The organism is Streptomyces zaomyceticus (genome assembly GCF_014656215.1).
GTDB lineage: Bacteria > Actinomycetota > Actinomycetes > Streptomycetales > Streptomycetaceae > Streptomyces > Streptomyces zaomyceticus.
Genome location: NZ_BNBZ01000030.1, coordinates 1 through 54,990 on the forward strand (window position 1 = coordinate 1; position 54,990 = coordinate 54,990).

The following is a 54,990-nucleotide window of genomic DNA, read 5'->3' on the forward strand; positions in this document are numbered from 1 at the left end:
TCATGAAGGAGAACCTGGAGGAGCTGAACCAGCGCGAGCTGGCCGCCAAGTACCCCGTGATCCTCGGCGGAGCGGCCCTGACCAGGGCGTACGTCGAGCAGGACCTCCACGAGATCTACCGGGGCGAGGTCCGCTACGCCCGGGACGCCTTCGAGGGCCTGCGCCTCATGGACGCCCTCATGGGCGTGAAGCGCGGCGTCCCCGGAGCCGTACTTCCGCCGCTCAAGCAGCGCCGCGTACCCAAGCGCGAAACGCCCCTGGCGGAGGTGCGGGAGCCCGAGCCGGCCGGCCGCTCCGACGTCGCCGCCGACAACCCCGTACCCGAACCCCCCTTCCTCGGCACCAGGGTCGTCAAGGGCATCCAGCTCGCCGAGTACGCCCCCTGGCTCGACGAGACCGCCCTCTTCAAGGGCCAGTGGGGCCTCAAGGACACCGAGACCATCGAGGCGGAGGGCCGGCCGCGGCTGCGCGCCTGGCTCGACCGCCTCCAGACGGACCACCTCCTCGAAGCAGCCGTCGTCCACGGCTGGTTCCCCTGTGTGTCCAAGGGCGACGACCTGATCGTCCTGGACGAGGACGGAGGCGAGCGGACCCGCTTCTCCTTCCCCCGCCAGCAGCGGGGCCGCCGCCTCTGCCTGGCCGACTTCCACCGCTCCGAGGACTCCGGCGAGATCGACGTCGTCGCCCTCCAGGTGGTCACCGTCGGCTCCCGGATCGGCGAGGCGACGGCGAGGCTCTTCGCCGCCGACGCCTACCGGGACTACCTCGAACTCCACGGCCTCTCCGTCCAGTTGGCGGAGGCCCTGGCCGAGTACTGGCACGCCCGGGTGCGCGCCGATTGGGGCATAGCGGGGTCCTCCGAGCCGGCGTCCCTCGACGGCATGCTCCGCACCGAGTACCGGGGCTGCCGCTACTCCCTCGGCTACCCGGCCTGCCCCGACCTGGAGGACCGGGCGAAGATCGCCGCCCTCCTGCGCCCGGAGCGGATCGGGGTCGAGCTGTCGGAGGAGTACCAGCTCCATCCCGAGCAGTCGACGGACGCGATCGTCGTCCACCACCCGGAGGCGAGCTACTTCAACGCGGGAGGCCGCCGGTGAGCCCCACGTACTCGTTCGAGTTCTTCCCGCCGAAGACCGACAAGGGGGAGCGGACCCTGTGGGACGCGATCCGGCGGGTGGAGGCCCTGTCCCCGGACTTCGTCTCCGTGACCTACGGCGCCGGCGGCTCGTCCCGCGACCGGACCATTGAAGTGACCAAGCGGATCGCGGCCGAGACGACCCTGCGGCCGGTCGCCCATCTGACGGCCGTCGGGCACTCGGTGGCCGAACTGCGGGCGATCATCGGCGCGTACGCCGACGCGGGAGTGCGGGACGTGCTCGTCCTGCGCGGCGACCCGCCCGGCGACCCGCGCGGCCCGTGGACCCCGCACCCGGAGGGCTTCACGTACGCCAGTGAGCTGGTCGAACTGGTCCGTTCGCTGGGCGACTTCCGGATCGGGGTCGCGGCCTTCCCGGAGGGCCACCCGAGGTCCCCCGGACCGGCCGAGGACCTGGCGCACTTCGTCGCCAAGTGCCGGGCGGGCGCCGACTACGCCATCACCCAGATGTTCTTCGACCCCGAGGACTATCTGCGGCTGCGGGACCGGGTCGCGGCCGCAGGCTGCGACACCCCGATCATCCCGGAGATCATGCCGGCCACCGACGTGCGCCAGATCCGGCGCTTCGCCGAGCTCAGCGACGCCGCGTTCCCCGAGGACCTGGCGCACCGCCTGGAGGCGGCCAGGGACGACCCGGCGGCGGCGTACCGCATCGGCGTCGAGCACGCGACACGGACGGGCCTGCGACTGCTCGACGAGGGCGCGCCGGGCCTGCACCACATCACGCTGAACAAGTCGACGGCGGCCCTGGAAATCCACCGGACCATCATGAGCGCGAGGAGCGTTGTCCATGTCTGACCCCACTGCGACCGGCTTCACCGACTACAAGGTCGCCGACATCTCCCTGGCCGGGTTCGGCCGCAAGGAGATCACCCTGGCGGAGCACGAGATGCCGGGGCTTATGTCCATCCGCCGCGAGTACGCGCAGGCGCAGCCCCTCGCCGGTGCCAGGATCACCGGCTCGCTCCACATGACCGTCCAGACGGCCGTCCTCATCGAGACCCTGGTCGCGCTCGGCGCCGAGGTCCGCTGGGTCTCCTGCAACATCTACTCGACGCAGGACCACGCGGCCGCCGCGATCGCCGCCGCCGGAATCCCGGTCTTCGCCTGGAAGGGCGAAACGCTGGAGGAGTACTGGTGGTGCACGGAACAGGCGCTGACCTGGCCGGACGCCGACGGCCCCGCCGCGTCCGACGGTCCGTCCCCGTGCCGCGGCCCGAACATGATCCTCGACGACGGCGGCGACGCCACCGTCCTCGTCCACCTGGGTGTCGAGTACCGGAAGACGGGGGCGCTGCCGGAGGCGTCCAACGAGGAACTGACCGTCATGCGGGCCCTGCTGGAGAAGAGCGGGCTCGACTGGTCGGCTCTCGCCGCCGGTATCCGCGGCGTGACGGAGGAGACCACGACGGGCGTCCACCGCCTGTACGAGATGCACCGCGAAGGCGCGCTGCTCTTCCCGGCGATCAACGTGAACGACGCCGTGACGAAGTCGAAGTTCGACAACAAGTACGGCTGCCGGCACTCCCTCATCGACGGCATCAACCGCGCCACCGACGTCCTCATCGGCGGCAAGACCGTGGTCGTCTGCGGCTACGGCGACGTCGGCAAGGGCTCCGCGGAGTCGCTGCGAGGCCAGGGCGCCCGTGTCGTCGTCACCGAGATCGACCCGATCTGCGCGCTCCAGGCGGCGATGGACGGCTACCAGGTCGTCACCCTGGAGGACGTGGTGGAGACGGCCGACATCTTCATCACGACCACCGGCAACAAGGACATCGTCATGGCGTCCGACATCGCCCGCATGAAGCACCAGGCGATCGTCGGCAACATCGGCCACTTCGACAACGAGATCGACATGGCGGGCCTCGCGGCGATCCCCGGGATCGTGAAGGACGAGGTCAAGCCGCAGGTCCACACCTGGACGTTCGAGGACGGCAAGGTCGTCATCGTGCTCTCCGAGGGCCGCCTCCTCAACCTCGGCAACGCGACGGGCCACCCGTCCTTCGTCATGTCGAACTCCTTCGCCGACCAGACCCTGGCCCAGATCGAGCTGTTCACGAAGCCGGAGGAGTACCCGGTGGGCGTGCACACCCTGCCGAAGCACCTGGACGAGAAGGTCGCCCGGCTGCACCTGGACGCCCTCGGCGTCCGGCTGACGACCCTGCGCCCCGAGCAGGCGTCGTACATCGGGGTCCCGGTCGAGGGCCCGTACAAGCCGGACCACTACCGCTACTGAGGACAAATGTGTACGGAATGTGCCGACGGCCTCGGCGACGTGCGCGACCCATGGCTCCCGGACCGGCTCCTGCGCACGGAACGGGACCTGCTGATGCCGCTGCTGCGCCGGACACCCGAGGAGGCGTACGAGCTCCGCACCGCCTGCCCGGGGTGGACGGCGAGGCAGGTCCTGGCCCACTGCGGAGCGGCCCTGATCAGGATCGTCGAGGACCGCCTGGAGGAGGGCGTGTTCCTGCCGGAGGCGAACGCCTGCGACGTGGCCGAGCGCGAGGACTGGCCGCTGGGCCGGATCCTCGACGAACTGGAACGCGGCCTGACGGAGGCGGGCCCGGTGATCGCCGGGCGGGAGGACGGCCGGCTGGACGCGGTGGCCCTGGGCGAGTGGGTCCACGCGGGAGACGTACGGGAGGCCTTCGGTGAACCGCACGCCTACTGCGGCCCGAGCCTGGACCTGGCCCTCCCCCTCCTGTCGGTGACGAGCCGCAGACGGGAGACCCCCCGCCTGGTGGGAGTCCTCAAGGACCGCGCGAGGACCGAGGTGTCCCTCGGCAACGCGAGGGAAGGCCGTCCGGCGGCCACCTTCGAGGGCGACGCGTCGACCCTGATCCGCATCTACGCGGGCCGCCCCCTGGTGCGGACCCGCTACGAACTGAACGGCGCCACGGAGCACGAGCTCCTGATCTACCGCTGAGAACCGGGCCGCACCCGGCCCCGCAGCGCCTCGGCCCCGCCCCCCCCACCCGGCCCCCTCCGGCGGGGGCGGGGCCGCCGGAGCGGGCCGGGTGTCAGTGGCGGGCCGTAGCCTGCGGGCACGTTCGTGTGCGGGTGGCGGAAGGGGCGAGAGATGGCGGCACTCGAGGAGATCGAGGCACTTCTGGGGGAGCCACGATTCCGCTGGGCGGACCGTGCCCCCTGGGACCAGTTGGAGGAGGAGCTCGGAGTCTCCTTCCCTGCCGACTTCCGGGACGTGACCGACGCCTACGGACCGGTGGTGATCAACAGCCAGCTGTACCTGGACCACCCGGGCCATCCGGTCGGGAACCTGGGGGAGCGGATCAGGGAGTCGATCGAGGACTGGCGCGAGGAGGAGGAAGCGGAGATCCTCCCGGGCCGGGCCGGCTCCGGCCCCGGCGAGCTGCTGCCGGTCGCGTCGGCGGTCACGGGAGAGTGGATCTTCCTGCGTGTGCCGGGCGGGCCGGCGGAGCCATGGGCCGTGGGGGTACAGGAGATGGACAGCTTCGAGTTCGTGCTCCATGAGATGACGTTCGGCGACTGGTTGCTGGCCTATCTCAAGGGCGAGGACGTCACGGTCCATTCACGCAACCACGCCCCGGACGGGCCGTTCTACGAGTCCCGGGCCTGAGGGCTCACGGAGGGTCCCGGGCCCCGGGGAGGGAATGCCGGTGGGGGACCCCTCCGGCATGCCGGGCGGCCCGCACCCCTGCCTGGTGCGGGCCGTCCGGCCGGGCCACGGCCTGCTGACGGGGGAGACCGCAGGCCGTGCGATGAGCGGTCCCACGCGCTCGTCACCCGTCTGCCCCGGTTCTCCACCCGCACACCTGCCCGTCGCACGACCGCCGGGACGGGGTCAGTGCCGCAGCAGGGCGCAGACGAAGTTCTCCTGGACGGCGCGGACCTTGGCCAGGAGTTCCGGCTTGAGGCCCTTGCTGGTCTGGGTGTTGATCGAGAACGTGAGGGAGCGGCTGCCGTCCGCCGTGCCGACCGCGAGCTGGGTGTAGCCGGGGAAGTTGCCGGTGTGGCCGTAGACGGTGCCGCAGCGTGTCGTGTAGCGGAAGATCGCCAGACCGCCCGCGTTGACGCCGGGACCGGCGGGCTCCGAGGCGGCGCCGGTGATGAAGGTCCGCTGCTGGCGGCGGGTCTCCTTCGACAGGAAGCCGTGTCCGCCGGCCCAGGCGCGGACGAAGGCGTTGAGGTCCTTCGGTGTCGAGACGATGCCGCCGGAGGCCCAGACGCCCGAGGCGCTGAGGACCTCGCTGATGTCCTCCGGCGGTGCGGGCGGCGTCACGTCGTAGCCGTGGATGTACGGCCGCGGCAGCAGGTAGCCCTGCGGGAGGCTGGTCCGCCGCAGGTCGAGGGGCCGGTACACGAGCCGGTCGAGCAGCCGCTCGTAGGGCTGTCCGGTGGCCGCCTCGGCCATCAGCGCGACGGCGATGTTGTCGGAGTTCGAGTACGCGTACGCCGATCCCGGCGGGAACAGGAGGTCCTTGTCGGCGACGAAGTCGAGGAGCCGGCGGGAGTCGAAGTGGTGCCGGGGGTCTGCCTGCAGGATCGCGAGGAACGCCGGGGCCGTCGAGAAGTCGGGCAGTCCGCTGGTGTGGTTGAGCAGTTGCCGGAGGGTCACCGCGTGCCACGCGGTGGGCAGTGACGGCAGGCGCTCGCCGATCGTGGTGTCGAGGTCCAGCTTGTTCCGGTCCACCAGGCGCAGGGCCACCGCTCCGCTGAAGGCCTTGGCGACGCTCGCGATCCGCATGTGGTCGGTGGTACGGGGAGGGCGACCGGTGCTCGTGTCGGCGACGCCCGCCCGGTAGACGTCCGTACGGTCGCCCCGCCGCAGGAGCGTGATCACTCCGGGCGGACCGCCTGCCGTGCGGACGAGATCGTTCAGCTGCTGCTGCAGGGCCTTGTCCGGGTGCGGCGGGGGTGTGCCCGTGGTGCCCGTGGCCTGCGCGGGCTGGACCAGGGCGGCGAGTGCCGCGGACGCGGCCAGGGTGGCGACGGACAGGCGCAGGCGTACGTGGGAGCGGGAGCGGACTGCAGGACGTGCCGACACGGGGTCTCCTTCGCGGTGATGCCGGGCGGACGGACACCCCGTCCCGCCTCAGCTTCGGACGCACCGTGGGGAGCTGCCCGCCCGATGCTCCATCCGGCCCAGACGCAGCGGGGCGCGCGGCACGGGGTGGCCGGGCCGCCCGCCCGGCGTCCCCGGGCGTCAGCGCACGGCCTCCGTCCGGACGCCGGAGGCGAAGGGGCCCTCCAGGGCGGCCCATTGGAGGAGCATGATCGTCTTGCCGTCGGCGATGCGGCCGTCCCGGGTCATCGCCAGGGCCTCCGTGAAGGGGAGTTCGAGGACCTCGATGTCCTCGCCGTCCTCCTCGAGCCCGCCGCCCGCTCCCGTCCGGTCGGCCGGTGTGTACGGCGCGGCGAAGAAGTGGAGGCGTTCGGTGACGGAGCCGGGGCTCATATAGGCGTCCATCACGTGGGTGAGCGGGCCGAGGGCGACGCCGAGTTCCTCGGCGCTCTCGCGGCGGACGGCGGTCACCGGGTCGTCCGCGTCGAGCAGTCCCGCGGCGGCTTCGACGAGCATGCCGTCGGGGTGGTCGTTGACGTAGGCCGGGTAGCGGAACTGGCGGGTGAGCAGGACGACGCGGCGTTCGGTGTCGTAGGGGAGGACGACCGCGCCGTTGCCGCGGTCGTAGGTCTCGCGCTGTTCGGTGACCCGGCGTCCGTCGCGGCGGCGGTAGTCGAAGGTGGTCCGGCGCAGGACGTGCCAGCCCTGGGAGGTGAGCTCGACGTCCCGGACCACGACGTCGGGGTTGCGGTCCAGGTCCCGTCCGGCCCGGTCGAGACCGGTCCGGCCGCGGTGGTCCGGTACGTCGACGCCGGGGCGGGCGCGGTGGGTGTCGGCGCCGGGCCGGGCGCGGTGGGCGGGGCTGTCGACGTCGGGCCGGCCTTGGTGGGCGGAGGTGTCGGCGCCGGTCGTCCCGTCGTGGTCGGCGGTCCCGGCGCCCGGGTGGGGGCTCACGCGTCCGCCCGGGCGGTGCGGGTCTCCGCGTCCCCCCGTACGACGCGGCGCGGGATCTGCGCGATGTCGTCGTAGACGGGCAGTCCGCGCCGGCGGGCGGTCGCGACGTCCCCGTCGGCTCCCGCGGACTCGCCCGGCAGGCGCAGGACCGCGTCGCAGCGGGCGAGCAGGCGCTCGGCGGCCGGGTAGAGCACCTGGTCGGCGAGGGCGTCGGTGGGGCCCGCGCCGGCCGAGCGCAGGACGGGCAGGGCGACCCATTCGCCGATCACCGGAAGGTGCCCCGCGGCGAAGACGGGCCAGGCGGCGGCTTCGAGGCGGGCGAGGTTGTCGGCCATGGCCCGCGGGTCGCCGCCGGTGCCGGAGCGGTAGGGCCCGGCGATGAGGATGAGCAGGGGCTCGTCGGTCGTCATGGCGCGCTACGATACATGCAGAAACGTGCAAGAACAGGAGAGAGTGCGGATGCTGGCTGCCGAACGGCGAGAACACCTACTGGATCTGCTCGCCCGCGAGGGCAAGATCGTCGCCAAGGACGTCGCCGCCGAACTGGGGATCTCCGAGGACAGCGTGCGGCGTGACCTGCGCGACCTCGCGAGCGAGGGGCTGTGCCAGCGCGTGTACGGCGGGGCGCTCCCCGTCTCGCCGGCCGTGGCCAACTACCGGGCCCGGCAGTCCGTCGCCCCGGACGGCAAGCGGAAGGTCGCCGCGGTGGCCGCCGGGCTCGTGCGGCCGGGCGGTGCGCTGATCCTCGACGGCGGCACCACCGCCCTGGCCGTCGTCCACGCGCTCCCGCGGGACCTGCCCTGCACCGTGATCACCCACAGTCCGACGATCGCCGCCGCCCTGATCGACCACGCGTCGGCGGAGATCTATCTGCTCGGCGGCCGGATCTTCAAGCACTCGGCGGTCGCCTGCGGCGCGGCCGCCGTCGAGGCCGCGCAGAACGTCTCCGCCGACCTCTGCTTCCTCGGCGTCACCGGGGTGCACCCGGACGCGGGACTGACCACGGGCGATGCCGAGGAGGCCGCGATGAAGCGCGCCCTGGCGGCCCGGGCCGCGGACACCTACGTCCTCGCCTCCTCGGAGAAGATCGGCACCGCCTCGCGCTTCCGGGTGCTGCCCTGGGAGGAGATCAGCGGGCTGATCACCGATGCCGACCCGCACGATCCGGTGATCGAGGAGCTCGCGGGGCGGGGCGTGGAGGTCCTGAGGGCCCGCTGACCCGCACGGGACGGTCCGCACCGGACGGTCCGCACCGGCGGGGGTGCGCGGGCGGTGGGGCGCCGGGGGACGTGGAGCGCGTGCGCCCGTCGCCCGTTCGGGGGCCGTCGCCGTGCGGGGCCCTCCGCGCGCTGGTGTGCTGGTCGGAATCCCCCGCACCGGCCCCCACCACGTGCACCTCAGCACCCCGTACAGGAGCGGCGTCATGGCTGTGATCGTCACCGTCGAGATTCCCGGCGGCACCCAGGAGCAGTACGAGGAGACCACGCGGCTGCTCGAAGCCACCGAGTGGTGGCCGCCGGCCGGGTTCATCGCGCACGCCGCCGGTCCGGACGGGAGCGGCGGGTGGCGGGTGGTGGACTTCTGGGACTCCGAGGCCGACTTCCTGGCCTTCGTGGAGCAGGCCCGGCCGGTCTTCGAACGGGGTGGCCTCCCGCCGATCCTGCCCACCGTGCAGGAGGCCGTGAACGTCATGGTGAAGCCGTCGTCGTGAGGTCGGTGTCGTGAAGCCGGCAGGGTGAGGACGGCGTCGCGGAGCCGCCGGTGCCGGAGCCGCCGGTCCCGGACCCGCCGGTCCCGGCGCGTACGTGAGGGGAAAACCCTTTGCGGGACGGGCCGGTGGTCGCCAGGCTTCTCCGCCATGACCAGTCATCCTTCGCCGTCGGCCTCGCGCGCTCCCCGCCCCGTCGCGGACCTCTTCTCCGCCGACGGGCGCCTCAAGGCGATCCCGCGCAGGCCCGCCCGCCGCGAGGACCTTCTCGCGCACCTCGCCGAGACCCTCTTCGAGGGCGGGCGGGACTACCGCGAGCCCGAGGTCAACGAGGCCCTGCTCACCGTGCACGAGGACTTCTCCGCCCTTCGGCGGTATCTCGTGATCGGCGGCTTCCTCGCCCGGACCAAGGACGGCTCGGCCTACCGGCGACAGCGGCGGACCGGCTTCCCCGGAGGCGCGACGCCCGCCGTCGCGTGACCGCCGTGGTGGTGGCCGGCCTGCTGGCCGGCTACGGCATCGCGATCCCGGTCGGCGCCGTCGGCGCCTATCTGGTGGCCGTCACGGCCCGGGCCGGCTGGCGTACGGGCGCCGGTGCGGCCCTCGGCGTCGCCACGGCGGACGGGGTGTACGCCCTGCTGGCCGTGGCGGGCGGCTCGGCCCTCGTCCCGCTGCTCGCCCCCGTCATGGACCCGCTGCGGTGGGCGTCCGCCGTCGTGCTCGTGGTCCTCGCCGTACGGGCGGCGTACGTGGCCCTCTCCGCGTACCGTACGGGCGGGCTCGCCTCCCGCGACGACGGGACCGCCCTCACCCCGGCCCGCGCGTACCTCACCTTCCTGGGGATCACGATCCTCAACCCCATGACGGTGATCTACTTCGCCGCGCTCATCCTCGCGACGGGCCCCTCCGCCCCCGCGACGCTCCCCGACCGCACCGCCTTCGTCCTCGCGGCCCTCGTCGCCTCCGCCAGCTGGCAGTTCCTTCTCGCCCTGGGCGGGACGCTGCTCGGCCGGACCCTGACAGGGGTGCGGGGCAGGCTCGTCACGGCCCTCGCGTCGAGCACGCTGATCGTGGTGCTCGCGGTGCGACTCGTGGCGCGGGGGTGATGTCAGCGGCCGCGTCGTACCCCGGTCGTCAGGGCGACCGTCCCCACGACCGCCCCGGTGACGGCCAGCGCCGCTCCCGCGGCGAGCACGCTCCGGCGCGAGCGCCAGGACAGGACCGACCAGCACGACTGCGCCGAGAACAGGGAGCCGACGCTCTCCCAGGAGCCCACCGAGCCGGCCGAGAGCGCGGAGCCGACGGAGCCGGCGGACAGGAACGAGCCGACGGAGCCGATGGAGAGGAACGAACCGACCGAGCCGATCGAGAGCATCGAGCCGACGGAGCCGACGGACAGGAACGAGTCCCGCGACCAGAGGGACAGCGACGCTTCGCACCGAGGGGTCATACGTCGATCGTAGGCACCCGGGGCCGGTGCGTCGCGCGGTACGACGGGCCGGGCGGCCGCGGAAGGGGCGACGCTCAGTCGATGTGCACGATCTGGAACGCCTCCGCCATCCGTCCCGGCGGCAGTCCGCCCGCCCGCGCGTGTTCGCCGAGCCAGGTGCGGAGGAGGCCGGCGAGATCGTCGAAGTGGGCCGTCTGGGAGGTGTGGATGCGCAGCGCCTCGACCTTGCGGTCGAAGACGGAGGTGACGTCCACGTACTGGTTCGGGGTGGGTCCCGTCATCAGCCACAGTTCGTGGACGATCCACGGCTCCAGGCCCTCCTCCTTCAGCAGGGAGGCGTGGGCGAAGGGGTTGCGGGCCTCGGGGTAGACCGCGCGCAGGCAGGCGTCGCCGACCGCGCGGTGGTCGGGGTGGAGGTCGGCGACCCGGGCCCAGTTGATCTCGGGGGAGGGGATGATCGCCCGCTGCGGGCGCACTTCGCGGATGACCCGGCACAGGTCGCGGCGGAGTTCCACGGAGGCTTCCACGAAGCTGTCGGGGTAGCCGAGGAAGCGGACGTCGGCGACGCCGCTGAGTTTGGCGGAGTGGACCTGTTCGGCGCGGCGGAGGTCCGCCATGGCCTGGCGGGGGAGCCGTTCGTCGTAACCGCCCGCGCCGCCGTCCGTGACGATGCAGTACGTGACGCGGGTGCCGCGCTCGATCCACCGCATGACGGTGCCGCTGACGCAGAACTCGATGTCGTCCGGGTGCGCGGCCACGACGAGCAGTGACGCGGGGGCGGTGCGGTCGGTGGGGTCTAAGTCCTCCATGGGGCAAGCCTGTTGGGGCGCGAGGGGTGTCGCAAGGCCATGTCCTGGCGTGAACCGGACATGGCACTTACGCGCCATTCAAAAACTTGGTAGATTCAAATCATTGGGTGTGACAGGTGACGTGTTTGGAGGGTGACCGCCATGTGCAGGATCTTCGGCTCCTTCGCCGCCGGGGCGGCGACCGGCGCGGACCGCCCCGACCCGGCCCAACTCGCGGCGGTCTCCGCCCGGCAACGCCACGGCGGACCCGACGAACACCACGTCCTCAGCGGTCCCGGCTGGTCCCTCGGCTGCGACCGCCTCGCCGTGACCGACCCCTGCGGCGGACAGCAGCCCTACCGGCTGCCGCACCTCCCCGGCATCCTCGCCGTGCTCAACGGCGAGCTCTACAACCACGCCGAGCTGCGCCGGACCCTCACCGCCCGGGGCCACCGCTTCCCCGACCGCTGCGACGGCACCCTGCTCCCCGCGCTCTACGCCGAACACGGCCCCGCCTTCGCCGAACACCTCGACGGCATGTTCGCCGTCGCGATCCTCGACCTGCGCCCCGGCGGCACCCGACTCGTCCTCGCCGTCGACGACATGGGCATGAAGCCGATCCACCTGCACCACGACCCCTTCGACGGCTCCACCCGCTTCGCCTCCGAGATCCCCGCCCTCCTCGCCTTCGAGGGCGTACGGATCTCCCCGCGCGAGGACTCCCTCGACACCGTCCTCGCCACCCGCACCTCCTTCGCCACCCACACCGCGCTCGACGGCGTCAGCGTCCTGCCGCCCGGCGCCACCGCCCTCGTACGGCCCGGCACCGCACCCCTCGTGCGCCGCCGCGGCCCCCACCGGACCACCCCCGTCGGCGACACCCAGGACGTCCTGCGCCACGAGGTGCGCCGGCTCGCCCGGGCCGAGGTGCCCGTCTGCGCCATCACCAGCGGGGGCCTCGACTCCGGGCTCGTCACCGCACTCGCCGCCGAACACGCCCGCGAGACCGACGCGCCGCCGCTCCACACCTTCCACCTCACCTACCGGGGCCGGTGGCCCGAATCCGAGGCCGCGTACGCCCGTTCCGTCGCCCGCAGGACCCGGACCGTGCACCACGAGATCGGCGTCGACCCCGACGAGCTGAGCTCCCTGCTCACCCGTACCGTCCGCCACCTCGGCCAGCCCAACGCCGACCCCATCGCCCTCTCCACCTACGCGCTCTTCCGCGCCGTCCGTGAGAACGGCTTCACCGTCGCCCTCACCGGCGACGGCGCCGACGAACTCTTCGGCGGGTACGACCGGATGCGCGCCGCGCTCGCCGCGCCGGCGGGCACGGACTGGGCGGGGACGTACGCCGACGCGCTCTCGGCGGCGCCGCGGCTCCTCCGCGAGCACCTCTACACCGCCGACTACCGTGCCCACATCGCCGATCAGGGTTCGGCGGCCGACCGCATCGAGCAGGAGCTGCGCTCGGCCGAGGCGGTCGGCGAGGACCGGCTCACCGCGATGACGGCCTTCGAGACGCGCTGGCGGCTGCCCGCGTACCACCTGCGGCGCGTGGACCACCTGTCGATGGCGTGGGCGGTCGAGGCGCGGATGCCGTTCTGCCAGCCGTCGGTGGTGACGCACGCGCGTGCGCTGCCGACAGCGGCGCGGACGGGGAAGCGGGCGCTGTACGAGGCGGGCGCGGAGCTGCTGCCCGCGGCGGTCCTGCGCCGCCCCAAGCAGCCCTTCACCCTGCCGCTGTCGGCGATGCTCGCACCGGGCGGCCCGCTCCTGGAGACGGTCCGGGAGCTCCTCTCGCCGGCCCGTCTGGTCCTCGGCGGAAAGGTCCGCGCGGACCGCGTCGGGAAACTCCTGACCCGCCATCTGGAACGCCCCTCCCACCATGACGCCCAGGCGCTCTGGGCCCTGGCGGTCCACGAGCTGTGGACGGAGGTCGTCCAGGGCATGCGCATCCCGGTCGGCTGTGCGGCCTGACCCTCCGGGGCCGGGAGACCCCGGGCGGCCCGACCTCCCGGCACCCCCCGCGCCCGGCCCCGTGGCGGGGGACGGACGGGCGACCGCCACCGTCGTCCGGGCCCACGACGCCCCCGGTCCCACCCTCGTCCTCCGGCTCGACCAGCTTCCCCCCGGGGCGCTCGCCCTCGGCGGGGAGCTCGCGCGGCTGCGCCACGCGCTCGCGCGGAGCCCGTATCCGCAGCTCAACAAGGTCGCCCTGTACGGGAGATCGGCCCACCCCGGCGTCGACCTCGACTACCGGTTCGTCCAGATCCTGCCCGGCGGCGGTTTCGACTTCCGTACCGGCTGCGGGCACTCCCTCCTCGCCTGTGTCGTCGCCGATCCCCGCACCGGGCCCGGGCCCGTCACCGTCCGCGCCGTGACCAGCGGCGACACCGTGCTCTGCGAACCGGAGCACGGGCCCGGGCCCGAACCGCGCGCGGACGCGGGCGCGTACACGCTCAGCTTCCTCAGGGCCCCGACCGCCCCCGGGACGCTCCCCACCGGCCGCCCCCGGGACCTCCTCGACGGCATCCCCGTCTCCCTCGTCCGCTACGGCAACCCGTACGTCTTCGTCGATGCCCGGCGCCTTCCCGAGGAGGGACTCCGGGAGCGGCTCGAAGGGCTCCGGGCCCGCGCCGCCCGGCTGCTCGGGCATCCGCCCCGCTCCGCCCTGCCCAAGATCGCCGCCTTCACCGCCGGCCCCGACGGGATCGCCGTCCGGGCCCTCACCGTCGGCGGCTGGCACCCCCGCCTCGCCCTCACCGGCGCCGCGGCCCTCGCCGCCGCCGGAGCGCTCGACGGGACCGTCGTGCCACCGGTGCACGGCGAGGTCCGTACCCCCGGCGGTACGGTGACGGTCTCCGCCGCGCCCGACCGCGTCCGCGTCCACCACAAGCGCGCCGACGTGCTGGAAAGGCTCGAACTGCCGTGGCGTGTCCACGCAACGGCGTGAACGCGCACCCCGCTCACCAGGGCCGGAGCCCCTCTCCTCTGCCACGCTGAAATGGACCGGCAACCGGTATCCGTGGGGAGAGCAGACACACATGAAATTCGAGAATCTGCGTGTCGTCGTGACCGGGGCGTCCCGCTATTTCGGTCGCGCGCTCGCCGTCGGATTCGCCCATCTCGGCGCCGAGGTCTATGTCTCGGCCCGTACGGTCGAGGCGGCCGAACGCACCCGTACCGAGGTCATGGGCTCGGCCCGGGACCGTATCCACGCCTTCGGCTGCGACCTCAGCAGGCCCGCCGAGATACGGGAGTTCGCGGCCCGGGTCGGCGAACGGACCGACCGGATCGACCTGTTGGTCAACAACGGGGCCCGCTGGCTGGACGGCATGGACCTGGAGTCGGCCAGCGACGCGGAGATCGTGGAGACGATCGAGTCGACGGCCGGCGGCACGGTCCTCATGGTGAAGCACTTCCTGCCGTTGCTGCGCGGCTCGCTGCGGCCCGACATCGTCAACATGGTGGCCGTCCGCGACGCCGAGGGGGCCTCCGCGGCGACCGCGGGCGCCGCCCACGAGGCCTTCTGGGCGGCGAAGAGCGCCCAGGCCGGATTCGCCGACATCCTGTCGCGCCGGCTGCGGCCCTCGGGGGTGCGGGTCTTCTCCCTCTTCCCGCCCGACTTCTCGACCTCCGATCCGCGGTTCGCGGAATGGGACGGATCGAATCCCGACGGCCTGGCACCCGACGAGAAGCTGACCACCCAGGCGCTCTTCGAATGCATCGTCTACGCCGTCGAGCAGCCCCGCGACTGCTTCATCCGCTCCTTCCACTTCGAGCCCCGCTGACCGCCCGGCCGGCTCGTGCGGTCGGCCCGCAGGGCCGCCCCCGTCGACCACCCGGCCGCCCCCGCCGACCCGCCGGGCCGACCCGCGACCCTCTCGCCCGCTCCATCCACTTCGACCCCGCTGATCGCCCTGCGCCGACAGCGCTCCGCCGTACGCGACCGCTGAAGCCCACCGCACCACAGCGTCAAGGAGGTCCCACATGAGCACCCCTGTCTGGATCACCGCGACCCCTCCCGCCACCCACGGCGAACTCCACATCGGCCACCTCGCCGGGCCGTACGTCGCCGCCGACGTCCTCACCCGCTATCTGCGCGCCGAGGGCGAGGCGGTCCGGTTCACCACCGGTACCGCCGATCACGCCAGCTCGGTCGAGGTCCGGGCGCTGCGCCACCACCGCAAGCCCGAGGAGGTCGCGGAGGGCTACCGTGCCGCGATCACCGCGGACTGGCTGCGGTCGGGCGTGGAGTTCGACCACATCGTGCGCCCGCGCCGCGACAAGGGGTACGGACGCTGGGTGCAGGACCTGTTCGGGCGGCTCTTCGCGCAGGGGGTCATCGCCCCGCGGACCCGTCTGCTGCCGTACTGCGAGCCCTGCGACCGCTGGCTGTACGGGGCGCACGCGACCGGCGGCTGCCCGCACTGCGGCGCGGTGAGCGACGGCGGAATGTGCCACGAGTGCGCCCGTCCGAACGACGGCGGCGACCTCATCGGCGCCCGCTGCGCGCTCTGCGACACCCCGGCGGTGGCCCGCCGCTGCCGCCGGCTCTACGTCCCCCTCGAACCGTTCCGGGAGACGCTCGCCGACTACTGGGCGACGGCGGGCCTGCCGCCGCGGCTGGCGGCGCTGTGCGAGTCGCTGGTGGAGGACGGACTGCCGGACATCGCGGTGGGCCATCCCGCCGAGTGGGGCCTTCCGGTGCCCGTCGAGGGCTTCCCCGACCACCGGATCGACGGCTGCTTCGAGGCGGCCGCGATGCACCTCTTCGGTTACGACGTGCAGGGCCCGCTGCCGCGCCGCGCGATCCACTTCTGCGGGTTCGGGCACGCCTTCTGCCACGCCGTGCTGCTGCCGGTGCTGCTCCTCGCGCAGGACATCAAGCTGCCGCAGGACTTCAACGTGAACGAGTCGTACGTCATCGAGGAGGGCGTCCAGGAGGGCAATGTCTGGGCGCTCGACCTGCTCACCGAGTACGGCTCCGACACCCTGCGCCGCCATGTCCTGCAGGCCCGCCCGCTCGGCCGCCGTACGGTCTTCCACCGGGAGCGGCTCGCCGCGGCCCGGCGCGAGCTGGACGAGAACTGGAACAGCTGGCTGTCCCGGCTCTTCGCCGCCGTACGGGAGGAGTGCGCCGGTCTCGCCCCGCAGGCGCTGCCCGGCGGCACCGGCTGGGAGATCCTGGAGCGGCGGCTGCACCGGGGCGTGGACGATCTGCGCGAGGCGTACGGTCCCGACGCCTTCGACCCCCGCCGTGCGGTGGCCGTGCTGGACGAGATGGTCCGTTCGGCGGCCGACTTCGGTCATGTCAACGCCCACGAGCGCTGCCGGCCCAGTACCGCCTGTCGTCATCTCCCGGCGCTGGCGGCCCAGTTGGCGGTGGCCTCGGCCCTGTCGGCGTGGGCGCGGCCGGTGATGCCGGAGGGCGCCGACCGGCTCGCGGCGGCACTGCGGGCGACGCCGGGCCGCCCGGTCGACTGGCACGCGCTGTCGGCCCCCCTTCCCGGGACCCGGCTGTCGCCCCCGTCGGGACCGGTCTTCGGGTTCTGACCCTCCTCGACTACTAAGCAACTAAGTACCCCAGTAGCCCTGCCGCGTGACCGTGCGCGCGAGCGACGCGCAGGGACACGTGGCCCCCACTCCTCAGGAGCCCCACGTGTCCCTGCGCGTCGCCATGCTCAGCGTCCACACCTCCCCGCTCCACCAACCCGGGACGGGGGACGCCGGCGGGATGAACGTCTACATGGTCGAGCTCTCCCGCGCCCTGGCCGAACAGGGCGCGGAGGTCGATCTGTTCACCCGCTGCCGGGGTGAGGGGCTGCCCCCGCTCGTCGAGCTCGCCCCCGGTGTCCGGGTCCGGCATCTGCACGCGGGGCCGCGCCGGGCACTGCCCAAGGAGGCCATGCCCGATCTGGTCGTGCCGTTCTCGCTGGCGCTGCTCAAGGAGGAGCGCCGCTACGACCTGGTCCACTCCCACTACTGGCTCTCCGGGCAGGCCGGCCGGATCGCCTCGGTGGGCTGGCGGATCCCGCTGGTGCACACCGCCCACACCCTGGCCCGGGTGAAGAACGCCTCGCTCGCCGCGGGGGACACCCCCGAGCCGGAGCTCAGGGTGCGGGGCGAGCACCAGGTGGTGGGCGCCGCCGACCGGCTGATCGCCAACACGGCCGCCGAGGCGGAGGCGTTGCGGGCGCTGTACGGGGCGGAGGGGGCGCGGACGGAGGTCGTCCGTCCGGGTGTCGACCTGCGGACCTTTCGTCCGGGGGACGGCCGGGCGGCGGCGCGGGCCCGCCTCGGGCTCCCGGCGGACGCGTTCGTGCCGCTGTACGCGGGCCGCATCCAGCCGCTGAAGGGTCCGGACGTGCTCGTGCGGGCCGTCGCCGAGCTGCTGCGCGAGTCGCCGGAGCTGCGCCGGCGGCTCCTGGTGCCGGTGGTCGGCGGGCACTCGGGCGCGACCCGTGAGGGGACGGCGTGGCGGCTGGCCGGGGAGCTGGGGGTGACCGATGTGCTGCGGTCCTGCCCGCCCGTGCCGCAGGAACGGCTCGCGGACTGGTACCGGGCGGCGGACGTCCTGGTGGTGCCCTCGCGCAGCGAGTCCTTCGGGCTGGTGGCCCTGGAGGCGCAGGCCTGCGGGACGCCGGTGCTGGCGGCGGCGGTGGGCGGGCTGCCGACGGCGGTGTGGGACGGGGTGACGGGGCTTCTGGTGCACGGGCACGACCCGGTGGAGTACGCGCGCCGGCTGCGGTGGCTCGCGGGGCACCCGGAGGTGGTCGCGACGATGGGGGAGGCGGCGGTGCGCCATGCGCAGGGGATGAGCTGGCGTGCGTCGGCCGCCGGGACCGTCGAGGTCTACCGGGGGGCGCTCGCGGAGACGCGCCGGCCGGTCTTCCCGGGGGTGGTGGGGCAGGGGCGGCGGCACGCCCCTGCCCCGGCGGCCCCTCTCTCCTGGAGGAACGAGAAGGCCGTAGCACAAGTCTAGCACCTCTTTTGGTTCGACCAAAGATATGGAGAGGTCCGGATCGGTCAATTCCGTTGCGGGGAAGGCGTAATGACGCATCCACGCCATGGCGGGTCCACGCAGAGACGATCCCTGGATTCGATTCGGGTGCCGGGACAGAATGGAGATGTCTTCAGGGAACGCCCGGCGGCACGGGCCCCGGAAGGCGGAATTCACATTCCAAGTCCTGGAGGAATCATGTCTGTTGCGCAGAACACCGGTTTCCGCAAGGCCGTCCGTCAGCTCCTGGTCGCCGCCGCCGCGTGTACGGTCGTCGCGGGCGGCGCCGCCTTCGCCGTCGCCTCCGACAGCGAGCCGGTCACCCCGCAGACCATTGCCGGCGTCGCCGAGGACAACGGCTGGCCGGTCGTTCCGCCGAAGCCCACCCCCACCAACTGAGCGAAAACATCGGGAAATTCATCCGGAGAAATCTCCGGGGAATTCCTTTCGCCGGGCCCCTCGATCGCTGCCACGATTGCGGGGCCCGCTCCATTTCCCCGCCGGCTGCACGCGGCGCCGATCGCCCCCGGCCGGTCAGTCCAGCCAGCCGAGCCGTACCGCACGCGCCCCCGCCTCGAAACGGCTCGTCGCCCCCAGCTCCTGCATCAGCTCCGAGATCATCCGGCTGACCGTCCGCAGCGAGACCCCGAGCGTGCGCGCGATCCGCTCGTCCTTCATCCCCGAGGCCAGCATCAGCAGCGCCGCCCGCTGCTGCTCCGAGAGGCCGTCACCGCCCGCCTCCGCCGTCCCCTCGTTCCCGTACGGGGTCGCCGTGTGCCAGCAGTGCTCGTACAGGCTCAGATACGGCCGTACGAGGGCACTGCCCCGCGCCAGGATCGCGCCCTCGCCGGGCTCCTCGGGCCGGATCGGCACCAGGGCGAACTGCTGGTCGGCGATGATCAGGTTCATCGGGACGACCGGGGCGAGACGGATCTCCACCCCCAGCTCCGCCCGCTGTCCCAGGAACTTCTCCATCTCCGGGTCGGTGGCCTCCTGCCGGCCGTAGATGGCGCGCACCCGCACGCCGTTGGCGATCTGCCGCCGGTCGCGGTCGAGCATCCGGTCCGGGTTCTGCCGCCCCGGCGTGCCCGGGTGCAGCGCCGCCGAACTCTCCTGCATCACATCGGTGATGTCCTCGATGGCCTGCTGGATCCTGCGGTAGTCGGTCAGCGCCTCGACGTGCGCCTCCGCCCGGGTCAGCGCCTCGGCCCGCAGATAGGAGCCGGCGAGGATCTCCAGCGTGCTGTACGCCTCGTCCGCCTCGGCCAGGTGCTCCCGCAGCCGCTCCCGCTCCCGCTCCAGCAGTCGCAGCAGGGCGATCTCCGGGTCGATCGCCGCCACCGTGTCCGTGTCGGAGCGCCAACTGCCGTCCTGTACGGCGGCGATGGTGGCGTGTGCCTGACCGGTCGGCACGATGAGGCCCAGGGTGAGGAGTTCGCCGCGACATCGCTCGTACTCGTCCGGCGCGAGCCCGAGGTCCCGGCGGACCTCCTCGAAGTCCGAGACGCCCCGGCGGCGCAGCTCCTGGTACACGGCCAGCAGGACCTCGGTCGCGCCGTCCCCGATGCCGTCGCCCGCAGTGACCATGGCGAAGTGACCCCCCTCATTCTCCGAGTCGCCCCGCCCTCACCTTGTCATACGGCTCGGCGGGAGTCCTTCGTGCAGTGCCCGTACCCGTCCTCGTCCCGGTACGGGTACCCGTAAGCGTTCCGGTACCCGTACCCGTGGCTGCACCTACGGTGACGCACCTGAACTCCTCGGACTAGACCCCGTGTTCGGATCCCTCGCCGTCGAGCAGACCGAGCCGGGCCGCTTTCACGCCGGCCTCGAAGCGGCTCGCCGCCCCCAGCTCCTGCATGACCTCCGAGAGCAGTCGGCTGACGGTCCGGAGCGAGACCCCGAGGCTGCGGGCGATCTGCTCGTCCTTGATCCCGGAGGCGAGCATGTGGAGCGCGGCCCGCTGCTGGTCGGACAGGCCGTCGCCGCCGCCCTCCCCGGGCTCCTCCCCGTACCGGGAGGCCGCCTGCCAGCAGTACTCGTAGAGCGCGAGGTACGAACGGACCAGGCCGGGGCCGCGGGCCAGGATGGTGGGCGAGTCCGGGTCGTGCGGGTCCGTCGGCAGAAGGGCGAAGTTCTCGTCGGCGAGGACCATGTTCATCGGGACGACGGGGGAGAGCCGCAGCTCCACCCCGAGCGCGGCCCGCTCCTTCAGGTGCTGGGTCATCTCGGGCACGGTGCCGACCCGGCGGCTGTACATGGCGCGGACCCGCACCCCGCGGGCGGCCCGGGAACGGTCCCTCTCCAGCTCGGCGGCCATGTCCTCGCGCCGTACCGAGCCGGTGTGCATGACGTGCACGGCGGTGCGGACGGACTCCGTGAGCTCCGTCAGCTCGCGCAGCACCCGCTGCGGATCGGTGACGATCTCCACCTCGACCTCGGAGCGGGGGGCGGCCCCGGCGCGCAGGAACGGTCCGGCGAGGGCTTCGAGGGCGGTGTGGGCGCGGCTGGTCGCGGCGAGCCGGTCCTGGAGCCGGTCGCGTTCCCGGCGCAGCAGCCGCAGCAGGGCGACATCGGGGTCGACGACGATCCGGGCCCCGGCGCCGGGGGGCGCGTCCGATTCCTGCCGGTCACGGGGGTCCCGCGGGGCGGTCAGTCCTAAGGAGGCGAGTTCCTCGCGACATCGCTCCCGCTCCTCGGCGGAGAGCTGCAGGTCGTGCGCGACCTCGTCGAAGGTGCTGTCGGGGCGGGCGCGGAGTTCCTGGTAGACGGCGAGAGCCTGCTCGCTGCCGACACGGGACACGGCGGCGTTTCTGGACACGGCGCAGCTGACTCCCCTCGGATCCGCACGGATCCTGTTGAATCGCCCCGCCAGACCCTGCCACAAAATCGAACGGCACGCACGGAGTTGAACGGTGGTCAGACGGTGGGTGCGGCGGCCCGGCAGTCGGGGCACAGGCCCTTGAACACGACCTCCGCGTCCTCGATCCGCCACTCCGGCAGGGCGCCCTTCGGCGGCGCCGGCGCGACGGCCGCGACGTTCTCCACCCGGCCGCAGACCGTGCACAGGGCGTGCTGGTGCGGGGGCCCCGCGATCTCGAATACGGCGGGCAGGCCCGGCCGGTCGAACTTGCCGACCAGACCCGTCTCCTGGAAGTGCCGCAGCATCTCGTACACGGCCTGGCTGGTCAGCGTGCCGAGCCGCTCGCGGGCGGTGGTGGTGATCGCCTCGACGTCGAGATGGCCGCCGGTGGCGAGCACCGTGAGCACCTCGAGGCGCGGGCCCGTGACCCGCAGCCCGACATCGCGCAGCCGCTGGATCACCGCCTCGCGGCCCGTCAGCTCTTCCACGACTGCCATCTTCTCCGCCCGCCACCTGGTCGGCTCAAACGTTTGTGGGCATCGTACCTCTTGCTCTTCCACCTCGTCAGGTGTGCCGGTCGACCTCGTCAGGTGCTCCGCGGCCCTCCGTCAGTCGTCCGCCCTGCACACCAGCAGGACGGACTCGGTCCGCTCGTCGATCCGGTGCCGCCGCCGGCCCTCGATGTGCAGGCCCGCCGAGTGCAGCTCCGCCGCGAGTCGCTCCGGGTCCACGATCCACTTGTCGGTGGTCAGCACGACCCGCTCCGTGGAGAGCTTGCCGGTCCTGGCCGCGTAGTAGGTGATCCGCTCGCTCATCGACGGCAGGTCGAAGACCTGCCGGGCCACCACCCACTCGTCGACGCCGTCGAAGCGGGGCACCTGGAACGCCCAGGTCCGCCGCGGTTCCGCGATCAGCCCCGGCAACCGGTGCGCCGTGTAGTCGAGGGCGAGCGCCCCGCCCGTCTCCAGACGGGAGGCGACCTCCCGCAGCAGCGCGGGCCGCCGTGCCGGGGGTACGGCGGCGACCATCGCGCCCGCGAGCAGGGCGAGCCGGTAGCTGCCCCCGAGCCGCAGCTCGGTGAGGTCCGTCCGGTGGGTGACGACGAGCCCGGCCACCTGCGGGCCGATCCGGCGGGCCCAGTCCTCGAGGCGCTCGAGGGCCGAGGCGTCCCGGTCCACGGCTTCCACGGCGAAGCCGTGCCGGGCGAACGGGACGGCGAGCCGCCCGGCGCCGGAGCCGAGGTCCAGAACGGGTCCGCCGGTGGAGCGGGCGAGACTGAGATACCGGACGATGTCCGCGCTGTGCGGGCCGAGCAGGGCGTCGTGCAGCCAGACGGAGCCGGCGTCGGCGGGGGAGACGGACTCGAGCCCGGGAAGGGTGTCCGGGGTGACCCGGACGCCGGCACCGGGGGCGGGCTCCTGCTCCCGGCCGTATCGGGACGGCAGGACCGGCGCGAGCGCTGCGGGCACGACGGGCAGGGAAGTGCCGCTCGGTGTGTGCATCGCTCCTCCAGGGGCTCGCTCGGTCCATGCCGTCCGGACGAGGTACCCGTGCCGCCGGGACCGCGCCGCTGGACCCATCCTGACCTGGGGAGGGAGCCCCGATCCACCGGATCGGGCTGCGTGAACACGCGATGGCGTGGATCTGCCACGCCTCGAAGTGAGGGCTCTCAGACGACCGTTCGGCTGAATCGGCGGGGGGAGAGGGGGGTGAAGCCGAGCCGGGTGTAGAAGGGCAGCGACGGGTCGCTCTCCGCCGGGAGTTCCACCCGCTGGTCCCTGGCCCCGTAGCTCCGCATCCGGTCCGTGGCCGCCGCGACCAGGGCCGTACCCACGCCCCGGCGCCGGGAGCCGGCCGCCACGGCCAGGGCGTACACCTCGCCCTCGCCCGGGACCGGGACACCGCCCGCGGCGGCGCCGACGACCGCTCCCTCCGCGTCGGTCGCGACGAGCCAGCCGAGCCAGCCGGGCGCGCCTCCCGGAATTTCAATTTCCGCTCGTATGCGGGGGAGTGCGCATTGTGCGGAGATCAGTCGACGCATCGGGATTTCGTCCAGGATTCCCGCATAGCTGCTCCGAATGACGTCGGCGAGCAGCCTGGATATCGTCGTCGCATCGCCGGCCGCGGCCGTCCGAACGCCAGCCAGCTGCATCGGTTCTGTACCCTTCGACGTGCCGAGCCCGATCCCCCAACGTACCCACAATAGCCGGGAATTCAGTGGGGCGTGACCGATGCGAAATCTACGAATTCGCTTAGTAAATAGGGCTGTTCGGCAGCCCGGTCGGCTGAAGCGAGTAAATTACCCGGGGAAGGAACAGCAGGCGACGATCAGGGGTGCCATCGCGAGTCCCGCGGACGCGATGGTCAGCAGACCGCGCAGAACGGGGTGCCCCACGCTGTACGGGGTGAGGATGCGGCGCATCCGCAGCGCCGCCGACGGCCCGCCCGCCGCGAACGCGGACCGCGGCGCCCGCCCCGAGGCGAGCGCGTACAGCGCCGTGGCCAGCGCGTCCCGCGTACACCGGCGCAACGCCCGGTCGTCCGCCGCCATTTCCAGCAGAAGGGGTACGGCGGTCCCGCCGTGCCGCGCGAGCGGAAGGCGCGGGAACACGGCCGAGAAGGCCTCCGCCGCCGCGACCAGGAGATGGTGCCGTCCGGCGATGTGCGCCCGCTCGTGCGCGAGGGCCGCCGCGAGCTGGGCCGGGGTGAGGGTGTGCACCGCGCCCGAGGAGACGACGACCCGCCGCGAGCGGCCGGGCAGGCAGTAGACGGCGGGGCGTTCGTCGTCGAGGACGGTGGCCCGCAGGGCGGGGTCGTACCGCCCGACGAGCCGCAGCACCCCCGCGTGCCGCAGCCGCGCCCGCCGTGCCCCGACCAGACGGCGGACGAACGCGGCGGCGGGCAGCGACAGCACGGCGAGGGAGAGCGCGAGGGCGAACCGCTCGCGCCCGTCGAGGTGCAGGAGCTGCTCGACCGTGGGCGGCCGCAGCGTGAGCATCATGTCGGCCAGACGGTGGCTGCTCTCGCCCGACAGGACCATCTGGGCGGGCAGCAGGGCCGTCGCGGTGGCGAAGACGGCGCCGCACGCGGCCCAGACGCCGAGGGCGAGCCGGGGCACCTGCTGGGCCCAGTGCGCCCGGGCCACCAGCCAGGGCACCAGGAAGCCGGTGAGTGCGACGAGCCCGGACGGGACGAGGACGTGGTGGTTCACGCGCCGCCCCCGCCGCCGGGGTGCGGGTCCTGGTCGCCGCGGGCGGCGCGCAGGGCGGCGTCGAGGGCGTCCATGTCCTCGTCCGAGATGACCTCGACGAAGCGCAGAAGGGCGGCGGGGCGGTCCTGGCTGTCGCCGAGGGCGTCCCGCATGAGTCCGGCGGTGTACTCCTCGCGGCTGCGGACGGGTTCGTACAGCCAGGCCCGGCCGGCCTTCTCGCGGCGGAGCCAGCCCTTGCGGTGCAGGATGTCGGCGACCGTCATGACGGTCGTGTAGGCGACCCGGCGGCCGCGGTTGATGTCGTCGACGATCTCGCGGACCGTGGCGGGCCGCTGCCAGGCCCACAGCCGGTCCATGATCTCGGCCTCCAGCTCTCCCAGCCGGCGCACGTGCATCCCCTCCCCCTACGGGCGGCTCATGGTACGGGCCGCTCCCCTCGCCCAGATATACCCCCCATGGGTACCCTGGCAGGATGTCGACCCTCATGACCACCCTCATGAAGACCGCCCTGGACACCACCCGGAAGGCGCCCACGCACAACCGCCCCTGCGCGAAGGCCTGCGACTCCGGTCTCCCCGGATCCGTGGAGCTGGTGCTCCTCCGGCAGCTGCTCGGCCTCTGTCTCCGGCTGAGTCTCACGCTGTCCGCCGACTGCTCTTCGCGCAAGGGCGGTTGATACCGCCGCGATAGTCCGTCACCTCACCCGGTCACGTCCGGATCAGCCGGGCGATGGCCTTCGACGCCTCGCCCACCTTCTCCTTCGCCTGGTCCCCGCCCTGTGCGATGGCCTCCGTGACGCAGCAGCTCAGGTGCTCGTCCAGCAGGGCCACCGCGCAGGACTGGAGGGCCGCGTTGATCGCGGAGACCTGGGTGAGGACGTCGATGCAGTAGACGTCCTCGTCGACCATCCGCTGCACCCCCCTGACCTGGCCCTCGATCCGGCGCAGGCGTCTGATGATGTCTTCCTTGTGCTGTCCGTAACCGGCCACGACGGGCTCCTCGGGGATTCGGCGGGGAAGGGAGAGCGGGTCAGCGGTCGGCGGCCCGGAAGCCCCGCAGCCGCAGGCTGTTGCCGACCACGAACACCGAGGAGAAGGCCATCGCCGCGCCCGCGATCATCGGGTTGAGCAGTCCGGCCGCGGCCAGCGGCAGCGCCGCCACGTTGTAGGCGAAGGCCCAGAACAGGTTCGAGCGGATCGTGCCGAGCGTCCTGCGGGAGAGCCGGATGGCGTCGGCGGCGGCCCGCAGGTCCCCGCGGACGAGGGTCAGGTCGCCGGCCTCGATGGCGGCGTCCGTGCCGGTGCCCATCGCCAGACCCAGGTCGGCCTGGGCGAGCGCCGCGGCGTCGTTCACCCCGTCGCCGACCATGGCCACCGAACGGCCCTCGGCCTGGAGCCTCTTGACGACGTCGACCTTGTCCTGCGGCATGACCTCCGCGACGACCTCGTCGATGCCGACCTCGGCGGCGACGGCCTCGGCGACCGCCTTGTTGTCACCGGTGAGCAGGATCGGGTTCAGGCCGAGCCCGCGGAGCCTCCTGATGGCCTCGGCGCTGGTCTCCTTCACCGCGTCGGCGACCTCCAGGACGGCGCGGGCCTTGCCGTCCCACGCCACGGCGATCGCGGTCCTGCCGGCCTTCTCCGCCGCGTCCTTGGCGGCCTTGAGGTCCGCCGGGAGCGCCATGGCCCACTCGTCGAGGAGCTTCTCGCGGCCGACGAGGACGGCATGGCCCTCGACGACGCCCTGGACGCCCAGGCCGGGGATGTTGGCGAAGTCCTCGGGGGTGGGCAGCGTGCCCACCCTGGCGGCGGCGCCGGTGGCGACGGCCTGCGCGATCGGGTGCTCGGAGGAGTGCTCCAGGGCGCCGGCGAGCCGCAGGACGTCGCTCTCGTCGGTGTTCTCGGCGGTGTGGACCTTGAGGAGGGTCATCCGGCCGGTGGTGACGGTGCCGGTCTTGTCGAGGACGATCGTGTCGACCTTGCGGGTGGTCTCCAGGACCTCGGGGCCCTTGATCAGGATGCCGAGCTGCGCGCCGCGGCCGGTGCCGACCATGAGGGCGGTCGGGGTGGCCAGGCCGAGGGCGCAGGGGCAGGCGATGATCAGGACGGCGACGGCGGCGGTGAACGCGGCGGTGAGGCCCTGTCCGGTGCCGAGCCAGAAGCCGAGGGTGCCGAGCGCGAGGGCGATGACCACGGGTACGAAGACGGCCGAGATCCGGTCGGCGAGGCGCTGGGCGGCGGCCTTGCCGTTCTGCGCGTCCTCGACGAGCTTGGCCATGCGGGCGAGCTGGGTGTCGGAGCCGACACGGGTGGCCTCGACGACGAGCCGGCCGCCGGCGTTCAGGGTGGCGCCGGTGACGGAGTCGCCGACGGAGACCTCGACCGGGACGGACTCGCCGGTGAGCATGGAGGCGTCGACGGCGGAGGAGCCCTCGACGACGGTGCCGTCGGTGGCGATCTTCTCGCCGGGACGGACCAGGAAGCGCGTCCCGACCTGGAGTTCGGCGGTCGGTACGGTGACCTCCTGGCCTCCGCGCAGGACGGTGACCTCCTTGGCGCCCAGCTGCATCAGCGCCTTGAGCGCGGCGCCCGCCTTGCGCTTCGAGCGGGCCTCGAAGTAGCGGCCCGCGAGGATGAAGGCGGTGACGCCGGCCGCGGCCTCCAGATAGATGTTCCCGGCGCCGTCGGTACGGGCGATGGTGAACTCGAAGGGGTGGGTCATGCCGGGCGTGCCGGCGGTCCCGAAGAACAGCGCCCACAGGGACCAGAGGAACGCGGCGATCGTGCCGACCGAGATCAGGGTGTCCATGGTGGCGGCGCCGTGCCTGGCGTTCGTCCAGGCGGCCCGGTGGAACGGCCAGGCGGCGTAGACGACCACCGGCGCGGCGAGCGTGAGGCTCAGCCACTGCCAGTACTCGATCTGGAGCGCCGGGACCATCGCCATGGCGATGACCGGCACGGCGAGCGACACGGCGGTGATCAGCCGCTGCTTGAGGGGCCGCAGTTCCTCTTCGGCCCTCTCCTCGTCGGAGGGTCCTTCGGCTCCCGGGGTCTCGGACTCCGGGGGCGTGGGCTCGGCTGCGGTGTAGCCGGTGGCCTCGACGGTGGCGATCAGCGCGGCGACGTCGATGTCGGCGTCGAAGGTGACCTTCGCCTTCTCGGTCGCGTAGTTGACGGTGGCCTCGACCCCGTCCATCCGGTTGAGCTTCTTCTCGATGCGCGCCGCACACGAGGCGCAGGTCATGCCGCCGATGGCGAGCTCGACCTGGGCCGTGCCGGGTGTCGTCGTTGTCATGAGACTGCTTCCTCGTGAGTACGGGGTCGGGGGCCGGGGCCCGGTCTCGCGGGCGGGCCCCGGCGGCCGAGGCAGTGCGGGCGGTGGTCGCCGGGCCGGGCGGACCGCGGGTACCGGGACGGGGGACGCCGGTGGGTGCGGTCGGCCCGGCGGTGGATCAGGCGCGGCCGGTGAGCTCGTAGCCCGCGTCGTCCACCGCGGCGGTGATCGCCGCGTCGTCGGGCGCGCCGCCCGTGGTCACGGTCACCAGGCCGCCGGCGACGTCGACGTCCACGGAGATGACGCCGTCGAGCGCGCCGACGGACTTGGTGATCGCGGTCTTGCAGTGTCCGCAGGTCATGCCGGAGACGGCGTAGACCGTGACGGTGCTGTCGGCGACCGCGACGGCGGTGGTCTCCGTGGTCGAGCAGCTGTTGTCGGGGGTGCAGCAGGAGCCCATGGCTTCCTCCTCGGTCGGTTCCACTCGGGTTTTCCGGCGACCGGATACCCTCGGGGGGTATTCGGTTATGAGTCCATGTATACCCCCCTCCCGTATCTCGCGCAAGCAGTTCCGGTGACTTGACTTGATACCCCCCAGGGGTATGGTGAGGTGCATCGAACGGTTACCCGCGCCACCCACACGTACGGGAGAGCAGCCATGAACACCGGAGTGAAGATCACTGCCTTTGCCGCCGCGCTCGCCGCGACCTTCGGGACCGCGTACGGGGTCGGCAAGGGGGTCGGCCCCGTCGGGGAGCCGGCGCGGGCCGGGCACGGCGAGCACGCCGCCGCCCAGCCGGAGAAGGAGAGGAAGGGGGAGGGCGCGCACGCGGGTCACGGGGAGGGCGCCGCCGAGGGGAGCGCCCCCGCCGCCGAGCTCCCCGGGGGACTCCAGGTCTCCGAGGGCGGCTACACCCTGGCCATGGAGACCCCCGTGCCCGCCGCGGGGAAGAGCGTCCTGAAGTTCTCGATCAAGGACGCGAGCGGCCGGAAGGTCACCGCCTTCACCACCGAGCACGGCAAGGAACTGCACTTCATCGTCGCCTCGCGCGACCTCAACACCTTCCGCCATCTGCACCCGGTGAAGGCGGCCGACGGCACCTGGACGACCCCCGTCGACCTCCCCGCCGCGGGCGGCTACAAGGCCTTCGCCGACTTCAAGCCGGCCGCGCCCGGGGCCAAGGGCATCACCCTCGGTGTCGACCTCTCCGTACCGGGGGCGTACACGCCGAAGCCGCTGCCCGCCATCGCGCCGACCTCCACCGTCGACGGCTACCAGGTCCGCCTCGGCGGCACCCTGAACCCCGGCAGGGCCGGCGAACTCCGTCTCACCGTCACCAGGGGCGGGAAGCCCGTCACCGACCTGGAGCCCTATCTCGGCGCGTACGGTCACCTGGTCGCCCTGCGCGACGGCGACCTCGCCTACCTCCATGTGCATCCGAACGAGGGCGGCCCCGGCCCCGACGTCTCCTTCACGGCGACGGCACCCAGCCCGGGCACGTACCGTTTGTTCCTCGACTTCCAGCACGAGGGCACGGTGCGCACGGCCGCCTTCACGGTCACGACCGGCGGCGCCGCGGCACCGGCGAAGGCGCCCGTCCCCGCGGCCGGTGAGGCCACGCACGATGCGGGAGACCACGCGCACGGCTAAGTCTTGATCCGCAGTTCACCAGAGGGTGAGTTGTGGACTGCACGCGGTGCGGTGCCCGGGCTTTCCGGCGTGGCCACGAGGTCGTGACTCATCCGGGGCTGCTCGGTTCCGCTGTCCCGCGGTTCGGGGAGCAGAGGTCTCACGGCGTTGCCGTGGGACTGCCACGCGACCCGGCCGCCAGGGCGGTTTCGGGCTCGGTGTGGTTGACTCCCGCAGCGCTACTTCCAGCGCTTCTGAGTATGTGATCTGGGCGTTTCTGGATGCGGTGGTGTCCAGGTACGCGGTCCTGGGGTCGTCCGGGTCGTTGAAGCGGACGAACGCGGCCAGGGCGGCGGATACGAGGTCACGCTTGCCGACCAAGCCGCAACCGGTGCACTTGTGCTCGCGGTCGCGCAGGCTCTTGCGTGCTCGCCGGCCGCAGAGGCAGTGCTGCGACAGGGCCGTTGACCAGGTGGATGCCCGTACGAGTCGCCCGCCTGCTGCCTTGCACTCAACATCCAGGGCGGCGATGAGCATGCCTGGTGTCGTCCGGGAGAGGCGTTTGCCCCACAGCCGGTACCAGGTGCGGATGTCGCAGTCCTCCACGACCAGCACGGGGCCGTGAGCGGCAATGATCTCCCGCGCCACCATACGGGCACGGTGGCGGCGGCGCTCGGCAGCCGAAGCAGCGGCCTCGGCCTGCCGGCCGCGCTGCTGACGGTAATGGGCGGACAGCCGGTCACGGCGAAACGCCTGCTTCGGCTTCCCGTCCGACCGCACTGCCCTGGCACCGCCGGGCACGGTCACCAGCTTGGGCTCCTGTCCCTTGGCCGCGCGACGCTCGGCACGTACGGTCTGTTTTTTCGACCATGCGTACTGCGCGATGTTCGTTGCCCTGCGGGAGCGCTCCAGAGCCCGCGCCCGGCCCCGTCGCTTCTTCGCTTCCTTCTCCAACCGGGCGCGCTCGGCGTCGGTGAGCGCGATCTCGGTGGATACGGGGACGCCCCCGTCGAGCTGAGCGGGGAAGGAGACGATCGACAGGTTGGAGACGTTCCCGTCCACCCCGCCGATCCGGCCGAGCCGGACGGCCTTGTGGCGCATCTCCCGTACGGCCGGAGAGGAGTAGCCGAGGCCCAGAACCATCAGGTGTGCCTCGTATGCCCAGCCGCCTGGCGCGGATGCCTTCCGACGACGGACGAGGTCGACTTTGTGCCAGCGGCCGGGGTTGTCGAGGAAGTGCTGTACGCGCTCCCGCTGTCCCGCGCCCTGCGCAATGCGGACGGGGAGAACAAGGTCACCCCGGCGGCTGCCGGGGCCTCCGGCGAACACCACGGCGAGCGGACCGGTGTGGTCCCACCAATTCGCATTCCGCATCCCAGGCTTGCCCGAGGCGGTCAGCCTGCCCGTGGGGACACGTCCCTCGGGAACAGCGGGCTTCGGCATGCGGCGGGGCTGCATCAGCGCTTGCCGACCGCCGTCGGCATAGGCCATGACGTGCCCATGGACAGTGCCGACGAGGCGGAAGGTCTCCCATTTGTTCTCGGCGGTGTGTGAGCGGGCGCGGCCCGGAATTCGAGTGAAGTCGTGCCGATGACCGGCCCTCGGCCGTCCGGAGCGGTGGCCGGTGGCGTCGGGGAACAGATGCCGGGAGACGCCGTTCCACACCTCGTCGGCGATGTGCATCGCGAGGGCCTTGGTGGCGTGGTGCTTCAAGTGGCCGGAGTCTTCGAGGTGCTTGTACGCACACCGCTCCAGCGCTTCACGGGACAGGCCGAGGCGTTGCCTTACATCCTTCCCGCCCTGTTTGTCACGCGTGCGGTGCGCGGCCCAGTAGGCGTCGACCTTGGCGCGAGCGTCCCGCTGGACGGCGCTCTTGATCGACCACATCGCCCCGAACAGTCGCTCCAGCCGGGCCAAATCGGAGGGGTCGGAGACGGCCAGCGAGAGCACCATCACCGAGACGGCCCCATGGTCGGGTTTGGTCCACTTGGGGGCCTTGTTCTTCCCCCGAAACCTCGACGTCTGGGCAGTCTGCATCACTGTCACCCCCCGTAACCGAATTAGCTGACGGGCAACACGCTACGTGAGTAGTTCGGCTGTGGCATGGTGAATGAGATCTCTGGTTTCGAACGTGGCCGAAGGTGGCGGTTGACTCCAGGCTGCCGTCCAGCACACCAACAGAGATCGATGCCTTCCGACCGCGGCTCCGCTCGGGACGAGTCTTATAGGCTGGCCATTGGACTAGACCTGTAGAGACGTATTCATGGAGGAATGGGCTCGATGAGCAACCGTGCAGTCCTTGAGGTGATCGCCCTCGACGAGGAAGACGCGGTCGCTGCCCAGACCGGCGGCGCCGACCGGCTCGAACTCGTCACCGACATGGCGGCGGACGGGCTCACCCCGTCCCGGACCGGCTTCACCGCCATCCGTGCCGCCGTCGACATCCCGCTGCGCGTGATGCTCCGCCTCTCCGACGGATTCGCGGCCGGCGGCCCCCAGGGCGTCGACGCCCTCGTGGCCCGCGCCACCGAACTCCGGGAGGCGGGCGCCGACGAGTTCGTCCTGGGCTTCCTCACCGCGGACGGCGAGCCCGACCTCGTGGCCGTCGAGCGGCTCATCGCCGTCCTCGACGGCTGCCGCTGGACCTTCCACCGGGCGATCGACCGCACCGCCGACCGCGACGGACTGCGCAAGCGGCTCGCCGACCTCCCCGGCCTCGACACCTACCTCACGGCCGGCGCCGCCACCGGCGTCGACGACGGCCTGGCCACCCTGGCGGCCGAGGCCGCCCGCACGGGCGAGCCGGGCTACGAGGCCCAGATCCTCGTCGGCGGCGGCCTGCGCCTCGACCACCTCCCCGGACTGCGGGCGGCCGGCCTCGACGCCTTCCACATCGGCGGCGCGGCCCGCCCCCAGGGCTGGGCGGCCCCGGTCTCGGCGTCCGCGGTCCGGACGTGGCGCGAGGCGCTGGACGCGTAGGTCGTCCCTTCCGGAGAGCCTTCCGGGCGCGGGCGGTCACCTCACGGGGCCGCCCGCTCCAGGGCCGCCCGCTCCGGGGCCGCGTGCGGCGGAGGCCGGGAAAACACGTGGCCCGGGGCGAGGAGTGATCGTTAGCCTCCCCGGTATGGCAGCCACCCCGATGCAACCCGGCGAACTCGACATCGACCCCGCGCTCGTCGAAGGCCTCGTCGCAGAGCGCTTCCCCGCGTGGGCGGCCCTGCCGGTCCGGGCCGTGGCCTCGGCCGGCACGGACAACGCGATGTTCCGGCTCGGCGACGACCTCGTCGTACGGCTGCCCCGCGTCCCGTACGCGGCCCGCCAGATCGACAAGGAACAGCGCTGGCTGCCGCTGCTCGGCCCGCACCTGCCGCTGGACGTCCCCGTCCCGGTGGGACGGGCCGCGGCCGGCCCGGACTTCCCGTTGCCCTGGTCCGTCTACCGCTGGCTCGACGGGGACGACACGTACAACGCCCCGCTCACCGATCTCGCCCACGCCGCCGTCGAGTTGGGCCGATTCGGCGCCGTCCTGCGCACCCTCGACGCGAGCGAAGGGCCCGCCTCCTTCCGGGGCGGCCCGGTCACGTCGTGGGAGGACGGCAACCTGCCGGGCGCGGTCCGCGACCTCGGGGCCGAGGGCCTGGTCGACGCGGAGCTCGCCACCGCCTCCTGGGAGGCGGTCCTGCGGCTCCCCCGGTGGGAGGGAGCGCCCGTCTGGATCCACGGCGACCTGCTGCCGGGCAATCTGCTCGGCCGCGAGGGCCGTCTCAGCGCCGTCATCGACTTCGGCGGTGTCGGTACGGGCGACCCGGCCTGCGACATGATGCCCGCCTGGACCCTGTTCACCGCCGACACCCGTCCCCTCTTCCGCGAGGCCGCGCGGGTCGACGACGCGACCTGGGCGCGCGGGCGGGGCTGGGCCCTGGCCTGGGGCCTGGTGACCGAGCACTACTACCGCGACACGAACCCGGTGCTCGCGGCCGTCGCCCGCCGCACCCGCACCGAGGCGCTCGCGGAGTACGCGGAAGCGGTCACGTCCTGACGGACGAGGCCGATCCCGCCTCAGCGGACGACGTCGAACACGTTCTTCTGGATCCCGTTGGAGTACGCCTCGTGCTCGACGAGCTTCAGCTTCTGCGTGTCCTTGTCCGTCTCGCTGAACAGGCGCTTGCCCGCGCCGAGCAGCAGCGGGAAGACGAGCAGGTGGTACCGGTCGATCAGACCGGCGTCCGACAGCGCGCGGTTCAGCGAGGCGCTGCCGTGCATGATGATCGGGCCGCCCTCGGTCTCCTTCAGCGCGGCGACCTCGTCGAGCGAGCGCAGGATCGTGATCTCGCCCCAGTTGTCCACCAGGTCGTCCTCGGTGAGCGTCGTGGACACCACGTACTTCGGCAGCGTCCGGTAGCGGGCGAAGTCCTCCATGTCCGGCCAGACCGCGCTGAACGCCTCGTAGCTGGCCCGGCCGAGCAGCATCGCGCCGGCCTCCTCCTGCTCCTGGCCCTTCAGGGCGTACGCCTCCGGAACGAAGTCCATCTCCTTGAAGGTCCAGCCCGAGTTCCGGTAGCCGGGCTCGCCGCCGGGGGCCTCCACGACACCGTCGAGCGAGACGAAGGCGGAGCTGATCAGAGTACGCATCTGGGGTCTCCCGCAAGGTTCATGACGACTGCTCAGCCCTGACGCTCAGCAGCGGGTACAACCTATAGACCGGCGCTCCCGAAGAAACTCATCGGTCGCCGGCCGATCGGTCCGCGTCGCCCTCCGGCGCGGCGACGAGCTCCACCTCGAACCCGTCGGCGTTCTCCAGATAGGCCGCGTAGACGCCCTCGCCTCCCGCGTACGGGTGACGGTCGGCGAACAGCAGCCGCCAGCCGTGCGCCGGCGCGGCGTCCACGAGCGCGTCGACGGCGGACCGGTCGCCCGCGTGGAAGGCGAGATGGTTCAGGCCGGGCCTCAGCCGGTCGTGCCGGTCCGACGTGCGGGCCGGGGACCGCTCGACGACGAGGTAGAAGGAGTCGAGCGCCCAGCTGCGACCGCCCTCCCAGCGCTGGAAGGGCCGGTACCCGAGGGCGCCGAGGAGCCAGCCGAAACTGTCCTCGGCCACGGCGAGATCCCCCACCCACACCTCGACGTGGTGCGGCGCGCCGGGTCGGCTCACACCTGCTCCAACTGCGGTGGAACGGGGGCGGAGTGGAGGACGGTCAGCCCGGACACGGCACGGGTCAGCGCCACGTACAGCCGACGCAGACCGGTCCGCTCGTCGGGTTCGCCGTCGACGACCGCCGCCGGCTCGTCCAGGACCACGTAGTCGTACTCCAGACCCTTCGCGAGCGAGGCCGGGACCAGGGTCAGACGGGACTCGGCCGTCGTCTCCTCGCCGGGGGAGAGGTACGCGAGCCCGGCGGCCGTCAGCGCCTCCGCGAGCGGGGCGATCCGTGCGTCGGCGGCGATCAGCCCGATGGAGCCCTCGTGGGCGAGTGCCTCGGCGCAGGCCGCGACGACGTCCCCGTCCAGGGTGTCCGTGTGCCGGATCTCCAGCGAGCCGGGGTTCTCCCGCACCGACTCCACCGCCGCGAGCCCCGGCGACATGTGCGGCAGGAGCCGCGAGGCGTACGCGATCACCTCGCGCGGCACGCGGAAACCGGCGGTCAGCTCCTCCACCACCGCCTCCGGCTTCCCGAGGTGCCCGAGCGCCTCCGCCCAGCTCGTCGTCGCCCACGGGGTCGTCCCCTGCGCGAGGTCGCCGAGGATCGTCGCCGAGCCGGTCGTGCAGCGCCTGCCCACCGCCCGGTACTGCATCGGGGACAGGTCCTGCGCCTCGTCGAGGACGACGTGGCCGAGCGAATGCGTCCGCTCCACCAGGTCGTGTGCCTCGTCGACGAGGACCGCGTCCGCCGCCGACCACTTCGCCGTCCTCACGCTCCGGGCGGGCTTCGCCCAGAGCAGCAGCTTCTGCTCGTCCTCGGTGAACAGTCCCTCGGCGTGCTCCGCGAGGAACTCCGCGTCGCTCAGCAGCCGGAGCACCAGCTTCGCCGGCTCCACCGGCGGCCAGCACTCCTTCACGACCGCCTTCACGGCGGTGTTCCGCGCGACCGCGTTCTGCACCCGGTCGTCGGGGGCTTCGCCCGCCTGCTCCATCCGGACCAGGACCGCGTGCGCGATGCGCTGCGGAAGGGCCTCGCGGGCGGCCCCGTACCGGATGTCGCGGTCGATCAACTCCTGGACGATCTCTTCGAGTTCGTACGCGGGTACCCGCCAGCGGCGCGAACCGCGCACCACCATGAGGGACTCCTTCGGCAGCGCCACGTGCGAACGCACCGCCCGTCGCAGCAGCTCCGCCATCCGGGCGTCGCCCTTGAGGACGGCGGTGGCGGCCTCGTCCGCGCCCCGCACCTCGACCTGCCCGCCGACGAGATCGTCGACGGTGGCCTGCTTGACCTCCAGCTCGCCGAGTGCGGGCAGGACCTGCTCGATGTAGTGCAGGAAGGACCGGTTGGGGCCGATGACCAGGGTTCCGGTCCGGGCGAGCCGCTCGCGGTGCGCGTACAGCAGGTAGGCGACACGGTGCAGACCGACGGCGGTCTTACCGGTACCGGGTCCCCCCTGCACGCACACGGTCCCGGAGAGATCGGAGCGGACGATCCCGTCCTGCTCCGGCTGGATCGTGGCGACGATGTCCCGCATCGGGCCGACACGCGGCCGTTCGATCTCCGCCTGGAGCAGCCGGCTGGTCCGTTCGAGCTCCTCGGGGTCGGAGAGGTGCTCGTCCTCGTACGCGGTGAGCTCGCCGCCCGTGTACCCGAAGCGCCGGCGCAGGCCGACGTCCTGCGGGTCCTTCTTCGACGCCTGGTAGTACGGCTGCGAGACCGGTGCGCGCCAGTCGATCACCATCGGGTCGCCGCCGGCGTCGTGCACGTGCCGCCGCCCGATGTAGAAGCGCTGCCCCTCCTGCGTGGTGTGCAGATAGTCGAGCCGCCCGAAGAACAGCGGGGTGTGGGACAGGTCGGCGAGCGCCTTGATGCGGTCCTCGATCTGCCGGCCCAGCACCACCGCGTTGACCCAGTTCGCGGTGACGTCCTTGATGTCGAGCGCCTCCACGTCCTCGCGCATCGCGCGCAGGGCGGCGCGGGAGGAGGTCAGATGGGCGCGTTCGCGAGCGAGCGGATCGTCGGACGCGGGCACGGACACGGACACGGTGGAGCCTCCGGGGCGAATGCGCGGATACGCGGCTACGTGGATACACGGACACGTCGAGGTGGCCGCCGGTTACCGACCGGGCGGCGGCTCTCCACGGAGGGAGGCGGGGAAGCTGGCGAGTGTAACTCCTGAGCGGACGCGGGGGCGAGCGGATTCCCCCGTGTCCACCCCGTAGGGGACGGGGTCCGTCTCACGTCGGACCCGGACGCGCCCCCGGTTCACCCCCGAGAGCGATGTGTTCGGAATGTCCGGATTCCATGATGGAGGCATGACCGCGACGACCTTCACCCTCGTGACCACCGTGACCCGCCCCCGTGTCCGCCCGCTGAACACCGCCCTGCGCGCGATACGTGCCTTCGGCGGCGCCGCGGCCGGCGTCGTCCTGCTCGGCGACTACGGCCCGCCGGAGGCCGGGATCAGGCACCCCCGCCCTGAGTACGCCCCCGGCCCCGACTGAGTACGGGAGCGTCTGCCGTCACGGGACCGGCCCTGATGTGATCGGCCCATGACGACGACGCCCCTCGACCCCACCGACGCTCCCGACCCCTACGCCCCGAGCCGCCGCGCCCTGCGGGTCGTCGCCGGGTGCGGATTCCTCCTGCTCGCGGCGTGCTTCGTCGCCACCGTCATGGTGGTGCTCCGCGACGCCGTCGAGGGAGACGGCGCCGCCAGGGGGTTCGTCACCGCGGCGTTCTGGACCCTGTTCCTGGGAGCCCTCTCGGGGGTGGCGGCCCTGATCGCACCCCGCAAGGGCCTGGTGATCGCCGAGTACGCCCTGGCGATCGTGGCCCCGGTCGTGGCGCTGATGGACTAGGAGACGGCGCCCCGGGACCGCGCCCCGGGACCGTGCTCCGGCACCGCGCTACGGCGCGAGCAGCTCGTCCGCGTCGACGATCCGGTACGCGTACCCCTGCTCGGCCAGGAACCGCTGCCGGTGCGCGGCGAAGTCCTGGTCGATGGTGTCCCGGGCGACCACCGAGTAGAAGTGCGCCTGGTGACCGTCGGACTTCGGCCGCAGTACCCGTCCGAGGCGCTGCGCCTCCTCCTGGCGGGACCCGAAGGTGCCCGACACCTGGATGGCGACGGTCGCCTCCGGCAGGTCGATGGAGAAGTTCGCGACCTTCGACACGACGAGCACGCTGATCTCGCCGGTGCGGAAGGCGTCGAAGAGCTTCTCGCGCTGGGCGTTCGAGGTCTCGCCCTTGATGACGGGCGCGTCCAGGTGCTCGCCGAGCTCGTCGAGCTGGTCGATGTACTGCCCGATGACGAGGATCTGCTGCCCCTCGAACTTCTTCACCAGGGCTTCGGTGACCTTCCGCTTCGTCGCGGTCGTGGCGCAGAAGCGGTACTTCTCCTCGGCCTCGGCGGTGGCGTAGGCGAGCCGCTCGGAGTCGGTCAGGTTGACCCGGACCTCGACGCAGTCGGCGGGCGCGATGTAGCCCTGCGCCTCGATCTCCTTCCACGGCGCGTCGAACCGCTTGGGCCCGATGAGCGAGAACACGTCGGACTCGCGCCCGTCCTCCCGGACGAGGGTCGCGGTGAGCCCGAGGCGCCGCCGGGCCTGCAGGTCGGCGGTGAACTTGAAGACGGGCGCGGGCAGCAGGTGCACCTCGTCGTAGACGATCAGCCCCCAGTCCCGGGAGTCGAACAGCTCCAGGTGCGGGTAGATGCCCTTCCGCTTGGTGGTGAGCACCTGGTACGTGGCGATGGTGACCGGCCGGATCTCCTTCTTCGTACCGCTGTACTCGCCGATCTCGTCCTCGGTCAGCGAGGTCCGCTTCACCAGCTCGTGCTTCCACTGGCGGGCGGAGACGGTGTTGGTGACGAGGATGAGCGTGGTCGCCTTGGCCTGAGCCATGGCACCCGCCCCGACCAGTGTCTTTCCGGCTCCGCAGGGCAGTACGACCACCCCGGAACCGCCGTGCCAGAACCCCTCGACGGCCTGCTTCTGGTACGGCCGCAGGGACCAGCCGTCCTCGGCGAGGTCGATGCGGTGCGCCTCGCCGTCGACGTAGCCGGCGAGGTCCTCGGCGGGCCAGCCCAGCTTGAGCAGGGTCTGCTTGATCTGCCCGCGCTCGGAGGGGTGCACGACGACGGTGTCGGCGTCGATCCGCTCCCCGACGAGCGGCTGAACCTTCCTCGACCGCAGGATCTCCTCGAGCACGGGCCGGTCCGTGCTGGTGAGGACGAGTCCGTGGGTGGGGTGCTTGGACAGCGTCAGCCGCCCGTACCGGGCCATGGTCTCGGCGATGTCGACGAGCAGCGCGTGCGGGACGGGATAGCGCGAGTACTCGACGAGCGCGTCGACGACCTGCTCGGCGTCGTGCCCGGCGGCCCGCGCGTTCCACAGGCCGAGCGGCGTCAGCCGGTACGTGTGGATGTGCTCGGGCGCCCGCTCCAGTTCCGCGAAGGGCGCGATGGCCCGCCGACAGGCGTCGGCGAGCTCGTGGTCGACCTCCAGGAGCAGCGTCTTGTCACTCTGGACGATAAGAGGTCCATTCACGTGATCAGGTCCTTCCGACACCGTGCCGTTCCCGTAACGGCCAATCCTCCAGTGTGCCTGACACGGGAGACGGCTGCGGCGCCGTGAGCCCTCCCGTCCGGGACGGGGGCCTGCCGCAAGGGGGGTTGTTAGATGCTTAGCTAAAATGCTAAATACATGCCATGACAGATGCTCAGGACGAGGCGGGGGCCTTCCGGGCGCTCGCCGATCCGACACGGCGCCAGATCCTCGAGGACCTCAGGGACGGTGAGCTGGCTGCCGGCGAGATCGCCGCCAGGTTCGCCATCAGCGCGCCCTCCATCTCACGACACCTCGGCGTGCTCAAGGGCGCCGGTCTGGTCACCGAGCGGCGTGACGGCAACCGGATCCTCTACACGCTGGCCGAGGAACGCCTGGCCCTGTGCATCGGTCGGTTCCTCAGCACCGTCTGCCCCGAGCAGATCGTGCTCCGCCACACCACCTGGCGCCCCCGGGCGCAGAGCGAGGGATCATGAGGCAGCCACGACTGTCCAGCGTCATCGAACGAAGACTGCTGGTGAACTACCGGGTCGACCCCGACGCCGCGGCACGCCTGCTCCCCGAGCCGCTGCGCCCGCAGGTGGTGCGCGGACACGCGGTCGCCGGCATCTGCCTCCTGCGCCTGGGAAAGGTCCGGCCGGTCTGGGCGCCCGAGGCGCTCGGGCCGAGGAGCGAGAACGCGGCGCATCGGATCGCCGTCGAATGGGACGGGCCGGACGGCGTCGAGACCGGCGTCTACATCCCCCGCCGTGACACGGCCTCGCGGCTCAACGCCTGGGCCGGAGGCCGCGTCTTCCCCGGTGAACACGGCCGCGCCGACTTCGAGGTGCACGAGACGCCCCACCGGACGCGGGTCGCCCTGGCGACCCGGGACGGCGACATCCGGGTGGACGTCACCGTCGAGCCGGCCGACGAACTGCACGGCAGCGAGCTGTTCCCCGATCTCGCGGCGGCCTCCCGTTTCTTCCGGGCGGGGGCGAAGGGCTTCTCGCCCACCGGCGCGGGCCACCTGGACGGCATGGAGCTCCACACCGACGCCTGGCACGTGGAGGCCGGCCGGGTCCGCGCCGCCGCGTCCTCCTTCTTCGACGACCCGGACCGCTTCCCGCCGGGGAGCGCGACCCTGGACTGCGCCCTGATCATGCGGAACGTGCCCGCCGACTGGCGGCCGCTCCCCGCGATGGCCACGGGGCGAGGCGCTCGACTCGCCGGCTGAGCGGCACGGACCGCACCCGGCCGCCCCTCCACGCGCCCCGCCTGAGTACCCGGCTCGCGCCGGATGAGTACCGGCGCGCTGGGGCCGGACCCGCCGGGCAGGTGGGATGGAAGCATGCCGAACAGCACCCGACGGCCCGCCGTCACCGCCGGAGCCCCCACCGCTGCCGCGTCCGCCACCCCCGCTGCCGGGCCGGCCGTCGCCGTCACGGCTCCCGGCGACGAGACGGACCCGCGGTGGTGGGTGGCGCCGCTCGCGGCGACGGTGGTCGCGCCTCTGCTGTCGTTCCTGGTGGCGGTGAGGGCGGACCTGTTCACCGCCCTCCCCGTCTTTCTGATCGGCGGCTTCGTCCTGCCCCTCGCGCTGGTCGTCCCGGGCTGGTGCCTCGCCCGGACGCGCCGACGCCGCCAGGCGCGGATCAATCTCGCCGCCCTCGCCTGCCTGCTCGCGGTGGCGTACCCGGCGCTGATCGGCGGCATCGGCGTGGCGATCTTCGTCGTCATGCTCCTGACGGGGAACATCCACTCCTGACGGCCCGCCCCGGGCGTGCCCCGCTACACCTGGTCGTCCGCGAGTTCCGCCACGCCCGTGATGCGGTGCAGCGGATACGTGCGGACCTCGTCGGCCGTGTGGTCGTAGCCCGTCACGAAACCGCCCTCCACACGGACCGGGGCGATGACCCGCTGACTCGCCGCGCCCTCCGCGTTCACATAGCCGATCCAGACCGCCGAGCCCGTCATCGCGGCCGCCTGGACCGTCGCCAGGGTCTCCGCCGCCGAGGTGCGCGGCAGCGTGCCCGCGGCCGTCGGGACGGCCGGCTCCTTGCGCACCGCCGTCGCCGCCCGGTCGCCCGCGCGGATCGCGCGGACCGCCGCGCCCAGCAGGGTCGCGTCGGGGGCCGGCGGTCCGTCCGGTACCGGGACCGGGGCCGTGCGGGCCCCCGTGCGGTACGCGTCCGCGCGGGTGATCAGGACGTCGCCCTCGGCCGACTCGGCGGCCGGCGCGTACCCCATCGACCGCAGTCCTTCGAGCAGCGACGCCGGGTCCGTCTGCGCCGCGAGCACCGTCGGCGCGATCCTGCGGAGGCCCAGGGACGAGGAGCGGCGGTCCGCCAGGATCTCGCCGAGGACCGTGTCGTCGTCGCAGCGCACATACGCGGACGCCGCGCCCACCCGCAGGTGGCCGTGGCGCCGTGCCACGTCGTCGACGAGGTACGCGAGCGGCTGCGGGACGGGCGTCCGGGAGTGCGCCTTGAGGAACTCGTGCAGGTCGGTGGCCGTCTGCCCGGAGTCGAGCGCGCGCCGGACGGATCCGGGCGTGAACCGGTAGACCGTCGCGCCACCCTTCGATTCCACGTCCGCGAGCACGGCGAGCGCGTCGGCCAGCGGGCGGCGCAGCGGCCCCGGCGCGACCGCCGTCAGGTCGGCCTGGAGGAGTACGTGGTCGACGGCCTCGGGCAGCAGCGGTGCCAGCAGCGTCGCCGCCCTGCCCGCGGCCACGGTCAGCTCGACGCCCCCGCCCGGTTCGGCGGCGGACGCCGCCTCCGCGAGCGGGAGGTTCAGCAGCGCCCGCGCGGGCCCCGACAGGGCGCCCCGCCCGGTGAGCCCCAGCAGTTCCGCCTCGGCGAGAGTCCAGCGGGCCAGCCGCGACCGCAGATCGCCGGGCACGTTCCCGGCCTGCGCCTCCGCGTCCTCCGCGCGGGCCTGCGCCGCTCCCCTCAGCGGCCGTTCCCAGCGGAGCCGGGCGAAGAGCGACTCGGGCTCCACCGCCGAACCCGGCGGCAGGGTCGCGAGGAGGCCGAGGACCCGGTGCCGGACCTCGGGCGCCGCCGCGCGGTCCAGGTCGGGGCCGAGGACCGAGAGCGTCCGGCCCTTGGCGTCCTGGCCGCCGACCAGCCCCGGTGTACGGGTCGCGGTGAGCCAGGGCGTGACGAGCACGGCCCAGCGTTCGGCGGGCGGCAGGTCCAGCCAGTCGTCGTAGGCGGGCGTCGGCGCGTACCGCTCGTCCGCCTCGCCGTCCGAGGCCAGCAGCCCCGCCGCGTAGCAGAGCTCCAGCCAGAAGGCGGCCGTCTCCTCGGGGACGTCGAGGGCGGCGGCGGTCCGTCTGAGGTCCCGTACGGCCAGACCGCCCGCGCGCAGCACCTGCGGCCCGCCCCGGTCCCAGGACTTCAGCAGCTCCTCGACCGTCGCGAGCGCCAGCTGTGCCTGCCCGGCCGCCGCGTTGTCCACAACCTGTGGGCGGTACTCGCGCTGCACCCCCAACTCCGGCGCCAGCGGCTCCGGCGCCCGGTGCGCCCGCCCGCCCCGCAGATGCAGCGCCACCTCGCGCGGCAGCACCATCGTCCGCGGCGACACCGGAAGCAGCAGACCCCGGTCGCGCAGCCAGCGCACCGGAGGCGCCGGGTTCGCCGTCACCTCGCCGTACGGCGGACCCCACACCAGCCGGTCGAGCACGGCCAGCGCGTCCGGGGACGCCATGTCGAGGAGCGCGTCCATCCGGGACCGGTCCGTGAACAGCCCCGTCAGCCCCGCCACCGCCGACACCGGATCGTGCGTCGCGGACAGACCGGCCGCCGCGATGATCTCCTGCACCCGGCCCGGCGACATCCCGGACGTCGCCTCGGCCACCGTCGGCCCGAGACCCGTCGGCGACGGGTGCTGCGCCGAAGGCGCGAGCAGCTCCCGCGCCGTCCGCACCAGCCGCAGCCGGTCGTCCTCGCCCCACACGAGCGCCTGCTCGCGCAGCAGCGCCACCGCGCCCGGCAGCGCCGCCTCGATCTCCGGATCGCCCTCGGTGCCGGTGAGCAGCGCCAGGAGTACGGGGTACGGGGCGGGGTCCGGGGCCACGGCGAGAGCCTCGGCCGTCTGGAGGGCGAAACGGTCGAGCCGCTCCAGGGCGCGCACCACCGAACCTCGCGTACCGGCGCGCGTCGCCAGCTGCGTCAGGTCGTTCGGCACGGGGTTCAGCAGGTCGGGCCGTGCCCGCAACAGCGTGGCGAGCCCCTCGTCGCCCCGGGCGCGCAGCGCCTCGGCGAGTGTGCGGGGCGCCGCGGCGGCGCCAGTTACCTCGGGCACGTGCGCCTCCCGGTCGAGCTCACCGATCCCCATCCGCCCCACGTTAGCCGCTGCGCAGGCGCTAACGTCGGGCCGTACCGGGCGAACCGGCCGTGGAGGGGCATCGTGGGGATCGAGAGCGACCAGTTGGTCTACGACTATCTGAGCCGGGTCGGCGATCTGGCACAGCAACGGCAGCTGCCGGCGAGCGACCGGATGCGGCTGGTGTCGACCCTCAGGAACGAGATCGACCGCCGCCGTGCCACGCACGGCGAGGAGAGCACCGCGGCGGTACGGAACATCCTCGGCGCGCTCGGCACCCCGGACGAGGTGGTGGAACGGGCGGAGGGCCCGGGCGCGGCGCCGACACCCCCGGCTCCGCCCTCACCTGCGCCGAAGCAGGCGCGGAAGCCGGTGGGCAAGCCGGTGCCGAAGCCCCGTGAGGGGGAGCGGCCGAAGGAGCCGTCGAAGGAGCGGACGCGGGAGCGGAAGGGCGTCGGGTGGCTGCCGGGCGCCCGTCGGTCCCGCGACAGGACCGCGTCGGCCGAGCCGGTGTCCGGCGGCGTCGAGGGTTCACGCACGGACGGAGCCGTCGCCGACACGACCGGGTTCGACGCGCCGGGCGCCGGCGCGGCCGGCGACGGCGTGTCGGACTGGTGGCTGCTGGAGGACGCCGCCGAGGGCCTGCCGGGGTTCGTGGGCGGGGTCGAGCGCCCGGACCTGTTCAAGGAGCCCGTCGCCGACGAGGCCGGGGCCGAGGACGGGGCCGAGGATGCGGCCCCCGCCCCCGGGAAGCGCCGCCGCCTCGCCCGTGTCCTGCTCCGCCGCGGGCCCGGGGCGACCGAGGCGGCACCGCGGACCGAGGCGGAGCCCGAGGCGGCGCCGGTCTCCCGCCTCCGCCTCGCGAACCCCTTCGTCCTGCTCGCCGCACTGCTCCTGCTCGGTGGCGCGGCCTTCGGCTCGCTGGTCGCCCTGGCCGCGGGCTGGCTCATCGCGTACGCCTCGCGCCGGCTGACCCCCGGTGAGGTCAGGGCTGCCGTCCTGGTGATCCCGGGCCTGGCCGCCGCGTCGGGCGTCGCCTGGCTCTGGGGCCGGGTGGAGGGCCGCTGGGGAGCCCCGGTGGCGGCGGGCGGCGAGGCGATGGGCGCGGCGGTCTCGGAGACCTGGCCCTGGGTGCTCCGCGGCGCGGCCGTCGCCTCGGCCCTGTTCCTCCTCTGGCGCTCCCGCAGACGCTGAGCACGGTGTCGCCCCGGCGGCTGCGGGCCCGCCGAACACCGTGTCGGCCCGGGCGGCCCGGCAGGCGCCGAGCACGGTGTCGCTCCGGCGGTCGGACAGCCGCGCTGAGCCCGGTGTCGGCCCCGCGATCCGGCAGTCCCACCGCGCACGGTCTCGCTCCGGCGGCTGCGGGCCCGCCGAACACCGTGTCGGCCCGGCCGTTCCGGCAGGGGCCGAGCCTCGTGTCGGCCCGGCGGTTGGGCAGGCGCGCCGAGCCCGGTGTCGGCCCGGCGGCCCGGCAGACCCACCGAGCACCGTGTCGCCCCCGGCGGGGTCCCGCAGTCGCCCAGTGCCGTCCCGCCCCAGGCCACGGGAGTCTCCGCCTCGGGCCGCTGGAGTCCCGCCGCAGGCCACTGGCGTCCCCTCAGACCGATGAAACTCCCGCCGTCTCCTCCGTCTCCCGCCCCGCGTGCCACGGTGCCCCCGGCACCACCAGCGGTGACCCCGTCACCGGATCGGGCACGACCACCGACCGCAGCCCGAAGACGTCCCGGACGAGCTCCTCCGTCACGATCTTCTCCGGCGGGCCCTCCGCCACCACCCGGCCCGCCTTCATCGCGACCAGGTGGTCGGCGTACCGGGCCGCCTGGTTCAGGTCGTGAAGGACGAGGACGACCGTGCGGCCGCGCAGCCGGTTGAGGCGGCGGACCAGGTCGAGGACCTCCACCTGGTGGGAGATGTCCAGGTAGGTGGTGGGCTCGTCGAGCAGCAGCAGTTCCGTCTCCTGGGCGAGGGCCATCGCGATCCACACCCGCTGCCGCTGGCCGCCGGAGAGCGCGTCGACGGGCCGGTCGGCGAGCGCGGCGACGTCCGTGCGCTCCATGGCGTCGGTGACGGCCCGCTCGTCCTCCTCCGACCACTGCTTCCACCAGGCCTGATGCGGCTGGCGGCCCCGGGAGACCAGGTCGGCGACGGTGATCGCCTCGGGCGCGACGGGGGTCTGCGGGAGCAGTCCGACGGAGCGGGCGATCCGCTTGGTCGGGAGCTTCGCCAGTTCCTCGCCGTCGAGCAGGACGGAGCCGCCCGCCGGCTTGAGGAGCCGGCCGAGCGCCCGGAGGGTGGTGGACTTGCCGCAGGCGTTGGGTCCGACGATCACGGTCACCCTGCCGTCGGGGATCGCGAGGTCCAGCTCGTGGACGACGGTGCGGTCCTCGTAGGCGAGCGTCAGCTCGCGCGCGGTCAGCCTGCTGGTCATGCCTTGCCTTCCGTACGGCTCCGGACGATGAGCCAGATCAGATACGGGGCGCCGACCGCCGCCGTGAGGACTCCCACCGGCAGTTCGACGGGGGAGAGGAGCCGCCGGCCGAGCAGATCGGCGAGGACGACGACCGCGGCACCGGTGAGCGCCGAGGTGAGCAGCGGGATCTGCGCGGTGCGGGTCATGCGGCGGGCGATCTGCGGCGCGAGGAGCGCCACGAAGTCGACCGGGCCCGCGACTCCGGTCGCCACGGACGCGAGGACGACACCGACCGCGACGAGCCCGAGCCGGACCCGCCCGAGCCGGGCGCCGAGCGCCGTGGCCGTGTCGTCGTCGAGGGAGACGGTCCGCTGGGCGCGGGCCGCCCACAGCACGGCGGGCAGCAGGAGCAGCAGCGTCCAGCGGAGGGGGGCGGACTCCTCCCAGCCGCGGCCGTTGAGCGAGCCGGTCATCCAGATCTGGGCCTGCTGGGCGACGAGGAAGTCGCCCTTGGTCATGAAGAGGGTGGTGAGGGACCGCAGCGCGATCGCGAAGCCGATCCCGATGAGGACGAAGCGGGTCGCGTGCAGCCCGCCGCGCCACGCGAACACGTAGACGAGTGCGGCGGCGAGGACACCGCCGGCGATCGAGAGGTACGGCAGCACGGCGTACGAGCCGATGCCGAAGGTCATCGCGGCGACGGTGACCGCCCCGGCGCCCTGGCTGATGCCGATGATGTCGGGGCTGGCGAGCGGGTTGCGGGCGACGGTCTGGATGAGGGCGCCGGCGACGCCGAACGCGGCGCCGACGGCGAGGGCGACGACGAGCCGGGGCTCGCGCAGCTCCTCCACGACGAACGTCGAGGGCGAGGGCTGTCCGAGCAGGATCCGTACGACCTCGGAGGGGCCGACGAAGCGCTCGCCGACGCAGAGGTACGCGACGGAGGACGCGGCGAGGAGCAGCAGCAGGCCCGCGGCGACGAACGCCGAGCGCCGGTGGACCAGGAAGCTGGCGCCCCGGGCGCGGACGAGCCCGTACCCGGCGGGTCGCGGTCCGGCCTTCGCGGGACGGGGGACGGTGGTCGCACTCACGCGGGCACCGCCTTCCGGCGTACGAGAGTGACCAGGAACGGCACCCCGATCAGCGCCGTCATCACCCCGGCGGGCACCTCGCCCGGCGGGAACACGATCCGCCCGGCGACATCCGCGACGAGCAGCATCACCGGGCCGGTGATCGCGGCCATCGGCAGCACCCAGCGGTGGTCGGAGCCGACGACGGCCCGTGCGATGTGCGGGACGGCGAGGCCGACGAAGGCGATGGGTCCGGCGGCGGCCACGCCCGCGCCGGTGAGGACGGTCGCACCGATCCCGCCCACGATCCGTACCGTCGCGACCCGCTGCCCGAGCCCCTTGGCGACGTCCTCGCCGAGCGCGAGCGCGTCGAGCCCGCGTGCCACGGAGATCACGAGGACCGCGCCGAGCAGCAGGAAGGGCCAGATCTGTCCGACGATCTGGGCGTCGCGCCCGTCGAGGGAGCCGATCTGCCAGAACCGGAACTCGTCGAGCGCGGAGGCCTTGGTGGTGAGGATGCCGGTGGTGACGGAGAGCAGCAGTGCGTTGATCGCGGCACCGCCGAGCGCCAGCTTCACGGGGGTGGCCCCGCCGCGCCCGCTGGAGGCGACGGCGTGGACGGCGACCGCGGCGAGCGCGGCGCCCGCGAAGGCGAACCACACGTATCCGGTGAGGGTGTGCACCCCGAAGAAGGCGATGGCGAGGACGACGCCGACGGAGGAGCCCTGGCTGATGCCGAGGATGCCGGGGTCGGCGATCGGGTTGCGGGTGATGCCCTGGAGGGCGGTGCCGGCGAGCGCGAGCGCCGCGCCGACCATCAGCCCGATGAGGGTGCGGGGGACGCGGAGCTGCCGTACGACCTCGGCGTCGGGGCTCGTACCGCCGTGCAGCAGGGCGTCGAGGACCGTGGAGGGGGCGATGGCGCGGGCGCCGACGGCGAGGCTGAGGAGGACGGCGAGGAGCAGGGCGACGAGAGCCGCCGAGGTCGCGAGGACCCGTCTGGAACGGAAAGCGGCTGGCATCAGGACCCATCGAGTGGTGCGGGGTGTCCGGCGGTGCGGGGTACCGGGCTGTGCCGGGTGCCGGGCGACGCGGGTGCCGGACGGTACGGGTGTCGGACGGTGCGGGTTCGGTAAGGCTTGGCTCAGTGTAAGCAGCACCCATATTCGAACACCTGGGCCGGAGGTCCCCCAGAATGGCTCTTATGACGACCTCCGCGACCACGCCCCCGACCCCGCCCACGCCCGCGCCGACCGTCGGCTTCGACCTCGATCTGACGCTGATCGACACCCGCCCCGGCATCAAGGCCGCCTGGCAGGCCTTCTCGGCCGAGACCGGCGTGCCGGTCGACGCGGACCTCGTCGTCAGCCGTCTCGGCCCGCCGCTGGAGCACGAGATGGCGCACTGGGTCCCCGAGGAGCGGGTCACGGAGATGGTGGCCCGCTACCGGGCGCTCTACCCGGCGTACGCGATCGAGCCCTCGGCGCCGATGCCGGGCGCCCGGGATGCGATTCAGGCCGTTCGTGAGGCGGGCGGCCGCACCGTCGTCGTCACCGCGAAGAACGGCCCGCACGCCGAGCTGCACCTCGCGCACCTCGGCATCGAGCCGGACGCCGTCGTCGGCGGCCTGTGGGCCGAGGGCAAGGCGGAGGCCCTGAGCGCCCACGGCGCCCAGGTGTACGTCGGGGACCACGTCGGTGACGTCCGCGGCGCCGCGACGGCGGGCGCCGTCTCGGTGGCCGTCGCCACCGGACCGTGCGCCCCCGAGGAGCTCCAGGAGGCCGGCGCGGACGTGGTCCTGAACGACCTGACGGACTTCCGCCGCTGGTGGGAGGGCTACCTGGCCTGAACCGGCGCGGCCGCGCCGCTCCGGGCCTGCCGTCGCTGGGCCGCGATCGAGCGGAGCACTCCGGCGGCGGCGACGGCGAATCCGACGCCCATCAGCATGGAGACGGTGTACGCCACCGTGGGGAACGGGTCCGTGCCGAGGAACAGCGGAGCCACGGTGACCAGGGTCGCCACGGCGCCGATCGCGAAGAGGACGACACCGGCCTTGACGAGGCCGTCACCCGGAGCGCTGTCGTTCGCCTGTGCGGCAGGGGTTTCACTACGCATCCGGCCAGGGTAGTTCCCAGGCCGAAGGAACACATCGGCGACGTCTTGTCACCGGCCTCCGGACCATTAGCCTGGTGCGGCGGGTCGGTCGACCCGCTGTTTGCTATCCCCATCGACGAGGACGAGGACGAGGACAGACGTGCCTACCGGCAAGGTCAAATGGTTCAACAGCGAGAAGGGCTTCGGCTTTCTCTCCCGCGACGACGGCGGCGACGTCTTCGTCCACTCGTCGGTGCTCCCTGCCGGAGTCGACGCCCTGAAGCCGGGGCAGCGGGTCGAGTTCGGGGTTGTCGCAGGCCAGCGCGGCGACCAGGCACTGTCCGTCACGATCCTCGACCCGACCCCGTCCGTCGCCGCGGCGCAGCGCCGTAAGCCCGACGAACTGGCGTCCATCGTGCAGGACCTGACGACGCTCCTGGAGAACATCACCCCGATGCTGGAGCGCGGCCGCTACCCCGACAAGGCGCAGGGCGCCAAGATCGCGGGCCTGCTGCGCGCGGTCGCCGACCAGCTGGACGTGTAGGACCGCCCTCCGGGGCCCCTTACGGGAATGCGAGCGAGTCCGGGCCGAGGGGCGGTACGAGTCCCTCGGCCGCGGCGCGGGTGAGCAGCCCGCGGACCGCCGCGTAGCCGTGCTCGCCGAGGTCGGCGGTGAACTCGTTCACGTAGAGACCGATGTGCTGGTCGGCCACCTTCGGGTCCATCTCCTGCGCGTGCTCCAGGACGTACGGGCGGGAGGCCGCCGGGTCGTCCCAGGCCATCCGTACCGAGGTACGGGCCGCGTCGGCGAGCCGCAGCAGCGTCTCGGAGCCGAGGGAGCGGCGGGCGACGATCGCGCCGAGCGGGATCGGCAGACCGGTCGTGGACTCCCAGTGCTCGCCCATGTCGGCCAGGCAGTGCAGCCCGTAGTTCCTGTACGTGAAGCGGGCCTCGTGGATGACGAGCCCCGCGTCGACCTTGCCGTCGCGGACGGCGGGCATGATCTCGTGGAACGGCATCACGACGACGTTCCCGACCCCGCCCGGCACCTGCTCCGCCGCCCACAGCCGGAACAGCAGGTACGCGGTCGAGCGCTCGCTCGGCACCGCGACCGTCCTCCCCGCGAGGTCGGCGCCGGTCGCGGTGTCCCGGGTGAGGACGAGCGGCCCGCAGCCCCGGCCGAGGGCGCCGCCGCAGGGCAGCAGCGCGTACTCGTCGAGGATCCAGGGCAGCACGGCGTACGACACCTTCAGGACGTCGTGGTCGTCGGCGCCGCTCTCGGCCCAGCCGTTGGTGACGTCGATGTCGGCGAAGGTCACGTCGAGCCGGGGGGCGCCGGCGACCCGGCCGTGGGCCCAGGCGTCGAAGACGAAGGTGTCGTTCGGGCAGGGCGAGTAGGCGATCTTCAGCTTGGTCACGGCGAGGGCTCCAGGAAGACGGTCCGACTGAGCAGCTCGAAGGTGTGCCGGAGCGCGCCGAGGGCCTCGCCGATGCGCCAGGCGGCACGGTCGCGGGGGCCGACGGCGTTCGACACGGCACGGATCTCGACGACGGGCACGCCGTACGCGGCGGCGGCCTCGGCGACACCGAAGCCCTCCATCGCCTCGGCGGCGGCTCCGGGATGGCGCTCGGCCAGCTCGGCGGCGCGCCCCGCTGTTCCGGTGACGGTGGAGACGGTGAGGACGGGTGCCACCGCGTGCGGCAGGCCTCCGGCGCCCAGGGCGGCGGAGATCCGGCCGGTGAGGGCGTCCGGCACGGGGTGCGCGGACCGCCCGAAGCCGAGCTCCTCGACCGTGAGGTACCCGTCCGGGGTTTCCGCGCCGAGGTCGGCGGCGACGACCGACGTCGAGACGACGACGGACCCGAGGGGTGCGAGGGGCTGGAATCCACCGGCGATACCGGCGGAGACGACGAGGTCGTAGGGGCTGCCCGGGCTCGTGAGCGAGGCGTGGGCGAGCGCGGTCCCGGTCGAGGCGGCCACGGCGGCCGGTCCGACCCCGCCGACGAGGACGTCGACGAGCGGGCCCCCGCCGTCCGGGCCGGTGTGGCGGCGCAGGGCGAGGCCCCCCGGCAGCGGGAGGAGGCCGGGGCCGCCGAGGGCGAGGCCGGCGGAGACGGAGTCCGCCTCCGCCGCCACGGCCGTCACGATCAGGATCCGGTGGACCACCGGACGATCAGGATTCCTTCTTCAGCTGGAAGTGCCAGATGCCGGTCAGCTTCTTGCCGGTGTTCTCGACGATGGTCACCTGGGTCTTGTCGGTGGCCTCGCCGGTCTGGCTGGAGAAGAAGGCGCTGGCCGGAATGGTCCGGTACGTCTTCTTGTACGGCTCGGGCTCGGCCTGCTGGCCGCCGAGGAAGATGGTCCAGCCGTTGTCCGCGATCTCGGGGTCGACCCCGAAGCGGATCTTGTCGTCCATCGCCACGGTGATGGACTTCTCGGCCTTCTTGTTGAGGCACTGCTGGATCTGCGACTCCTTGATGGCGTCGCCGTTGTTGTAGCAGGCGGCCTCGGAGTGGATCGAGTCGGACCCGACCGTGACGGTCGCGATCGGAGTCGGCTTGTCGCAGGCGGAGAGTACGAGGAGCCCGGCGGAGACGGCCCCGAGGGCGACGGCGGCCCGGCGGCGCGAGCCGGAGAAGAACGCAACGGTCATGAGCCGAAGGCTATCGGGCCGCCGCGCCCGCGCCACGCGGGGGTACGGCGTGCCGCTCTCCGGTACCGGAAGGAGGACGTTCCGGGGCCCTCGTCCCCGCCCCGGCTACGCCACCCGGGCCTTCGACCGCCCCTTGGGCCCCGGCCGCCGCCGGGCCGCCGCGAGCAGGCCCCGTACGGAGAGGAGCGCGCCGAGGCCGAGGATCGCGGCCGCCACCGCCATGCCCAGGGTCCCGTTCAGCGGCAGCGCGATGCCGATCGCGCCGCCCACCACCCACGCCACCTGCAGCGCCGTCTCGGAGCGCGCGAACGCGGAGGTCCGCACCACCTCCGGCACGTCCCGCTGGATCAGGGCGTCGAGGGACAGCTTCGACAGGGCCTGGGTGAGGCCCGCGACCGCGCCCAGGACGGCCACCATCGCCCCGCCGAAGAAGATCGCCGTACAGATCGCGGTGGCGCAGACCACGCTGATCATGGTGGCGATGATCACTTCGGGGCCGTGCCCGCGGTCCCGCAGCAGTGAGCCGGCCGCCGTGCCGCAGGCGTTGCCCACACCCGCCGCCACGCCCACGATCCCCAGGGAGACGGCGGCGCTCTGCCCCGACAACGGGTGCTCGCGCAGCAGAAACGCCAGGAAGAAGATCAGGAAACCCGACAGCATCCGCTGCGCCGCGTTCGCCTCCAGCCCGTGCAGCACCGACGGGCCCACCGTCCGCAGACTCGGCTTCCGCTCGCCGTGCGTCAGCAGATGCGCCCGCCGCTCACCCTTCGCCGAGTCCACCTTGGGCGGCATCCGCAGCGCCCAGAACGCCCCCAGCAGGAACAGCACGCACGCCCCGTACAGCGGGTACGGAGGCCCGATGACCTGGAGCCCCGCCCCGATGGGCGCGGCGATCCCGGTCGCGAGCAGCCCGGCGAGGGTCACCCGCGAGTTCGCCTTCACGAGCGAGAAGTCCGGTGGCAGGAGCCGGGGCACGACCGCGCTGCGCACCACCCCGTACGCCTTCGAGGCCACCAGGACCCCCAGCGCCGCCGGATACAGCTGGATGCCGCCGGTGGCGACCGCCGTCGACATCGTGATCGCCAGCACAGCCCGGGTCAGCATCGCGCCCGCCATCGCCGCCCGACGCCCGTGCGGGATCCGGTCCAGGAGCGGACCGATCACCGGGGCGAGCAGGGTGAAGGGCAGCATCGTGACGGCCAGGTAGAGGGCGACGCGACCGCGGGCCTCGTCGGTGGGCACGGAGAAGAAGACGGTGGAGGCGAGGGCGACGGTGATCATGACGTCCCCGGCGCCGTTCACGGCGTGCAGCTCGATCAGTTTCCCGAGCCCGGACTCGCCCGCGCCGTGCGCGTGCGTGGCCTTGCGAATGCCCTTCGCGGTGCCCGTGAACGGCAGGTGCAGGGCGCGACCGACCCTCCGGCCCGCTCGGCGGAGCGGCCCGGCATGATCTTCGGATCGTGCGGGGGACCGTGCGGCTGCCACTCCGTCATAGTGCCCCACCGGCACGCCCGACGAACCGTGGCGCGGCGGGGGAGACCCTCCGGACCGTCCGAAAATCTCCTTCCGGCCCGCCCCGCGGCCCGATTCCGGCCACCCTCACGAGCACCCTCCCGACCGCCCGCCGGACCGCCACGACTCCCCTTCCGGACCGCCCGGCACCCCTCGCCGGCCGTCCGCGATCCGGGCCACTTGGGACGGGCAGGTGGGCTGAGGCCCGCGAACGGGGTAGCGTGCGTAGCGCGTCACCGGCGGAAGCTCTCGGCCGCGCGCCTCTTCGGCATCCCGCAGAATGGATGGCGATAGGTGTGCCCGAGACACGCGAGACAAGTCGGGTGCGCGGACGTCGATGCGGCCCACAGGTCCGCTCCGCCCGCCGCCCGTGGCTTCGCTCCCGCCGCTCGGCCGGCGCACCCGTGAGACGGCGTAGGAGAGAAGCGAGACCTGTGAGTGCTGCGACGACGCGAAGCGGTACCCCGCGTACCCCGCGAGCCACGCGTATCCCCGACCGCCTGTGCGTCGAGGCCGTAGACCTCGCGCGGGAGGCCGCCGAGGAGGCGGCCGCCCCCGGGATCGTCGGCGCACACGTCGAGGCGGTCGCCGAGGGTGACCGCGTCGTCACCCACTACTTCGAATCCAAGGAACCCGGCTACCGGGGCTGGCGCTGGGCGGTGACGGTCACCAGGGCCTCCCGCGCCAAGAACGTCACGCTCGACGAAACCGTCCTGCTGCCCGGCTCCGACGCCCTCCTCGCCCCCGAGTGGGTGCCGTGGAGCGAGCGGCTGCGCCCCGGCGACATGGGCCCCGGCGACCTGCTGCCCACCGAGCAGGACGACCTGCGCCTGGAGCCCGGCTACTCGGGCGAGGACGCCCCGCCGCCGAACTCCGCGGTCTCCGAGGAGCTGGCGGACCACCTGGACGCCGAGGACGCCGAGATCGTCACCCGTACCCCCTCGCGGGGCGCGATCGCCGCGGTCGCCGAGGAGCTCGGCATGCGCCGGGCCCGGGTCCTGTCCCGGTACGGCCTCCACACGGCCGCCGACCGCTGGGACGAGGCCTTCGGCGCCCGTACGCCGATGGCCCAGGCCGCACCGGCCAGCTGTGAGTCCTGCGCCTTCCTGGTGCCGGTGGCCGGCTCCCTGAAGCAGGCGTTCGGCATCTGCGCCAACGAGTTCTCCCCGGCCGACGGCCGGGTCGTCTCCCTCTCCTACGGCTGCGGCGGCCACTCGGAGGCCGCGATCATGCCGAAGCCCCCGCGGCCGGCGCCGCCGGTCCTGGACTCGATGGGGGCGGACGCCTTCCCCCTCCGCCCGGCGAAGGACTCCGGCTCGACGACGGAACCGGACGCGATGTCGGAGGACCTGGGCCACTCGTAGCACCGGTGCGCACCGCGTTCGCGCGGGCCGCGCTCCCGCCGTGCGCCGCGTTCGCGCGGGCCGCGCTCCCTCCGTGGGCGCCGACTGCCGTGCGGCGCGCCGCGTCGGCTTGCGCCGCGCCGGTTTACGCCGCGCTCCTTCAGCGGGCGCCGCGCCGCGTCGGCGTACGCCGCGTCCGCGCTGGCAGTGCCCGACGCCTTGGTCCACCCCCCGCCGTGTGGGCAATCGTCCCGCGGGGCGGGACGGGTGGGCACACGGGACGGTGCCCCTTGCCGGGCCCAGGCCCCTCGCGCCTGAACGCCGCGCGGACGGTGCGCCGACGGGTGCGGCGCCGCGGGTGGTTGTGCCCACCCGTTCCGCCCCGCGGAACGCCTGCCCACAACCAGGCCCGGTGGGGCAGCCGCCCACCACCAGGTCCGTGGGGCGGGCGCCCACATCCAGGCCCGTGGGGCAGCTGCCCACAACCAGGCCCGGTGGGGCAGCCGCCCACCACCAGGCCCGTGGGGGCGGGCGCCCACCACCAGGCCCGTGGGGCAGCCGCCCACATCCAGGCCCGTGGGGCGGGCGCGCACAACCAGGCCCGTGGGGCGGGCGCGCACAACCAGGACCGTGGGGCGGGCGCCCACCGCCCGGTCCCGTGGGGCAGCCGCCCACCACCCGGGCCGGCAGGGCAGTCGCCCCCGGCCCGTGTCCCCGTCCGAACGCCTCCGCGCGCCCCCGCGCCCATCGTGCCCCCGCGAGAGCCGCGGCCCGGAGCGCGGTACCTTCGGGCACCCGGGC

General features: G+C 73.2%; 57 protein-coding genes. 28 read left to right on the forward strand and 29 right to left on the reverse strand.

Annotation, left to right across the window (positions count from 1 at the left end):
* The 5 genes from IE311_RS29215 to IE311_RS29235 all read left to right on the forward strand — a co-directional run.
* A partial coding sequence (locus IE311_RS29215) for a vitamin B12 dependent-methionine synthase activation domain-containing protein (RefSeq protein ID WP_308439834.1) occupies positions 1–1,097 on the forward strand: 1,097 nt, incomplete at its 5' end.
* Positions 1,094–1,954 carry a methylenetetrahydrofolate reductase [NAD(P)H] gene (gene metF / locus IE311_RS29220; RefSeq protein ID WP_189834837.1) on the forward strand — a complete coding sequence of 287 codons (861 nt, stop codon included), beginning with the start codon at positions 1,094–1,096 and terminating at the stop codon, positions 1,952–1,954. The genes IE311_RS29215 and metF, both read left to right, overlap by 4 nt.
* A complete protein-coding gene (gene ahcY / locus IE311_RS29225; RefSeq protein WP_189834838.1) occupies positions 1,947–3,392 on the forward strand; it encodes an adenosylhomocysteinase in 1,446 nt (481 codons plus the stop codon). Before metF ends, ahcY begins: the two co-directional genes overlap by 8 nt.
* A gap of 6 nt (positions 3,393–3,398) precedes the next feature.
* A complete protein-coding gene (locus tag IE311_RS29230; RefSeq protein ID WP_189834839.1) occupies positions 3,399–4,085 on the forward strand; it encodes a maleylpyruvate isomerase family mycothiol-dependent enzyme in 687 nt (228 codons plus the stop codon).
* Positions 4,086–4,238: 153 nt separating this feature from the next.
* Complete coding sequence (locus IE311_RS29235; RefSeq protein WP_189834840.1) at positions 4,239–4,757, forward strand: SMI1/KNR4 family protein; 519 nt, start codon at positions 4,239–4,241, stop codon at positions 4,755–4,757.
* A gap of 225 nt (positions 4,758–4,982) precedes the next feature.
* Here IE311_RS29235 and IE311_RS29240 read toward each other — a convergent pair whose 3' ends face one another.
* The 3 genes from IE311_RS29240 to IE311_RS29250 form a co-directional block, all read right to left on the reverse strand.
* The gene (locus tag IE311_RS29240; protein ID WP_189834841.1) at positions 4,983–6,185 is read right to left on the reverse strand and encodes a serine hydrolase domain-containing protein; all 1,203 of its coding nucleotides are present in this window, start codon (positions 6,183–6,185) and stop codon (positions 4,983–4,985) included.
* Between the two features lie 159 nt (positions 6,186–6,344).
* Positions 6,345–7,157, reverse strand: a complete 813-nt coding sequence (locus IE311_RS29245; protein ID WP_229902237.1) for an NUDIX domain-containing protein — start codon at positions 7,155–7,157, stop codon at positions 6,345–6,347.
* Positions 7,154–7,567, reverse strand: coding sequence for a DUF4406 domain-containing protein (locus tag IE311_RS29250; protein WP_189834842.1), 414 nt, complete (start codon positions 7,565–7,567; stop codon positions 7,154–7,156). The genes IE311_RS29245 and IE311_RS29250 overlap by 4 nt, the downstream gene beginning before the upstream one ends.
* A gap of 49 nt (positions 7,568–7,616) precedes the next feature.
* Here IE311_RS29250 and IE311_RS29255 point away from each other — a divergent pair, with 49 nt between their 5' ends.
* From IE311_RS29255 to IE311_RS29270, 4 genes are all read left to right on the forward strand, one after another.
* Positions 7,617–8,375 (forward strand): DeoR/GlpR family DNA-binding transcription regulator, encoded by a 759-nt coding sequence (locus IE311_RS29255; protein ID WP_189834843.1) that lies wholly within the window; start codon positions 7,617–7,619, stop codon positions 8,373–8,375.
* 205 nt (positions 8,376–8,580) lie between these two features.
* Complete coding sequence (locus IE311_RS29260; protein ID WP_189834844.1) at positions 8,581–8,868, forward strand: antibiotic biosynthesis monooxygenase family protein; 288 nt, start codon at positions 8,581–8,583, stop codon at positions 8,866–8,868.
* Positions 8,869–9,015: 147 nt separating this feature from the next.
* Positions 9,016–9,345, forward strand: coding sequence for a DUF2087 domain-containing protein (locus IE311_RS29265; RefSeq protein ID WP_189834845.1), 330 nt, complete (start codon positions 9,016–9,018; stop codon positions 9,343–9,345).
* Entirely contained in the window at positions 9,342–9,971 is a 630-nt protein-coding gene (locus tag IE311_RS29270; RefSeq protein WP_189834846.1) for a LysE family transporter, read from the forward strand. The genes IE311_RS29265 and IE311_RS29270 overlap by 4 nt, the downstream gene beginning before the upstream one ends.
* A 2-nt stretch (positions 9,972–9,973) precedes the next feature.
* Here IE311_RS29270 and IE311_RS29275 read toward each other — a convergent pair whose 3' ends face one another.
* Together IE311_RS29275 and IE311_RS29280 are read right to left on the reverse strand one after the other, a co-directional pair.
* The gene (locus IE311_RS29275) at positions 9,974–10,315 is read right to left on the reverse strand and encodes a hypothetical protein (RefSeq protein ID WP_189834847.1); all 342 of its coding nucleotides are present in this window, start codon (positions 10,313–10,315) and stop codon (positions 9,974–9,976) included.
* A 74-nt stretch (positions 10,316–10,389) separates the two neighbouring features.
* Entirely contained in the window at positions 10,390–11,124 is a 735-nt protein-coding gene (locus IE311_RS29280; protein ID WP_189834848.1) for a PIG-L deacetylase family protein, read from the reverse strand.
* Positions 11,125–11,265: 141 nt separating this feature from the next.
* Here IE311_RS29280 and asnB point away from each other — a divergent pair, with 141 nt between their 5' ends.
* The 6 genes from asnB to IE311_RS29310 all read left to right on the forward strand — a co-directional run bounded on the left by asnB (position 11,266) and on the right by IE311_RS29310 (position 18,508).
* Complete coding sequence (gene asnB, locus IE311_RS29285) at positions 11,266–13,083, forward strand: asparagine synthase (glutamine-hydrolyzing) (RefSeq protein WP_189834849.1); 1,818 nt, start codon at positions 11,266–11,268, stop codon at positions 13,081–13,083.
* A 61-nt stretch (positions 13,084–13,144) separates the two neighbouring features.
* Entirely contained in the window at positions 13,145–14,059 is a 915-nt protein-coding gene (locus tag IE311_RS29290; RefSeq protein WP_189834850.1) for a 2-methylaconitate cis-trans isomerase PrpF family protein, read from the forward strand.
* Between the two features lie 91 nt (positions 14,060–14,150).
* A complete protein-coding gene (locus tag IE311_RS29295; protein WP_189834851.1) occupies positions 14,151–14,897 on the forward strand; it encodes an SDR family oxidoreductase in 747 nt (248 codons plus the stop codon).
* Between the two features lie 199 nt (positions 14,898–15,096).
* Positions 15,097–16,662, forward strand: a complete 1,566-nt coding sequence (locus IE311_RS29300; protein WP_189834852.1) for a class I tRNA ligase family protein — start codon at positions 15,097–15,099, stop codon at positions 16,660–16,662.
* Between the two features lie 124 nt (positions 16,663–16,786).
* Positions 16,787–18,091 carry a D-inositol-3-phosphate glycosyltransferase gene (gene mshA / locus IE311_RS29305; protein ID WP_189834912.1) on the forward strand — a complete coding sequence of 435 codons (1,305 nt, stop codon included), beginning with the start codon at positions 16,787–16,789 and terminating at the stop codon, positions 18,089–18,091.
* A 216-nt stretch (positions 18,092–18,307) separates the two neighbouring features.
* Positions 18,308–18,508 carry a hypothetical protein gene (locus IE311_RS29310; RefSeq protein WP_189834853.1) on the forward strand — a complete coding sequence of 67 codons (201 nt, stop codon included), beginning with the start codon at positions 18,308–18,310 and terminating at the stop codon, positions 18,506–18,508.
* A 135-nt stretch (positions 18,509–18,643) separates the two neighbouring features.
* Here IE311_RS29310 and IE311_RS29315 read toward each other — a convergent pair whose 3' ends face one another.
* The 7 genes from IE311_RS29315 to IE311_RS29345 all read right to left on the reverse strand — a co-directional run bounded on the left by IE311_RS29315 (position 18,644) and on the right by IE311_RS29345 (position 24,569).
* A complete protein-coding gene (locus IE311_RS29315; RefSeq protein ID WP_189834854.1) occupies positions 18,644–19,696 on the reverse strand; it encodes a helix-turn-helix transcriptional regulator in 1,053 nt (350 codons plus the stop codon).
* Between the two features lie 175 nt (positions 19,697–19,871).
* Positions 19,872–20,927 (reverse strand): helix-turn-helix domain-containing protein, encoded by a 1,056-nt coding sequence (locus tag IE311_RS29320; RefSeq protein WP_189834855.1) that lies wholly within the window; start codon positions 20,925–20,927, stop codon positions 19,872–19,874.
* Positions 20,928–21,025: 98 nt separating this feature from the next.
* A complete protein-coding gene (locus IE311_RS29325; protein ID WP_229902238.1) occupies positions 21,026–21,466 on the reverse strand; it encodes a Fur family transcriptional regulator in 441 nt (146 codons plus the stop codon).
* A 111-nt stretch (positions 21,467–21,577) separates the two neighbouring features.
* The gene (locus IE311_RS29330) at positions 21,578–22,471 is read right to left on the reverse strand and encodes an SAM-dependent methyltransferase (protein WP_189834856.1); all 894 of its coding nucleotides are present in this window, start codon (positions 22,469–22,471) and stop codon (positions 21,578–21,580) included.
* Between the two features lie 167 nt (positions 22,472–22,638).
* Positions 22,639–23,010: a GNAT family N-acetyltransferase gene (locus IE311_RS29335; RefSeq protein ID WP_229902239.1), complete on the reverse strand. Its 372-nt coding sequence runs from the start codon at positions 23,008–23,010 to the stop codon at positions 22,639–22,641.
* 258 nt (positions 23,011–23,268) lie between these two features.
* The gene (locus tag IE311_RS29340) at positions 23,269–24,180 is read right to left on the reverse strand and encodes a M56 family metallopeptidase (protein ID WP_189834858.1); all 912 of its coding nucleotides are present in this window, start codon (positions 24,178–24,180) and stop codon (positions 23,269–23,271) included.
* On the reverse strand, positions 24,177–24,569 hold the full coding sequence (locus IE311_RS29345) for a BlaI/MecI/CopY family transcriptional regulator (RefSeq protein ID WP_189834859.1): 393 nt from the start codon (positions 24,567–24,569) through the stop codon (positions 24,177–24,179). The genes IE311_RS29340 and IE311_RS29345 overlap by 4 nt, the downstream gene beginning before the upstream one ends.
* Before the next feature lie 83 nt (positions 24,570–24,652).
* Between IE311_RS29345 and IE311_RS29350 the strand changes: the two genes are divergently transcribed.
* The gene (locus IE311_RS29350; RefSeq protein WP_189834860.1) at positions 24,653–24,856 is read left to right on the forward strand and encodes a hypothetical protein; all 204 of its coding nucleotides are present in this window, start codon (positions 24,653–24,655) and stop codon (positions 24,854–24,856) included.
* A 31-nt stretch (positions 24,857–24,887) separates the two neighbouring features.
* Here IE311_RS29350 and IE311_RS29355 read toward each other — a convergent pair whose 3' ends face one another.
* From IE311_RS29355 to IE311_RS29365, 3 genes are all read right to left on the reverse strand, one after another.
* A complete protein-coding gene (locus IE311_RS29355) occupies positions 24,888–25,169 on the reverse strand; it encodes a metal-sensitive transcriptional regulator (protein ID WP_189834861.1) in 282 nt (93 codons plus the stop codon).
* A 40-nt stretch (positions 25,170–25,209) separates the two neighbouring features.
* Positions 25,210–27,474, reverse strand: coding sequence for a heavy metal translocating P-type ATPase (locus IE311_RS29360; RefSeq protein ID WP_189834862.1), 2,265 nt, complete (start codon positions 27,472–27,474; stop codon positions 25,210–25,212).
* Positions 27,475–27,631: 157 nt separating this feature from the next.
* Positions 27,632–27,913 carry a heavy-metal-associated domain-containing protein gene (locus IE311_RS29365; protein WP_189834914.1) on the reverse strand — a complete coding sequence of 94 codons (282 nt, stop codon included), beginning with the start codon at positions 27,911–27,913 and terminating at the stop codon, positions 27,632–27,634.
* Positions 27,914–28,111: 198 nt separating this feature from the next.
* Here IE311_RS29365 and IE311_RS29370 point away from each other — a divergent pair, with 198 nt between their 5' ends.
* Positions 28,112–29,104 carry a hypothetical protein gene (locus tag IE311_RS29370; protein ID WP_189834863.1) on the forward strand — a complete coding sequence of 331 codons (993 nt, stop codon included), beginning with the start codon at positions 28,112–28,114 and terminating at the stop codon, positions 29,102–29,104.
* Positions 29,105–29,119: 15 nt separating this feature from the next.
* Here the strand turns inward: IE311_RS29370 and IE311_RS29375 are convergent, their stop codons facing one another.
* On the reverse strand, positions 29,120–31,120 hold the full coding sequence (locus IE311_RS29375) for a zinc ribbon domain-containing protein (protein ID WP_189834864.1): 2,001 nt from the start codon (positions 31,118–31,120) through the stop codon (positions 29,120–29,122).
* Between the two features lie 243 nt (positions 31,121–31,363).
* Between IE311_RS29375 and IE311_RS29380 the strand changes: the two genes are divergently transcribed.
* Positions 31,364–32,062, forward strand: coding sequence for a copper homeostasis protein CutC (locus tag IE311_RS29380; RefSeq protein ID WP_189834865.1), 699 nt, complete (start codon positions 31,364–31,366; stop codon positions 32,060–32,062).
* Positions 32,063–32,207: 145 nt separating this feature from the next.
* The gene (locus IE311_RS29385; protein ID WP_189834866.1) at positions 32,208–33,122 is read left to right on the forward strand and encodes an aminoglycoside phosphotransferase family protein; all 915 of its coding nucleotides are present in this window, start codon (positions 32,208–32,210) and stop codon (positions 33,120–33,122) included.
* A 20-nt stretch (positions 33,123–33,142) separates the two neighbouring features.
* Here IE311_RS29385 and IE311_RS29390 read toward each other — a convergent pair whose 3' ends face one another.
* From IE311_RS29390 to IE311_RS29400, 3 genes are all read right to left on the reverse strand, one after another.
* Positions 33,143–33,715 carry a dihydrofolate reductase family protein gene (locus IE311_RS29390; protein WP_189834867.1) on the reverse strand — a complete coding sequence of 191 codons (573 nt, stop codon included), beginning with the start codon at positions 33,713–33,715 and terminating at the stop codon, positions 33,143–33,145.
* 88 nt (positions 33,716–33,803) lie between these two features.
* Complete coding sequence (locus IE311_RS29395) at positions 33,804–34,235, reverse strand: VOC family protein (RefSeq protein WP_189834868.1); 432 nt, start codon at positions 34,233–34,235, stop codon at positions 33,804–33,806.
* A complete protein-coding gene (locus IE311_RS29400) occupies positions 34,232–36,259 on the reverse strand; it encodes a HelD family protein (protein WP_189834915.1) in 2,028 nt (675 codons plus the stop codon). The genes IE311_RS29395 and IE311_RS29400 overlap by 4 nt, the downstream gene beginning before the upstream one ends.
* Positions 36,260–36,542: 283 nt before the next feature.
* Here IE311_RS29400 and IE311_RS29405 point away from each other — a divergent pair, with 283 nt between their 5' ends.
* Positions 36,543–36,731, forward strand: a complete 189-nt coding sequence (locus IE311_RS29405) for a hypothetical protein (protein ID WP_189834869.1) — start codon at positions 36,543–36,545, stop codon at positions 36,729–36,731.
* A 48-nt stretch (positions 36,732–36,779) separates the two neighbouring features.
* Positions 36,780–37,088: a hypothetical protein gene (locus tag IE311_RS29410; protein WP_189834870.1), complete on the forward strand. Its 309-nt coding sequence runs from the start codon at positions 36,780–36,782 to the stop codon at positions 37,086–37,088.
* A 48-nt stretch (positions 37,089–37,136) separates the two neighbouring features.
* On the opposite strand, the gene IE311_RS29415 is transcribed toward IE311_RS29410, so the two are convergent.
* A complete protein-coding gene (locus IE311_RS29415) occupies positions 37,137–38,777 on the reverse strand; it encodes a DNA repair helicase XPB (RefSeq protein ID WP_189834871.1) in 1,641 nt (546 codons plus the stop codon).
* Positions 38,778–38,938: 161 nt separating this feature from the next.
* On the opposite strand from IE311_RS29415, the gene IE311_RS29420 reads away from it, so the two are divergent.
* The 3 genes from IE311_RS29420 to IE311_RS29430 all read left to right on the forward strand — a co-directional run bounded on the left by IE311_RS29420 (position 38,939) and on the right by IE311_RS29430 (position 40,542).
* Positions 38,939–39,271 (forward strand): metalloregulator ArsR/SmtB family transcription factor, encoded by a 333-nt coding sequence (locus IE311_RS29420; protein WP_189834872.1) that lies wholly within the window; start codon positions 38,939–38,941, stop codon positions 39,269–39,271.
* Entirely contained in the window at positions 39,268–40,011 is a 744-nt protein-coding gene (locus tag IE311_RS29425; protein ID WP_189834873.1) for a DUF2071 domain-containing protein, read from the forward strand. The genes IE311_RS29420 and IE311_RS29425 overlap by 4 nt, the downstream gene beginning before the upstream one ends.
* Positions 40,012–40,125: 114 nt before the next feature.
* Complete coding sequence (locus IE311_RS29430; RefSeq protein WP_189834874.1) at positions 40,126–40,542, forward strand: hypothetical protein; 417 nt, start codon at positions 40,126–40,128, stop codon at positions 40,540–40,542.
* A gap of 23 nt (positions 40,543–40,565) precedes the next feature.
* Here IE311_RS29430 and IE311_RS29435 read toward each other — a convergent pair whose 3' ends face one another.
* The gene (locus IE311_RS29435; RefSeq protein ID WP_189834875.1) at positions 40,566–43,118 is read right to left on the reverse strand and encodes a helicase C-terminal domain-containing protein; all 2,553 of its coding nucleotides are present in this window, start codon (positions 43,116–43,118) and stop codon (positions 40,566–40,568) included.
* Between the two features lie 72 nt (positions 43,119–43,190).
* Between IE311_RS29435 and IE311_RS29440 the strand changes: the two genes are divergently transcribed.
* Positions 43,191–44,300, forward strand: a complete 1,110-nt coding sequence (locus IE311_RS29440) for a hypothetical protein (protein ID WP_189834876.1) — start codon at positions 43,191–43,193, stop codon at positions 44,298–44,300.
* 403 nt (positions 44,301–44,703) lie between these two features.
* Here the strand turns inward: IE311_RS29440 and IE311_RS29445 are convergent, their stop codons facing one another.
* From IE311_RS29445 to IE311_RS29455, 3 genes are read right to left on the reverse strand one after another with little or no spacing between them, the layout of a single operon-like run.
* The gene (locus tag IE311_RS29445) at positions 44,704–45,534 is read right to left on the reverse strand and encodes an ABC transporter ATP-binding protein (protein ID WP_189834877.1); all 831 of its coding nucleotides are present in this window, start codon (positions 45,532–45,534) and stop codon (positions 44,704–44,706) included.
* Positions 45,531–46,607, reverse strand: coding sequence for a FecCD family ABC transporter permease (locus IE311_RS29450; RefSeq protein WP_189834878.1), 1,077 nt, complete (start codon positions 46,605–46,607; stop codon positions 45,531–45,533). The genes IE311_RS29445 and IE311_RS29450 overlap by 4 nt, the downstream gene beginning before the upstream one ends.
* Entirely contained in the window at positions 46,604–47,608 is a 1,005-nt protein-coding gene (locus IE311_RS29455; RefSeq protein ID WP_189834879.1) for a FecCD family ABC transporter permease, read from the reverse strand. Before IE311_RS29455 ends, IE311_RS29450 begins: the two co-directional genes overlap by 4 nt.
* Positions 47,609–47,781: 173 nt before the next feature.
* On the opposite strand from IE311_RS29455, the gene IE311_RS29460 reads away from it, so the two are divergent.
* Positions 47,782–48,435, forward strand: a complete 654-nt coding sequence (locus tag IE311_RS29460) for an HAD family hydrolase (protein WP_189834880.1) — start codon at positions 47,782–47,784, stop codon at positions 48,433–48,435.
* Here IE311_RS29460 and IE311_RS29465 read toward each other — a convergent pair.
* On the reverse strand, positions 48,423–48,701 hold the full coding sequence (locus IE311_RS29465) for a hypothetical protein (protein ID WP_189834881.1): 279 nt from the start codon (positions 48,699–48,701) through the stop codon (positions 48,423–48,425). The two genes, IE311_RS29460 and IE311_RS29465, sit on opposite strands and share 13 nt — an antisense overlap.
* A gap of 139 nt (positions 48,702–48,840) precedes the next feature.
* On the opposite strand from IE311_RS29465, the gene IE311_RS37240 reads away from it, so the two are divergent.
* A complete protein-coding gene (locus IE311_RS37240) occupies positions 48,841–49,224 on the forward strand; it encodes a cold-shock protein (RefSeq protein ID WP_015035334.1) in 384 nt (127 codons plus the stop codon).
* A gap of 19 nt (positions 49,225–49,243) precedes the next feature.
* Here IE311_RS37240 and IE311_RS29475 read toward each other — a convergent pair whose 3' ends face one another.
* From IE311_RS29475 to IE311_RS29490, 4 genes are all read right to left on the reverse strand, one after another.
* The gene (locus tag IE311_RS29475; RefSeq protein ID WP_189834882.1) at positions 49,244–50,098 is read right to left on the reverse strand and encodes a 1,4-dihydroxy-6-naphthoate synthase; all 855 of its coding nucleotides are present in this window, start codon (positions 50,096–50,098) and stop codon (positions 49,244–49,246) included.
* The gene (locus tag IE311_RS29480) at positions 50,095–50,847 is read right to left on the reverse strand and encodes a futalosine hydrolase (protein ID WP_189834883.1); all 753 of its coding nucleotides are present in this window, start codon (positions 50,845–50,847) and stop codon (positions 50,095–50,097) included. The genes IE311_RS29475 and IE311_RS29480 overlap by 4 nt, the downstream gene beginning before the upstream one ends.
* Before the next feature lie 7 nt (positions 50,848–50,854).
* Positions 50,855–51,334 carry a DUF2771 domain-containing protein gene (locus IE311_RS29485; RefSeq protein WP_189834884.1) on the reverse strand — a complete coding sequence of 160 codons (480 nt, stop codon included), beginning with the start codon at positions 51,332–51,334 and terminating at the stop codon, positions 50,855–50,857.
* Positions 51,335–51,439: 105 nt separating this feature from the next.
* Complete coding sequence (locus tag IE311_RS29490; protein ID WP_229902240.1) at positions 51,440–52,819, reverse strand: MFS transporter; 1,380 nt, start codon at positions 52,817–52,819, stop codon at positions 51,440–51,442.
* A gap of 461 nt (positions 52,820–53,280) precedes the next feature.
* Here IE311_RS29490 and IE311_RS29495 point away from each other — a divergent pair, with 461 nt between their 5' ends.
* A complete protein-coding gene (locus IE311_RS29495; protein WP_189834886.1) occupies positions 53,281–54,210 on the forward strand; it encodes a DUF3027 domain-containing protein in 930 nt (309 codons plus the stop codon).
* The last annotated feature ends 780 nt before the right edge of the window (positions 54,211–54,990 follow it).

What these genes read in the sequence shown, in the direction of transcription:
- IE311_RS29420 (WP_189834872.1), top strand. Translation starts at nt 38,939, where the DNA reads ATGACAGATGCTCAGGACGAGGCGGGGGCCTTCCGGGCGCTCGCCGAT.
- IE311_RS29280 (WP_189834848.1), bottom strand. Translation starts at nt 11,124, where the DNA reads ATGGAGGACTTAGACCCCACCGACCGCACCGCCCCCGCGTCACTGCTC.
- IE311_RS29360 (WP_189834862.1), bottom strand. Translation starts at nt 27,474, where the DNA reads ATGACAACGACGACACCCGGCACGGCCCAGGTCGAGCTCGCCATCGGC.
- IE311_RS29375 (WP_189834864.1), bottom strand. Translation starts at nt 31,120, where the DNA reads ATGCAGACTGCCCAGACGTCGAGGTTTCGGGGGAAGAACAAGGCCCCC.
- IE311_RS29405 (WP_189834869.1), top strand. Translation starts at nt 36,543, where the DNA reads ATGACCGCGACGACCTTCACCCTCGTGACCACCGTGACCCGCCCCCGT.
- IE311_RS29485 (WP_189834884.1), bottom strand. Translation starts at nt 51,334, where the DNA reads ATGACCGTTGCGTTCTTCTCCGGCTCGCGCCGCCGGGCCGCCGTCGCC.
- IE311_RS29350 (WP_189834860.1), top strand. Translation starts at nt 24,653, where the DNA reads ATGTCGACCCTCATGACCACCCTCATGAAGACCGCCCTGGACACCACC.
- IE311_RS29380 (WP_189834865.1), top strand. Translation starts at nt 31,364, where the DNA reads ATGAGCAACCGTGCAGTCCTTGAGGTGATCGCCCTCGACGAGGAAGAC.
- IE311_RS29235 (WP_189834840.1), top strand. Translation starts at nt 4,239, where the DNA reads ATGGCGGCACTCGAGGAGATCGAGGCACTTCTGGGGGAGCCACGATTC.
- IE311_RS29465 (WP_189834881.1), bottom strand. Translation starts at nt 48,701, where the DNA reads ATGCGTAGTGAAACCCCTGCCGCACAGGCGAACGACAGCGCTCCGGGT.
- IE311_RS29325 (WP_229902238.1), bottom strand. Translation starts at nt 21,466, where the DNA reads ATGGCAGTCGTGGAAGAGCTGACGGGCCGCGAGGCGGTGATCCAGCGG.
- IE311_RS29310 (WP_189834853.1), top strand. Translation starts at nt 18,308, where the DNA reads ATGTCTGTTGCGCAGAACACCGGTTTCCGCAAGGCCGTCCGTCAGCTC.
- IE311_RS29455 (WP_189834879.1), bottom strand. Translation starts at nt 47,608, where the DNA reads ATGCCAGCCGCTTTCCGTTCCAGACGGGTCCTCGCGACCTCGGCGGCT.
- IE311_RS29410 (WP_189834870.1), top strand. Translation starts at nt 36,780, where the DNA reads ATGACGACGACGCCCCTCGACCCCACCGACGCTCCCGACCCCTACGCC.
- IE311_RS29255 (WP_189834843.1), top strand. Translation starts at nt 7,617, where the DNA reads ATGCTGGCTGCCGAACGGCGAGAACACCTACTGGATCTGCTCGCCCGC.
- IE311_RS29295 (WP_189834851.1), top strand. Translation starts at nt 14,151, where the DNA reads ATGAAATTCGAGAATCTGCGTGTCGTCGTGACCGGGGCGTCCCGCTAT.
- IE311_RS29335 (WP_229902239.1), bottom strand. Translation starts at nt 23,010, where the DNA reads ATGCGTCGACTGATCTCCGCACAATGCGCACTCCCCCGCATACGAGCG.
- IE311_RS29365 (WP_189834914.1), bottom strand. Translation starts at nt 27,913, where the DNA reads ATGGGCTCCTGCTGCACCCCCGACAACAGCTGCTCGACCACGGAGACC.
- IE311_RS29300 (WP_189834852.1), top strand. Translation starts at nt 15,097, where the DNA reads ATGAGCACCCCTGTCTGGATCACCGCGACCCCTCCCGCCACCCACGGC.
- IE311_RS29265 (WP_189834845.1), top strand. Translation starts at nt 9,016, where the DNA reads ATGACCAGTCATCCTTCGCCGTCGGCCTCGCGCGCTCCCCGCCCCGTC.
- IE311_RS29390 (WP_189834867.1), bottom strand. Translation starts at nt 33,715, where the DNA reads ATGCGTACTCTGATCAGCTCCGCCTTCGTCTCGCTCGACGGTGTCGTG.
- IE311_RS29460 (WP_189834880.1), top strand. Translation starts at nt 47,782, where the DNA reads ATGGCTCTTATGACGACCTCCGCGACCACGCCCCCGACCCCGCCCACG.
- IE311_RS29385 (WP_189834866.1), top strand. Translation starts at nt 32,208, where the DNA reads ATGGCAGCCACCCCGATGCAACCCGGCGAACTCGACATCGACCCCGCG.
- IE311_RS29250 (WP_189834842.1), bottom strand. Translation starts at nt 7,567, where the DNA reads ATGACGACCGACGAGCCCCTGCTCATCCTCATCGCCGGGCCCTACCGC.
- IE311_RS29435 (WP_189834875.1), bottom strand. Translation starts at nt 43,118, where the DNA reads ATGGGGATCGGTGAGCTCGACCGGGAGGCGCACGTGCCCGAGGTAACT.
- IE311_RS29275 (WP_189834847.1), bottom strand. Translation starts at nt 10,315, where the DNA reads ATGACCCCTCGGTGCGAAGCGTCGCTGTCCCTCTGGTCGCGGGACTCG.
- IE311_RS29370 (WP_189834863.1), top strand. Translation starts at nt 28,112, where the DNA reads ATGAACACCGGAGTGAAGATCACTGCCTTTGCCGCCGCGCTCGCCGCG.
- IE311_RS29230 (WP_189834839.1), top strand. Translation starts at nt 3,399, where the DNA reads ATGTGTACGGAATGTGCCGACGGCCTCGGCGACGTGCGCGACCCATGG.
- IE311_RS29330 (WP_189834856.1), bottom strand. Translation starts at nt 22,471, where the DNA reads ATGCACACACCGAGCGGCACTTCCCTGCCCGTCGTGCCCGCAGCGCTC.
- IE311_RS29260 (WP_189834844.1), top strand. Translation starts at nt 8,581, where the DNA reads ATGGCTGTGATCGTCACCGTCGAGATTCCCGGCGGCACCCAGGAGCAG.
- IE311_RS29425 (WP_189834873.1), top strand. Translation starts at nt 39,268, where the DNA reads ATGAGGCAGCCACGACTGTCCAGCGTCATCGAACGAAGACTGCTGGTG.
- ahcY (WP_189834838.1), top strand. Translation starts at nt 1,947, where the DNA reads ATGTCTGACCCCACTGCGACCGGCTTCACCGACTACAAGGTCGCCGAC.
- IE311_RS29430 (WP_189834874.1), top strand. Translation starts at nt 40,126, where the DNA reads ATGCCGAACAGCACCCGACGGCCCGCCGTCACCGCCGGAGCCCCCACC.
- asnB (WP_189834849.1), top strand. Translation starts at nt 11,266, where the DNA reads ATGTGCAGGATCTTCGGCTCCTTCGCCGCCGGGGCGGCGACCGGCGCG.
- mshA (WP_189834912.1), top strand. Translation starts at nt 16,787, where the DNA reads ATGCTCAGCGTCCACACCTCCCCGCTCCACCAACCCGGGACGGGGGAC.
- IE311_RS29315 (WP_189834854.1), bottom strand. Translation starts at nt 19,696, where the DNA reads ATGGTCACTGCGGGCGACGGCATCGGGGACGGCGCGACCGAGGTCCTG.
- IE311_RS29445 (WP_189834877.1), bottom strand. Translation starts at nt 45,534, where the DNA reads ATGACCAGCAGGCTGACCGCGCGCGAGCTGACGCTCGCCTACGAGGAC.